This window comes from Thauera mechernichensis (assembly GCF_029588855.1).
GTDB lineage: Bacteria > Pseudomonadota > Gammaproteobacteria > Burkholderiales > Rhodocyclaceae > Thauera > Thauera mechernichensis.
Map to the genome: position 1 here is coordinate 1 of NZ_JARQZE010000021.1, position 51,140 is coordinate 51,140.

General features: G+C 66.1%; 46 protein-coding genes and 2 riboswitches. Of the genes, 22 read left to right on the top strand and 24 right to left on the bottom strand.

All coding sequences use genetic code 11. The annotated features are described in order from the left end of the window. Positions 1 to 789: 789 nt before the first annotated feature. Together P7F68_RS17795 and parS are read right to left on the bottom strand one after the other, a co-directional pair. Positions 790 to 1,257 (bottom strand): RES family NAD+ phosphorylase, encoded by a 468-nt coding sequence (locus P7F68_RS17795; RefSeq protein WP_277835156.1) that lies wholly within the window; start codon positions 1,255 to 1,257, stop codon positions 790 to 792. Next, positions 1,257 to 1,712 carry a type II RES/Xre toxin-antitoxin system antitoxin gene (gene parS / locus P7F68_RS17800; RefSeq protein WP_277835158.1) on the bottom strand — a complete coding sequence of 152 codons (456 nt, stop codon included), beginning with the start codon at positions 1,710 to 1,712 and terminating at the stop codon, positions 1,257 to 1,259. The genes P7F68_RS17795 and parS overlap by 1 nt, the downstream gene beginning before the upstream one ends. Before the next feature lie 487 nt (positions 1,713 to 2,199). On the opposite strand from parS, the gene P7F68_RS17805 reads away from it, so the two are divergent. Beyond that, the gene (locus P7F68_RS17805; protein WP_277835160.1) at positions 2,200 to 4,728 is read left to right on the top strand and encodes a heavy metal translocating P-type ATPase; all 2,529 of its coding nucleotides are present in this window, start codon (positions 2,200 to 2,202) and stop codon (positions 4,726 to 4,728) included. On the opposite strand, the gene P7F68_RS17810 is transcribed toward P7F68_RS17805, so the two are convergent. Both P7F68_RS17810 and P7F68_RS17815 read right to left on the bottom strand, forming a co-directional pair. Further along, positions 4,703 to 6,493, bottom strand: coding sequence for a potassium/proton antiporter (locus P7F68_RS17810; protein WP_277835161.1), 1,791 nt, complete (start codon positions 6,491 to 6,493; stop codon positions 4,703 to 4,705). The genes P7F68_RS17805 and P7F68_RS17810 overlap by 26 nt on opposite strands. 91 nt (positions 6,494 to 6,584) lie before the next feature. Further along, a complete protein-coding gene (locus P7F68_RS17815; protein WP_002945708.1) occupies positions 6,585 to 6,905 on the bottom strand; it encodes a hypothetical protein in 321 nt (106 codons plus the stop codon). A gap of 314 nt (positions 6,906 to 7,219) precedes the next feature. On the opposite strand from P7F68_RS17815, the gene hflX reads away from it, so the two are divergent. After that, the gene (hflX, locus tag P7F68_RS17820) at positions 7,220 to 8,581 is read left to right on the top strand and encodes a GTPase HflX (RefSeq protein WP_002945707.1); all 1,362 of its coding nucleotides are present in this window, start codon (positions 7,220 to 7,222) and stop codon (positions 8,579 to 8,581) included. Positions 8,582 to 8,627: 46 nt separating this feature from the next. Here hflX and P7F68_RS17825 read toward each other — a convergent pair whose 3' ends face one another. From P7F68_RS17825 to P7F68_RS17875, 11 genes are all read right to left on the bottom strand, one after another. Further along, positions 8,628 to 9,755 carry an aminotransferase class V-fold PLP-dependent enzyme gene (locus P7F68_RS17825; RefSeq protein WP_277835165.1) on the bottom strand — a complete coding sequence of 376 codons (1,128 nt, stop codon included), beginning with the start codon at positions 9,753 to 9,755 and terminating at the stop codon, positions 8,628 to 8,630. A gap of 205 nt (positions 9,756 to 9,960) precedes the next feature. Further along, on the bottom strand, positions 9,961 to 10,203 hold the full coding sequence (locus tag P7F68_RS17830; RefSeq protein WP_002945704.1) for a hypothetical protein: 243 nt from the start codon (positions 10,201 to 10,203) through the stop codon (positions 9,961 to 9,963). A gap of 338 nt (positions 10,204 to 10,541) precedes the next feature. Next, the gene (locus P7F68_RS17835; protein ID WP_277835167.1) at positions 10,542 to 10,973 is read right to left on the bottom strand and encodes a DUF1841 family protein; all 432 of its coding nucleotides are present in this window, start codon (positions 10,971 to 10,973) and stop codon (positions 10,542 to 10,544) included. Positions 10,974 to 10,998: 25 nt separating this feature from the next. Further along, positions 10,999 to 11,631 (bottom strand): endonuclease III, encoded by a 633-nt coding sequence (nth, locus tag P7F68_RS17840; RefSeq protein WP_002927763.1) that lies wholly within the window; start codon positions 11,629 to 11,631, stop codon positions 10,999 to 11,001. Between the two features lie 13 nt (positions 11,632 to 11,644). Then, positions 11,645 to 12,364, bottom strand: a complete 720-nt coding sequence (locus tag P7F68_RS17845) for an electron transport complex subunit E (RefSeq protein WP_002944738.1) — start codon at positions 12,362 to 12,364, stop codon at positions 11,645 to 11,647. Beyond that, the gene (locus tag P7F68_RS17850) at positions 12,361 to 13,035 is read right to left on the bottom strand and encodes an RnfABCDGE type electron transport complex subunit G (RefSeq protein WP_002944740.1); all 675 of its coding nucleotides are present in this window, start codon (positions 13,033 to 13,035) and stop codon (positions 12,361 to 12,363) included. The genes P7F68_RS17845 and P7F68_RS17850 overlap by 4 nt, the downstream gene beginning before the upstream one ends. Then, positions 13,032 to 14,066 carry an RnfABCDGE type electron transport complex subunit D gene (locus tag P7F68_RS17855; RefSeq protein WP_277835170.1) on the bottom strand — a complete coding sequence of 345 codons (1,035 nt, stop codon included), beginning with the start codon at positions 14,064 to 14,066 and terminating at the stop codon, positions 13,032 to 13,034. Before P7F68_RS17855 ends, P7F68_RS17850 begins: the two co-directional genes overlap by 4 nt. Positions 14,067 to 14,073: 7 nt before the next feature. Beyond that, on the bottom strand, positions 14,074 to 15,789 hold the full coding sequence (gene rsxC / locus P7F68_RS17860) for an electron transport complex subunit RsxC (protein ID WP_002927756.1): 1,716 nt from the start codon (positions 15,787 to 15,789) through the stop codon (positions 14,074 to 14,076). Further along, positions 15,786 to 16,337: an electron transport complex subunit RsxB gene (rsxB, locus tag P7F68_RS17865; protein WP_002927753.1), complete on the bottom strand. Its 552-nt coding sequence runs from the start codon at positions 16,335 to 16,337 to the stop codon at positions 15,786 to 15,788. The genes rsxC and rsxB overlap by 4 nt, the downstream gene beginning before the upstream one ends. 13 nt (positions 16,338 to 16,350) lie before the next feature. After that, positions 16,351 to 16,935, bottom strand: a complete 585-nt coding sequence (rsxA, locus tag P7F68_RS17870; RefSeq protein WP_002927750.1) for an electron transport complex subunit RsxA — start codon at positions 16,933 to 16,935, stop codon at positions 16,351 to 16,353. Positions 16,936 to 17,040: 105 nt separating this feature from the next. Further along, positions 17,041 to 17,589, bottom strand: coding sequence for an NUDIX hydrolase (locus P7F68_RS17875; RefSeq protein WP_083485748.1), 549 nt, complete (start codon positions 17,587 to 17,589; stop codon positions 17,041 to 17,043). Between the two features lie 155 nt (positions 17,590 to 17,744). On the opposite strand from P7F68_RS17875, the gene P7F68_RS17880 reads away from it, so the two are divergent. The 11 genes from P7F68_RS17880 (at position 17,745) to P7F68_RS17930 (ending at position 29,945) form a co-directional block, all read left to right on the top strand. After that, a complete protein-coding gene (locus tag P7F68_RS17880; RefSeq protein ID WP_277835175.1) occupies positions 17,745 to 19,685 on the top strand; it encodes a sensor domain-containing diguanylate cyclase in 1,941 nt (646 codons plus the stop codon). Further along, entirely contained in the window at positions 19,682 to 21,436 is a 1,755-nt protein-coding gene (locus tag P7F68_RS17885) for a putative bifunctional diguanylate cyclase/phosphodiesterase (protein ID WP_277835178.1), read from the top strand. Before P7F68_RS17880 ends, P7F68_RS17885 begins: the two co-directional genes overlap by 4 nt. A gap of 144 nt (positions 21,437 to 21,580) precedes the next feature. After that, complete coding sequence (gene flhD, locus P7F68_RS17890; protein WP_002927739.1) at positions 21,581 to 21,898, top strand: flagellar transcriptional regulator FlhD; 318 nt, start codon at positions 21,581 to 21,583, stop codon at positions 21,896 to 21,898. A 10-nt stretch (positions 21,899 to 21,908) separates the two neighbouring features. Continuing rightward, positions 21,909 to 22,472, top strand: a complete 564-nt coding sequence (gene flhC, locus P7F68_RS17895; RefSeq protein WP_002927737.1) for a flagellar transcriptional regulator FlhC — start codon at positions 21,909 to 21,911, stop codon at positions 22,470 to 22,472. Positions 22,473 to 22,662: 190 nt separating this feature from the next. Then, positions 22,663 to 23,517, top strand: a complete 855-nt coding sequence (motA, locus tag P7F68_RS17900) for a flagellar motor stator protein MotA (RefSeq protein ID WP_002927734.1) — start codon at positions 22,663 to 22,665, stop codon at positions 23,515 to 23,517. Between the two features lie 76 nt (positions 23,518 to 23,593). Continuing rightward, entirely contained in the window at positions 23,594 to 24,598 is a 1,005-nt protein-coding gene (gene motB, locus P7F68_RS17905; RefSeq protein WP_002927731.1) for a flagellar motor protein MotB, read from the top strand. Positions 24,599 to 24,691: 93 nt separating this feature from the next. After that, entirely contained in the window at positions 24,692 to 25,660 is a 969-nt protein-coding gene (locus tag P7F68_RS17910) for a chemotaxis protein (RefSeq protein WP_002927729.1), read from the top strand. A 9-nt stretch (positions 25,661 to 25,669) separates the two neighbouring features. Next, the gene (locus tag P7F68_RS17915; RefSeq protein ID WP_002927727.1) at positions 25,670 to 26,623 is read left to right on the top strand and encodes a chemotaxis protein; all 954 of its coding nucleotides are present in this window, start codon (positions 25,670 to 25,672) and stop codon (positions 26,621 to 26,623) included. Positions 26,624 to 26,664: 41 nt separating this feature from the next. After that, a complete protein-coding gene (gene cheY / locus P7F68_RS17920) occupies positions 26,665 to 27,063 on the top strand; it encodes a chemotaxis response regulator CheY (RefSeq protein WP_002927726.1) in 399 nt (132 codons plus the stop codon). 33 nt (positions 27,064 to 27,096) lie between these two features. After that, positions 27,097 to 27,993, top strand: a complete 897-nt coding sequence (gene cheZ / locus P7F68_RS17925; protein WP_277835187.1) for a protein phosphatase CheZ — start codon at positions 27,097 to 27,099, stop codon at positions 27,991 to 27,993. A gap of 59 nt (positions 27,994 to 28,052) precedes the next feature. After that, positions 28,053 to 29,945, top strand: coding sequence for a chemotaxis protein CheA (locus P7F68_RS17930; RefSeq protein ID WP_083491500.1), 1,893 nt, complete (start codon positions 28,053 to 28,055; stop codon positions 29,943 to 29,945). 51 nt (positions 29,946 to 29,996) lie between these two features. On the opposite strand, the gene tal is transcribed toward P7F68_RS17930, so the two are convergent. The 4 genes from tal to xseA all read right to left on the bottom strand — a co-directional run bounded on the left by tal (position 29,997) and on the right by xseA (position 34,200). Continuing rightward, on the bottom strand, positions 29,997 to 31,073 hold the full coding sequence (tal, locus tag P7F68_RS17935; RefSeq protein ID WP_277835190.1) for a transaldolase: 1,077 nt from the start codon (positions 31,071 to 31,073) through the stop codon (positions 29,997 to 29,999). 142 nt (positions 31,074 to 31,215) lie between these two features. Then, positions 31,216 to 31,995: a pseudouridine synthase gene (locus tag P7F68_RS17940; RefSeq protein ID WP_277835192.1), complete on the bottom strand. Its 780-nt coding sequence runs from the start codon at positions 31,993 to 31,995 to the stop codon at positions 31,216 to 31,218. A 97-nt stretch (positions 31,996 to 32,092) separates the two neighbouring features. Next, entirely contained in the window at positions 32,093 to 32,677 is a 585-nt protein-coding gene (locus P7F68_RS17945) for a superoxide dismutase (RefSeq protein WP_270068191.1), read from the bottom strand. Positions 32,678 to 32,880: 203 nt separating this feature from the next. Continuing rightward, complete coding sequence (xseA, locus tag P7F68_RS17950) at positions 32,881 to 34,200, bottom strand: exodeoxyribonuclease VII large subunit (protein ID WP_277835214.1); 1,320 nt, start codon at positions 34,198 to 34,200, stop codon at positions 32,881 to 32,883. A gap of 367 nt (positions 34,201 to 34,567) precedes the next feature. Here xseA and P7F68_RS17955 point away from each other — a divergent pair, with 367 nt between their 5' ends. The 8 genes from P7F68_RS17955 (at position 34,568) to P7F68_RS17990 (ending at position 41,128) form a co-directional block, all read left to right on the top strand. Beyond that, positions 34,568 to 35,176: a MotA/TolQ/ExbB proton channel family protein gene (locus tag P7F68_RS17955; RefSeq protein ID WP_002927711.1), complete on the top strand. Its 609-nt coding sequence runs from the start codon at positions 34,568 to 34,570 to the stop codon at positions 35,174 to 35,176. A 12-nt stretch (positions 35,177 to 35,188) separates the two neighbouring features. Further along, on the top strand, positions 35,189 to 35,614 hold the full coding sequence (locus P7F68_RS17960) for an ExbD/TolR family protein (protein ID WP_002927707.1): 426 nt from the start codon (positions 35,189 to 35,191) through the stop codon (positions 35,612 to 35,614). A 10-nt stretch (positions 35,615 to 35,624) separates the two neighbouring features. Next, positions 35,625 to 36,623, top strand: coding sequence for a tetraacyldisaccharide 4'-kinase (gene lpxK / locus P7F68_RS17965; RefSeq protein WP_277835216.1), 999 nt, complete (start codon positions 35,625 to 35,627; stop codon positions 36,621 to 36,623). Next, positions 36,604 to 36,807: a Trm112 family protein gene (locus P7F68_RS17970; RefSeq protein WP_002927703.1), complete on the top strand. Its 204-nt coding sequence runs from the start codon at positions 36,604 to 36,606 to the stop codon at positions 36,805 to 36,807. Before lpxK ends, P7F68_RS17970 begins: the two co-directional genes overlap by 20 nt. Before the next feature lie 14 nt (positions 36,808 to 36,821). After that, positions 36,822 to 37,592: a 3-deoxy-manno-octulosonate cytidylyltransferase gene (gene kdsB / locus P7F68_RS17975; protein WP_037983289.1), complete on the top strand. Its 771-nt coding sequence runs from the start codon at positions 36,822 to 36,824 to the stop codon at positions 37,590 to 37,592. 90 nt (positions 37,593 to 37,682) lie between these two features. Then, positions 37,683 to 38,336 (top strand): adenylate kinase, encoded by a 654-nt coding sequence (adk, locus tag P7F68_RS17980; protein WP_002927699.1) that lies wholly within the window; start codon positions 37,683 to 37,685, stop codon positions 38,334 to 38,336. A 145-nt stretch (positions 38,337 to 38,481) separates the two neighbouring features. Beyond that, positions 38,482 to 39,738: a 6-phosphofructokinase gene (locus P7F68_RS17985; RefSeq protein WP_277835199.1), complete on the top strand. Its 1,257-nt coding sequence runs from the start codon at positions 38,482 to 38,484 to the stop codon at positions 39,736 to 39,738. A 52-nt stretch (positions 39,739 to 39,790) separates the two neighbouring features. Continuing rightward, complete coding sequence (locus P7F68_RS17990) at positions 39,791 to 41,128, top strand: SLC13 family permease (protein ID WP_270068188.1); 1,338 nt, start codon at positions 39,791 to 39,793, stop codon at positions 41,126 to 41,128. A 9-nt stretch (positions 41,129 to 41,137) separates the two neighbouring features. Here P7F68_RS17990 and P7F68_RS17995 read toward each other — a convergent pair whose 3' ends face one another. Next, entirely contained in the window at positions 41,138 to 43,750 is a 2,613-nt protein-coding gene (locus P7F68_RS17995; protein ID WP_198291887.1) for a glycosyltransferase, read from the bottom strand. Between the two features lie 265 nt (positions 43,751 to 44,015). Here P7F68_RS17995 and P7F68_RS18000 point away from each other — a divergent pair, with 265 nt between their 5' ends. After that, positions 44,016 to 44,402: a hypothetical protein gene (locus tag P7F68_RS18000; RefSeq protein WP_277835203.1), complete on the top strand. Its 387-nt coding sequence runs from the start codon at positions 44,016 to 44,018 to the stop codon at positions 44,400 to 44,402. Here the strand turns inward: P7F68_RS18000 and P7F68_RS18005 are convergent. The 4 genes from P7F68_RS18005 to gcvT all read right to left on the bottom strand — a co-directional run bounded on the left by P7F68_RS18005 (position 44,337) and on the right by gcvT (position 50,589). Further along, on the bottom strand, positions 44,337 to 45,953 hold the full coding sequence (locus P7F68_RS18005; protein WP_277835205.1) for a glycoside hydrolase family 17 protein: 1,617 nt from the start codon (positions 45,951 to 45,953) through the stop codon (positions 44,337 to 44,339). The genes P7F68_RS18000 and P7F68_RS18005 overlap by 66 nt on opposite strands. Before the next feature lie 162 nt (positions 45,954 to 46,115). Next, positions 46,116 to 49,010, bottom strand: a complete 2,895-nt coding sequence (gene gcvP, locus P7F68_RS18010) for an aminomethyl-transferring glycine dehydrogenase (RefSeq protein WP_277835207.1) — start codon at positions 49,008 to 49,010, stop codon at positions 46,116 to 46,118. 2 nt (positions 49,011 to 49,012) lie between these two features. After that, positions 49,013 to 49,399: a glycine cleavage system protein GcvH gene (gene gcvH, locus P7F68_RS18015; RefSeq protein ID WP_270068185.1), complete on the bottom strand. Its 387-nt coding sequence runs from the start codon at positions 49,397 to 49,399 to the stop codon at positions 49,013 to 49,015. Between the two features lie 98 nt (positions 49,400 to 49,497). Continuing rightward, complete coding sequence (gene gcvT / locus P7F68_RS18020; RefSeq protein ID WP_002945364.1) at positions 49,498 to 50,589, bottom strand: glycine cleavage system aminomethyltransferase GcvT; 1,092 nt, start codon at positions 50,587 to 50,589, stop codon at positions 49,498 to 49,500. Positions 50,590 to 50,644: 55 nt separating this feature from the next. Next, a riboswitch (glycine riboswitch) is annotated at positions 50,645 to 50,778 on the bottom strand. Then, positions 50,779 to 50,867, bottom strand: a riboswitch (glycine riboswitch). It lies immediately after the preceding riboswitch. Between the last annotated feature and the right edge of the window lie 273 nt (positions 50,868 to 51,140).

The window sequence follows — 51,140 nt, forward strand, 5'->3', positions numbered from 1 at the left end:
CTGGCTCCAATATGCCGATCACGGACTGGCCTCAATGTGCCGATCACGGACTGGCTTCTATGTGCCGATCACGCGGTGGCTCCATTGTGCCGATCATCAACTGGCTTCAATGTGCCGGTCGGTGACACCCCACGGGCGTGGGGATGAACCGGACCGCGGCATGTACGCCCGGACGATGATCGAGCGTTCCCCACGGGCGTGGGGATGAACCGAAACCGCGCGGGATACGCACGCCAGTACCGGTGCGTTCCCCACGGGCGCGGGGATGAACCGCCGTGGAACGGCTACCAGCCCGGCGCCCGCGGCGTTCCCCACGGGCGTGGGGATCAACCAGCAGCGCAGCGTGCGTGCTCGACCTCCTCGGCGCTGGCGTGTTCAACAGTGATCCGGTCACTGGCCATGATCAGACGGTGGTCTATACTCTGCGCTTGAGGCGGTTGTTTCCAATGGGAATGGTTGTATTGGCCACGGCCACTGCATGATCCGGTTCGAATCCGGCGCCGCCTCATCTCTGCTTGCACTGCTCCAGGTACCGTGAGCCTTTCCGTGGGTTCGGGGCGTGGGCGATCCAGCCAGTCCTCACGAGGCTCGACGTCTTCCTCGTGCGCATGCCCCGTCCGCGGCCTGTCCCACGGGCGGAGCCGGATTCGACGCCGATCATGACGACCGTGCTCTCCTGACCTTTCCCCTCAGGAACGACCGTCTGACGCCCCGGCTGTGGACCGGTAGCTGATCGTGGTGGGGCGCTTGAGCCGGTGGGGGCGATCCGTCAGTTATGCGCTGATCGTCCTACCTCAGATTCCTGAGCAAGCGCGTGTCGACCGCCAGCGATCGCGGCGTGCCGATCTGGATGCGCGAAAAATCGGGGTGTGCTGGGTTCAGGAGATAGTTGCGCTCAGCCGGGACCACGACGCTCGGTACGCTCAGCACGGCGGTACTGCCCTCGTTGATCCAGATCCGGCCGATCTCCTGCAGGACGTTCCTCGCGCCAAGCGTTCGCCACTTGGCGGGCAGGTCCACGACTTCGATGCTCCTCACTGGCAGGTCGTCAGGCAGTTGCGCCGGGATCAGCACGTAGTTCGCGCGCAAGGGGTCGTCCTGGACCATGAGCTCGAGCAGGGCGAGCGACTGTGATGCCGCGGTGTAGATCAGGGGCCAGCCCTTGGGATTCCAGCGTCCTCCGAACAGACGCGCACCTTCGCCACTGAAGGCGGAGTCTGCGAAGCGTGCGGTGGTGATGCGCCAGACCGGCTGCATCAGGCGAACACGCCGTGCTCGATACGGCCCAGGGCATCGAGCACGCTGTCAGCGCCGAGCTCCGTGTCGAGCAGCGACAGCGGCGTCACGCCGCCGAGTGCGGCGTTGGGGCTCTGCATCCAGCCCAGTGCAGCGTCGGCATCCTCGAAAACGCCATCGGCCCGTTCCACGACACGGGCAAAACGGACGAGCTTGGCCGACTCCTCGGGTGAAAGCGTGCCTTCGCGCTTGCGACGCACCAGGGTGCGCTCCGGGATGTTGAGCGCACGGGCGAGCTCGCTTTGGGTGATCCGCGTGATGCGCGTCGCCGCGTCCACCGATGCCGATGGCAGGCCCTTGCGCAGCAGTGGTATCCAGTCCATCAGGACGCGGGGCCTTGCATGTAGCACGGACTCGCCGCCGAGCAGGCTGATGGCTGCCAGCGAGCTTGTCGCGGCGTTTGCGGAGGGGGGCATGGGTGTCTCCCAGTAAGGCCAAGTAAGTTCAAGTTTAGGCAAAAATGGCGTTGCGGTCCATGTATGGGTAAGCGCGCGAGCCGCTGAATGGATGTTGATGCCTGCGTGGACGACGAAAAGCTCGCGACTTGCGTCGCTCCCACAAAAGAAACCGCGCCGCGCTTGCAGCCCGCCGTGGGAGCGGCGCGAGCCGCGAGGGTTTGAAGGCGACGGGGCGTGTCGCATGCCCTGAAAAGCTCGCGGCTGGCGCCGCTCCTACCGAAAACCACCACGCGCGTCACCCGCCGTAGGAGCGGCGCCAGCCGCGAGGGGTTGAAGGCGACGGGGCTCGTCGCAGGCCATGAAAAGCTCGCGACGGGCGTCGCTCCTACAGAACCCCGCCGCGGCTGCCAGGTACCCCATGTGGTGACTGGGCAAGCATGGCTTGACCTTTGCGGCCTGTTGAGGTCTAAGGTTTGCCCTTTGATCCCTCGCACAACGACGAAACATGAACACCAGCACAACCCCTCCGCCCCGCGCTGTCGCGCGCAGCCTCAATATCGCCGGCATGACCTGCGCCTCGTGCGTGGCCCATGTCGAGAAGGCCTTGCTGAAGGTCGAGGGCGTGCAGGCGGCGAGCGTCAATCTGGCCACCGAGACCGCGAGCGTGACGGCGTCGGCTTCGGTGCCGCTGTCGGCGCTGATCGAGGCGGTGGCCAAGGCGGGCTACGAGGTGCGGCGCGAGGCGCTCGAGCTCGACATCGAGGGCATGAGCTGCGCGGCCTGCGTGGGCCGGGTCGAGAAGGTGCTGCAGCGCGTGCCCGGGGTGGTAACGGCAAACGTGAACCTTGCGGCGCGCAAGGCGCACGTGGAGTTTGCCGGCAGCGTACCGACGGCGGCGTTGGTCGCTGCGGTGCAAAAGGCCGGCTTTGACGCCCGCCCGGCCAGCGAGGTAAGCGTCGGCGCGCGCGAGGCCGATGCCGCGGCCGAGGAGGCGGCGCTGCGGCGGGCGGTGTGGGTGGCGGTGGCACTCACCCTGCCGGTGTTCGTGCTCGAGATGGGCTCGCACCTGATTCCGGGCATGCACGACTGGGTGATGGCTACGATTGGCCACCGCGAGAGCTGGCTGCTGCAGTGCGTGCTCACCAGCGCGGTGATGTTCGGGCCGGGCCTGCGTTTCTTCCGCAAGGGCGTGCCGGCGCTGCTGCGCGGCGCGCCGGACATGAACGCACTGGTGGCGGTGGGCACCTCGGCGGCGTGGGCGTATTCGGTGGTGGCGCTGTTCGCGCCCGGTTTGCTGCCCGAAGGTACGGTCAATGTCTATTTCGAGGCGGCGGCGGTGATCATCACGCTGATCCTGATCGGGCGCCTGCTCGAGACGCGTGCGCGCGGCCGCACCAGCGACGCCATCCGCAGCCTGATGCGCATCCAGCCGCGCAGTGCGCGCGTGCGCCGCGGCGCCGAGCTGGTCGAACTGCCGATCGCCGAGCTGGCGGTGGGCGACGTGGTGGAGGTGCGCCCGGGCGAGAAGGTGGCGGTCGATGGCGAGGTGGTGGAGGGTGCGTCCTTCGTCGATGAGTCGATGATCACCGGCGAGCCGGTACCGGTGGAGAAGGGCGTGGGCGCGACGGTGGTTGGCGGCACGCTGAACACCCGCGGCGCCTTCGCCTTCCGCGCCACCCGGGTGGGGGCGGACACGGTGCTGGCGCAGATCATCCGCATGGTGGAGGCGGCGCAGGGCGCCAAGTTGCCGATCCAGGCGCTGGTGGACAAGGTGACGATGGTGTTCGTGCCGGTGGTGATGGCGGTGGCGGCGCTGACCTTCCTTGTCTGGCTGGTGTTCGGCGGCGGCGCGCTGCCGGCCGGCGTGCCGGTGCTCAGCTTCGCGCTGGTGTGCGCGGTGGCGGTGCTGATCGTCGCCTGCCCGTGCGCGATGGGGCTGGCAACGCCGACCTCGATCATGGTCGCCACCGGGCGCGCGGCGCAGATGGGCGTGCTGTTCCGCAAGGGCGACGCGTTGCAGTTGTTGCGCGAGGCCGAGGTGGTGGCGGTGGACAAGACCGGCACGCTCACCGTGGGCAAGCCGCAGCTCACCGACCTGGTGGTGGCTGCGGGCTTCGAGCGCGCCGGGGTGCTGGCGCGGGTGGCGGCGGTGGAGCGGGGCTCCGAGCATCCGATCGCCGAGGCGATCGTCGCCGCCGCGCGTGCGGACGGGCTGGCGGTCGCCAGCGCCGCAGGCTTCGAGGCCGAGGCCGGCTACGGCGTGCGTGCGCAGGTGGATGGACAGCGTGTCGAGGTCGGTGCCGACCGCCTGATGCGCCGCCTGGGGCTCGATGTCGACGTCTTCGCTGGCACCGCTGCGCGCCTGGCCGACGAGGGCAAGTCGCCACTGTACGCGGCGATCGACGGCCGCCTGGCAGCGATCCTGGCGGTGGCCGACCCGCTCAAGCCGACCTCGGTGGCGGCCGTCAAGGCGCTCCACGGCATGGGGCTGAAGGTGGCGATGATCACCGGCGACAACGCGCGTACCGCGCGCGCGATCGCGCGCCAGGCGGGGATCGACGAGGTCATCGCCGAGGTGCTGCCCGATGGCAAGGTGGCGGCGCTGAAGCGGCTGGCAGGGGGCGAGGACGACAAGGTGAGCGGGGGTGAAGGACGCCGCCGCGTCGCCTTCGTCGGCGACGGCATCAACGACGCGCCGGCGCTTGCCGAGGCCGACGTGGGCATCGCGATCGGCACCGGCACCGATGTGGCGATCGAGAGCGCTGACGTGGTGCTGATGTCGGGCGACCTGATGGGCGTGCCGCGCGCGATCGCGCTGTCGCGCGCGACCATGCGCAACATCGGCCAGAACCTGTTCTGGGCCTTTGCCTACAACAGCGCGCTGATTCCGCTTGCCGCAGGGGTGTTCTACCCGGCCTTCGGGCTGCTGCTGTCGCCGGTGTTCGCTGCGGCGGCGATGTCGATGTCGAGCGTGTTCGTGCTCGGCAACGCGCTGCGCCTGCGCCGCTTCACTGGCGGTTCATTATCCGCCTGAGTCTCGCCCTGAAATCGCCTCGCGGCTGGCGTGCCTTGCGCACGTAGGCTGATGGCCGGGCTTCGCCGTGCAGGGCAAGGCCGACCTCGGTGACGGTCTTGCCCTGGTGCACGCGGCGTACGACGAAGTCGAAGCTGCCGAGCGGTACCCGGTCGCCGATGACGGGTTGCCCGCCAAGTTCGGTGTGCAGGAAGTCGCCCACGCTGAGCTCGGGTGGAATCTCGATGGGCAGCTGCAGGTCGTAGGCGCTGACCAGGTCGGCCACGCGCGCGTCGGTATTGACCATGAACTGGCCGAAGTACTCGGTATCGCCCTGCTCGGGCGCCTTGATCTGCGAGAACAGGCGGTCGAGCAGGGTGGTGTATTCCGGCGGTGTGAAGAGGTAGACCAGGTCGCCCGCCTGCAGGTGGCCAGCCTGCTCCGGTTGCATCGAGCGGCCGTTGCGGACTACGAGCGAGGGGCGCGCCCAGCGCGGCAGGGTCGCACCACCCATGATGAGCGGGCTGTCGTCGAGCACGCGATAGATCAGCAACTCGTGCTTGGGATTGCCGGGCAGCTCGAGTTCGATACGTTCGAGCGGGCCGATGCCTGCCGGTACGATGAGCTTGAGCCGGGCAGCCGCGGGCTTGATGGTCCAGCCCTGCACGAGCAGCGAGGTGACGACCATGATGAAGGCCGCGTTGAGGAAGAGTTCTGCACCCTCGACGCCCATCACCGCCGGCAGGATGCCGAGCAGGATGGAGACCGCGCCGCGCAGTCCGACCCAGGCCGTGAAGGTGACCGTCTCGCGGTCGTAGCGGAAGGGCAGCAGGCAGAGCACGACCGCGAGGGGACGACCAATGACGATGAGGAAGAGCCCGAGCAGAAGCGCAGGGATCAGCACCGTGCCGAACTCCGACGGCGTCACGTACAGGCCGAGCACGAGGAACATGACGATCTGTGCGAGCCAGGTCATGCCTTGCTGGTAGCGGCGCAGGGCCGAGGCCCCCTTCATGTCGCGGTTGCCGGCGACGATGCCGGCGACATAGATGGCGAGGAAGCCGCTACCACCCAGATAAGCGGTGACGCCGAACACGCAAAGCCCGCAGGACATCACCAGGATGGGGTAGAGCGCCTCCTCCAGGCGGACGCGGTTGACGATCTCGACGATGAGGTAGCCACCTGCCACGCCGAGGGCCAGGCCGAGGCCCATCTGCATGCCGAAGCCGTGCAGGAAGCTCGTCATCACGCTGCCGCGTGTCTCGGCGAGGATCATCTCGATGAACAGGATGGTAAGGAAGATCGCCATCGGGTCGTTCGAGCCGGACTCCACCTCCAGCATCGAGCGCACGCGCTTGTAGATCTTTACGCCACCCGAGCGCAGCAGGAAGAACACCGCCGCCGCATCGGTCGAGCTGATGATGGCCCCCATCAGCAAGGCGTAGAGCCAGGGCAGGTCGAACAACACGCGTGCGGCCGCGCCCACGAACAGGGTGGTCAGGAACACGCCGACCGTCGCCAGGACGAAGGCCGGTGCGGCAGCGCGGCGCAAGGTCTGCACGCGGGTGCCGAAGCCTGAATCGAACAGGATCACGGCGAGCGCCACGCTGCCGAGGAAGAAGGCGGTCTCGGCGTGGTCGAACTGCAGCCCCAGCCCATCTTCGCCCGCGATCAGGCCGATGCCGAGGAAGACCAGCAGCAGCGGCGTCCCGAAGCGGAAGGCCAGGGCACTCGTCAGGATCGACAGGGTGATGAGCCCTGCGCCGACGAGAATTGCGGTGAACATCCAGTCCATTCAGGGCCTTGGAGATGCATGAGGGTAGGGGGTTCAGCTGCGATCAAGCACGCCCAACGCCTTTGCCGAGGACATGAACGGGTCAGTTTGCGGCTTTGCCCAGATCAAGCCCGAACAGCTGGTCGATGGTGAGTGTCAGCGCCAGGCCCTGTTGCGGCGAGTCGAGGTCGAGTTCCTCGTTCAGCCGCTGCGCAGTGCGGTTGGCGGTGTCGGAGTCGGCGATCCAGAACAGGAGGGTCATGGCGCTCTGGAAGGTCAGGCCGAAGAAGGTGCGCAGCGGCGACTGGCTGATGCCGCTCGCGGGCAGGATGGTGGCGCCGCGGATGCCTTCACGCTCGGCGATGGCAAGGGCAGCGTCCGAGACTTCGTCGGTCACAATGGCGATGAGCAGTGAGTTCGTCATGGTCTTTACAGTGGGCAGTGGCGCGGGGGCGGATACTTGGGCTTGCGGCTCGTGCGCACAACGGCAGGCAACGCCGGACTCGGGACCGCAGCCGGGACACGAAGGTTCCGTGCGTGAATCTGCTCGCAGTCTAGCATCCCGCTCCCGGCGCTCTACATGCCGGGGCGTGGATCTGGCGGCATCGTTGCCGCCCAGGGGGCGAGCCGCTCGCAGGCAGACCGACGACAGACGCGACTTCTTGCCGAGCAAGCCCGGCGGAGTCGCGATTGCCGGTTACCATCACACCCCCGAATCGCTCATAGAAGCCCCCTCGAATGCAAAAAGACCTCGCCGACGAACCCCGCAACGCCATCGTCGCCTCGGTGCAACGCCCGAATGTGAGCGACGCCGAGTTCGAAGCCTCGCTCGCCGAGTTACGCGAACTGGCGAAGACGCTGGGCTACCGGGTTGTCCAAACCTTTACGCAGAAGCGCGCCGGTTTTGACACCACGGGTTACCTGGGCGTTGGCAAGCGCCAGGAAGTACGCGACTTTGTCGCTGCCCAGTCGGGCCTTGAAGCGGCGCCGCTGGCCACGGTGCCGCGTACAGGCCCGATCGAGGCGCTGTTGGTCGATCACGAGATCTCGCCCTCGCAGGCGCGCAACCTCGAGCTGGAGACGGGCTGCGAGGTCATGGACCGCACCATGGTCATCCTCGAGATCTTTCACCGCAACGCGCGCTCGCGTGCTGCCAAGGCGCAGGTTGAGATCGCCCGGCTGGGCTACATGGCACCGCGTTTGCGCGAAGCGGCCAAGCTCGCCGGGCCGCAGGGGCGGCAGCGCAGCGGGGTGGGAGGCCGCGGTGCCGGCGAGTCGCACACCGAACTCGACCGCCGCAAGATTCGTGACCGCATTGCCGAACTGCAACTCGAGATCGTCGCGATGGAGGCCGAGCGCAAGACCCAGCGCGCGCGCCGCCAGGGGCGGCAGAGCCTCGCCAATGTGGCGTTGGTCGGCTACACCAATGCCGGCAAATCGACGCTGATGCGTGCGCTGACCGGCAGTGAGGTGCTGGTGGCCAACAAGCTCTTCGCCACGCTGGACACCACTGTGCGTACGCTTTACCCCGAAAGCGTGCCGCGTGTGCTCGTCAGTGATACCGTCGGTTTCATCAAGAACCTGCCTCATGGCCTGGTGGCCTCGTTCAAATCCACCCTGGACGAAGCGCTCGATGCGGCCTTGCTGCTGCACGTCATCGACGCGAGTGATCCGGGCTTCGAACGCCAGCTTGAAGTCACCGATACGGTGTTGGCCGAGATCAGCGCCGACGAGGTGCCTCGCATCCGCGTCTTCAACAAGATCGATCATGTCGGTGACGCCGACGCACAGGCCGAATGCGAAGCGGCGCTGCGCACGAAGTACCCGGGCTGCATCGTGATGAGCGCGCGCCGGCCCGAAGAGGTGGCCGCACTACGGCGGACGATCGTGGCGTTCTTCCAGCAGCATCTGGTCGAGACCGAGCTGTTGCTGCCTTGGTCCGCCCAGCAGTTGCGCAAGGAGATCTACGCGAACTGTGAGGTGCTGGAGGAAAGGGCCGAGGACGAAGGCGCGTTCTTCAGGCTGCGCGGAGAGCCCGAGGCAGTCGAGAGACTGCGCGGCCAATGCGTTAAATGCGGCCAAGGCGACCGTCCGGGCTGATCAGCAGGTGGGGCGCTACGGGCGCTCTCGCGCCCGCAGTACCTGATCAGGCGACCTCGTCGAGCGCCTTGCCCAGCGTGGCCACCGTGCGCTCGATGTTGTGCAGCTTGTCGAGCCCGAACAGGCCGATGCGGAAGGCCTTGTAGTCCGGGCGCTCGTCGCAGGCGAGCGGCACGCCTGCAGCCACCTGCAGGCCGGCGGCGGCAAATTTGGTGCCGGTCTTGATGCCGTCGTCGGTGGTGTAGCTGACCACCACGCCCGGAGCCTGGAAGCCGGGCGCGGCCACGCTCGGGAAGCCGCGCGCCTCGAGCAGGGCGCGCACGCGGGCGCCGAGCTCGAGCTGCTCGCCCTTCACCTTGTCAAAGCCGTAGGCCTCCGTCTCGCGCATCACGTCACGGAGTGTGACCAGGCCGTCGGTGGGCATGGTGGCGTGGTAGGCGTGGGCGCCACCCTCGTAGGTCTCCATGATCTGCAGCCACTTCTTGAGGTCGCAGGCGAAGCTGGTGCTGGTGGTGCCCTCGATGCGCTCGCGCGCGGCGGCGCTCAGCATCACCATTGCGCAGCAGGGGGAGGCGGTCCAGCCTTTCTGCGGCGCGCTCACCAGCACGTCGACGCCGGTGGCGGCCATGTCCACCCAGATTGCGCCCGAGGCGATGCAGTCGAGCACGAACAGGCCGCCGACCTCGTGGGTGGCATCAGCGACCGCGCGCAGGTAGTCGTCGGGCAGGATCATGCCCGCCGAGGTTTCGACGTGGGGGGCGAACACCACTTCCGGGCGCTGGTTGCGGATGGTGGCTACGACCTCGTCGATGGCGGCGGGGGCGAAGGGCGCCTGGGCTTCGTCGGCGATCTGGCGGGCCTTGAGCACCACGGCCTCGCTCGGGATGTTCCCCATCTCGAAGATCTGCGTCCAGCGGTAGCTGAACCAGCCGTTGCGGATCACCAGTGCCTTTTTGCCGGTGGCGAACTGGCGCGCGACCGCCTCCATGCCGAAGGTGCCGCTACCGGGCACGATGGCGACGGCCTGTGCGTGATAGACCTTCCTGAGCGTGGCCGACAGTTCGCGCATGACACCCTGGAAGGCCTGCGACATGTGGTTGAGCGAGCGGTCGGTATAGACCACCGAGTACTCGAGCAGGCCATCGGGATCGACGTTGGGCAACAGGGCGGGCATGGGGCCTCCAGCAATACGGGTAAGTCGGAAATCGGCTCGAACCGCTCGCGCGCACGGCCTGGGCGCCGGGCCGCCGTGGTGCGGACGAGTCGAGAAGCAAGCCGGGATTGTAACGGCTCGTTGATGCGGACGCTTCCGCAATGCAACACAACGCCCCGCGGCCACGGAGGATGGCGGCGGGGCGTGTCGTGGTGCTCGCGCAGGCTCAGTCTGCAGGCGAGGCGGTGTCGAGGCCGTCCAGAACCATCTCGTCGGGGTCGAAGCCCGGGGGCGGCGTGCGCGGCTGCAGGTTGAGCGCCTGGGCGACGAAGGCCGTCTGCGAGCGGACCACGTCGGTAGTGAGCGCGTTCTGGTGGGCGACGAAGAGCAGCGCGGTCATGAAGAAGACATGGTTGGCGATCTGCAGCAGGTCTGTCCGTTCGCCGCTGGGCTGGCGCGAGGTGATCATGGGCATCTCCCGGTGTTGCGGGCTTGTGGCATGTAGCGATGGGACGCACATTTGTGTGAATGGTTCATGCGCAGCGCGTGTCGGCCCACCCACGGTTCTCGGCAGGCGCGGCGCCAGCCGCGAGCGTTTGGTAAGGGGCCTTCAGCCATGTCGCCTTCAACCCCTCGCGGCTGGCGCCGCTCCCACGGCGGGCGATGCGCGCGGTGGTTTCCGGTAGGAGCGGCGCCAGCCGCGAGCTTTTGGTGAGGCGCCTTTGGCCATGTCGTCCTCAACCCCTCGCGGCTGGCGCCGCTCCTACACGGGGTGATGTGCAGGCGTTCGGGCGAGTCACCCGGCATTCACTCCAGCCCGGCCCTGCGACGCAGGCTGCGTACATAGGTGGCGCCGTCGGGTGGGGTGCCTTTGCGCTGGGCCTCGAAGAGCATCTCGCCGAGCGCCTCCAGGGCGTCGTGGAGGGCGTCGTGGCGTTCGCCGCGGCGCTTGCAGGCGGCGTCGAAGGCGGCGCGGATGCCCGGCGGCTGGTCGATGGAGAGCTGCTCCTCGATCGCCAGGTGCAGCGACAGGTGCAGGAAAGGGTTGATCTGGCCGGCCTCGGGCGGGAAGTCGCGGTCGATCGCGTCCGGGTCCTCGACGATGGCGTGGTACTCGGGGTGGAGCGCGATGATGTCGGTGGCGATGGTTTCCATCGGCGTCAGCACTTCCTTGGCGCGCGCCTTGCGCCAGGTGTCGATGAAGAAGCTGCGCACCTGGTCGCGGCTGGGGTTGAACATGGCGGAGCGTCTCCGGTGGGGCGGGTCAGTCGGTCTTGTCGCGGCACAGGCACAGGTCGCGCACGCTGCATTGGGCGCAGCGCGGGCTGCGCGCGGTGCATACGTAGCGGCCGTGCAGGATCAGCCAGTGGTGAGCGTCGAGCAGGTAGTCCTTTGGTACGCGCCGCATCAAGGCCTTCTCCACCTCGACGACGTCCTTGCCGGGGGCGAGTCCGGTGCGGTTGGCGAGGCGGAAGATGTGAGTATCGACCGCCATCACCGGCTGGCGGAAGACGGTGTTGAGTACCACGTTGGCGGTCTTGCGGCCGACGCCGGGCAGGGCCTCCAGTGCTTCGCGCTCCGCTGGCACCTCACCGCCGTGGCGTTCCAGCAGCAGACGCGACAGGGCGAGGGTGTTCTTCGCCTTGTTGCGGAACAGGCCGATGGTCTTGATGCAGTCGGCAATGCCTTCTTCGCCGAGCGTGACCATGGCCTCTGGCGTCGGCGCGAGCGCGAACAGCTTGCGGGTGGCGATGTTGACGCTGCGATCGGTGGCCTGGGCGGACAGCACCACGGCCACCAGCAGCTGGTAGGGCGAGGCGTACTCGAGCTCGGTCTGCGGCTCGGGGTTGGCGGCGTGCAGGCGGCGGAAGAACTCGCGGATCGCCTCGCGCTTCATCAGCGCCATCGCTTCAGCCTGCGGCAACCGCCTCGCCGTCGTCCTCTGCCCTGGTTGCAGGCGCGGGTGCGGTGGGCGGTGGCTGGCGCCGTGCGCGGGCGGCGAGACGGGCGTTGATGACGTTGAAGACGGCGATCAGCACGCCGAGCGCGAAGAAGGCGCCGGGCGGCAGGATGGCGATCAGGAAGCCGGGGTAGTCGTCGCCGAACACCGACCACGCGCTGGCGCCGGGGATGATCATTTCGATGCCCGAGAACAGGGTGCCGGCGCCGAGCAGTTCGCGCAGGCCGCCGAGCAGGGCGAGCACCCATACCAGGCCGATACCCATCATGATGCCGTCCACCGTGGACGTGAGCGGGTCGTTCTTGGCCGCGTAGGCCTCGACGCGGGCGAGCACGATGCAGTTGGTGACGATGAGCGGAATGAAGATGCCCAGCACCAGGTAGAGGTCGTGGAAGTAGGCGTTGAAGGCGAGATCCACCATCGTCACCAGGGCGGCGATGATGAGGATGAAGACCGGGATGCGGATCTCGTAGGGTACGAAATTGCGCAGCCCCGACACCGCGAGGTTGGCGACGGTCATCACCAGCACGGTGGCGATGCCCAGGCTCACCGCGTTGACCATGGTGGTGCTGATGGCGAGGATCGGACACAGGCCGAGCAACTGGGCGAGGCCTGGGTTCTGCTTCCACAGGCCGTTCCAGGAAATGTCGCGGAACTGTTGCGGGCTCATTGCGTGTCTCCGAGCAGGCCGCCTGCGGGGGCGGCGAAGAGCGCGTCCATGCGCTGCGCGGCGAAGGCGGCGCTGCGGCCGGCGGCGCGCGTGACCGCACGCGCGCTGATGGTGGCGCCGGCGCGATAGTCGAAGCTGCCGCCATCCTTGCGCACCGTCCATGCTGCGGTGTCGACTTCGGCCCAGGTCGCGCCGGTGAACTGGGCGATCCAGGGCGCGTCCTTGCGGCGGTCCTTGCGCGGGTCGATGTAGTCGCCCAGGCCCGGGGTTTCCTTGTGTTCGGTGACGCGTACGCCGCTCAGGCGGCCGTCGCGATGCACCGCGACCACCAGGCCGATGCGGCCGGCGTAGCCGTCGCTTGCGGCGCCCTCGATGATCAGTGCGACCGGCTCGCCCGCCTTGCGTGCGCGCCACACCCGTCCGCCGGCGTCCATGCCGATCTGCGGCGCGGGCCCGAAGCGCACGTAGTCGTCGAGCAGGGCGTTGTCGTAGCTGCCCGGCGGCAGCACTTCGGCAAGCAGGCGCATCTGCGCCTCCTGCCGGGAGGCCTCGATCGCAGGCCGTGTGACCTGGAAGGTGGAGGCCATGAGCGCGGTGAACGCGAGCGTAAACAGCAGCATGATGCCGCCGGTGCGCAGCGAGGTGCGGGTGGCTGTGTAGCGGCCGCTCATGGGCGCCTCTCCCCGGTCCGGACGCTTTCCCCGGCCTCATTGCGGTGGCCGAACACGCGTGGTTGCGTCTTCATGTCGAGCAGCGGCACGCACATGTTCATCAGCAGCACGGCGAAGGCGATGCCGTCGGGGTAGGCGCCGAAGCTGCGGATCAGCCACACGATGAGCGCGATGCCAGCCGCGAACACGAGCTTGCCGCGCGGCGTGGTGGCGCCCGAGACGGGGTCGGTGATGATGAAGAAGGCGGCGAGCAGGGTGCCGCCGCTGGCGAGGTGGAACAGCGGCGAAGCGAACTGGCCGGGCGCGATCAGCCAGAACAGGCCGGACACCACCACCAGCGTGCCGAGGAAGGCGGCAGGCATGTGCCAGGTGATGATCCGCGTGGCGAGCAGCAGCGCGCCGCCGGCGAGGTAGCCGAGGCCGACCCATTCCCATTCGCGCCCGCCGGCCATGCCGAAGGCCGGCCCCTGCAGCACCGACTGCACGCTCGCACCATCGGCGCGCAGCCCTGTGCGCAGGGCGTCGAGCGCGGTGGCGCCGGTGATGGCGTCGAGCTCGCGCGCGCTGCCGAGGATCAGGCCCAGCTGGGTGTCGAAGGCGAGCGCGCCCGCGGCCGGCCACTGCGACATCAGTGCCGGGAAGGCGACGATCATCGTGCAGTAGGCGACCATGGCCGGGTTGAACGGGTTCTGGCCGAGGCCGCCGTAGATGTGCTTGACCGCGACGATAGCCACCAGCACGGCCGCTACGGTGAGCCACCAGGGGGCGATTGCGGGCAGGCTGAGGGCGACCAGCCAGGCGGTGACCACGGCGGACAGGTCGCCCAGCGCGATGCCGACGGGCCGCTTGCGCAGCGCCAGCACGAGTGCTTCTGCCGCCAGCGCGGTAAGGGTGGCAAGCGCAAGGCTGACCAGGATGCCGGTGCCGATCTTCCAGGCGTAGAGCGCGACGGCGGGCAGCAGCGCGAGCAGTACGAGGCCCATCGTGCGCTGCACGCTGACCTGTTTGCGGACGTAAGGGGAGTGGATCATGTACGGCTCAGTTCCTGGACTCGGCGTCCACTGCCACGGTGGCGGCCGGTGTGTCCGCGCCCGGCGTCGCATCGGCGGCCGGCGCGGTGACGGCTGCCGCCAGGCGGCGGGCTTCGATGTCGGCTATCTCGGCCAGCTTGTCGGCGCTGAGATTGTCGGTGTTCTGCGGCTTGACTTCGGCCTTCTGCGCCTGGGCGCGCGCCAGTGCAGCAGCGATGAGGGCCTTCTTGGGGTCTTCGCCGGGCTCGGCCGCCGTCTTTGGCGCTGGCGCTTCGCCGCCTTCGGCAAGCTTGGCGCGCGTCTCCGCGGCCTTCGCAGCGAGCTTGGCGGCCTTCTCGGCCTTCTCGCGTTCCTGGCGGAAGTTGCGGAACTCGAAACGTTCGCGTGCCTGATCGGCGGCGGATTTGTCGCGCTCGCGCGCCCAGATCTCGCTCTTGGAGAAGCGGAAGTAGTCGACCAGCGGGATGTGCGACGGGCACACGTAGGCGCAGCAGCCGCATTCTATGCAGTCGAATAGGTTGTATTCCTGCGCCTTGCCGAAGTTCTTCGAGCGTCCGAACCAGTACAGCTCGAAGGGCTGCAGCTCGGCCGGGCAGGCCTTGGCGCATTCGGTGCAGCGGATGCAGGGCTGCTCGGGCGGCGGCGGCGGGAACAGCGTGGGCGAGGCCGAGATGATGCAGTTGCTGCCCTTGACGATGGGTACATCCAGGCGTGGCAGGGCGAAGCCCATCATGGGGCCGCCCATGATGCTGCGGTCGGTATCCGGCTTCGGGCGCGCCAGCTGGAGCAGTTCCTCGATGGGGGTGCCGATCAGCACCTCCCAGTTGCCTGCGTCCTCGACGTTGCCGGTGAGCGTGACGATGCGGCTCAGCAGCGGCTCACCATGGGCAATGGCGCGATACACGGCATGTGCGGTGCCGACGTTGAAGCACTGCACGCCGTAGTCTCCACCCAGCTTGCCGTAGGGGATCTCGATGCCTGTGAGTACGCGGATGAGCTGCTTCTCGCCGCCCGCCGGATACAGCGAGGGGATGGGCACGATGCGCACGCCGTGCCCCGATGCGGCGGCGGCGTCCTGCATGGCGGCGATGGCTTCGGGCTTGTTGTCCTCGATGCCGACCACCATTTCGCGTGCGCCGATGAGCTCGCGCAGGATGACGGCGCCGGCCAGGATGTCGGCGGCGCGCTCGCGCATGAGGCGGTCGTCGCAGGTGATCCAGGGTTCGCATTCGCCGCCGTTGAGGATCAGCGTCTCGATGCCTGCGCCCTTGCCGAGCTTGACGTGGCTGGGGAAGGTGGCGCCGCCCATGCCGACGATGCCGCATGCGCGCAGCCAGGCGAGCGACTCGTCGCGGCTGGCGCCGTGGTAGTCGAAGGGAGCGTGCTCGATCCAGCGCTCCTCGCCGTCGGGCTCGATGACCACGCAACGGGTCTGCAGGGCCGAGGCGTGAGCCATGGTGTGGGGCGCGATGTCGACCACGGTACCCGAAGTCGGTGCATGCACTGCCGTGCCCAGGAAGCCTTCCGGCTCGCCGATGCACTGCCCCTTGAGTACCTTCTGGCCGATCTCGACGATACAGGTGGCGGTGGCGCGCGTGCTCTGGCGCAGGGGCACGATCAGCCGCGCAGGCAGAGGCGCACGCCGGATCGGTGCCTTGGCCGATTCATCCTTGTGGGCAGCGGGCTTGATGCCGCCATGGAACTTGAACAGGCGCCCGATCATGCCGCCTTCCTGATTTCGACCACGGGGTATTTCCATTTCCAGGTCTGCACGGTCTCGGCGATTGGCACCATGGCGATGCAGTCGACCGGGCAGGGGGCGACGCACAGCTCGCAGCCGGTGCACAGCGGTTCGACCACGGTGTGCATCTGCTTGGCTGCGCCGACGATGGCGTCTACCGGGCAGGCCTGGATGCACAGCGTGCAGCCGATGCAGGTCTGCTCGTCGATGACGGCGACAGCCTTGGGCTTCTCGATGCCATGCTCTTCGGACAGCGGTTTGAACTCGCGGCCGAGCAGGTCGGCGAGCTTGCGCACGCCTTCATCACCGCCGGGCGGGCACTGGTTGATGTCGGCCTCGCCGTTGGCGATGGCCTGGGCGTAGGGCTTGCAGCCGGGGAAGCCGCACTGGCCACACTGGGTCTGCGGCAGTATGGCGTCGATCTTCTCGACCAGCGGGTCGCCTTCGACGCGGAAACGGATCGCGGCGTAGCCGAGCGCGGCACCGAGCACGATGGCGATGCCGGCCATGACGAGGAGGGCTGTGATCATGCGCGTGCAGTCCTCAGTGGAAGCGGTCGAGGCCGGCAAAGCCCATGAAGGCGAGGCTCATGAAGCCTGCAGTGATCATGGCGATGGCCGTACCCTTGAACGGCAGCGGTACGTCGGCGCCGTCCAGACGCTCGCGGATGCCGGCGAACAGCACCAGCGCGAGCGTGAAGCCGACCGAGGAACCCAGGCCGAACAGCAGCGATTCGAGCAGGTCGTGGCGCAGGCCGACGTTGAGCAGCGGCACGCCGAGTACCGCACAGTTGGTGGTGATGAGGGGCAGATAGATGCCCAGCACCTGGTGCAGCAGCGGGCTGGTCTTCTGAATGACGAGCTCGGTGAGCTGGACGATGGCCGCGATGACGACGATGAACGATAGCGTGCGCAGGTATACGAGGTCGAGCGGCTGGAGCAGGTAGTGGTCGATCAGGTAGCTGGTGCCCGAGCCCAGGGTCAGCACGAAGGTGGTCGCGGCGCCCATGCCGATGGCGGTCTCGAGTTTCTTCGAGACGCCCATGAACGGACATAGCCCGAGAATGCGGACGAAGACGACGTTGTTCACCAGAACAGCGCCGATGACGATGAAGATGTAGCTTGTCATGATCCGCAGGCGGAAAGGAATCCCGCGATTATCCTCTGCAGCGCAGGGGGGCTCAACCCTGGCGTGCGCGTAGTCTTGTGGGGCAGCGGCGCTCGGCCTGGCCGTTCATCGCCACTCGGCGGGCGGCGGCGCGAGGCTGGCAGTGTGGAGTGTCCAGGTTCCGTTGCGGCGGTCGTCGAAGAAATGGCGCAGGCTCATCGAGATGGAGCGGAAGGCGATCTGCTCCCAGGGGATGTCTTCCTCGCGGAACAGGGCCACTTCGAGCGACTCCTCGCCCGGCTTGAAGCCGAGGTCGAGCAGGCGGGCGCGGTAGACCATGTGCACCTGGCTGATGTGGGGTACGTCGATCAAGGTGTAGAGTTCGCCCACCTCGATTCGCGCGCAGGCCTCTTCCAGTGTTTCGCGGGCGGCTGCCTGGGCGGTGGTTTCCTCGTTTTCCATGAACCCGGCGGGCAGGGTCCACATGCCGTAGCGCGGCTCGATGGCGCGCCGGCAGAGGAGGACGCGATCCTCCCAGACAGGGAGGGCGCCGACCACGATCTTGGGGTTCTGGTAGTGGATGGTGCCGCACTGCTCGCACACGTGGCGGGGCAGAGAGTCCCCGGGTGGGGTGCGGAAAGTGACGGCAGCGCCGCAGTTCGAGCAGAATTTCATGGTCGGCGACCTGTGGTTTTCACGGATTCTAGCGTGCTTTCGCTTGCCCTCCGGGGCGCAGGCAAGAAAGAATCATGCTTTGGTGTGGCACGCAGAGGCAAACCGGTGGCGCGCTCGCAGGCCTCCGTAACAGGACCATTCAAACCGGGGAGTGCATGGTACAGCCGATCGACATGAAGCGATTTGCGCAGCTCAAGGCGGCGGGGGAGTTGCCGTCGCCGCGCGGCGTTGCGATCGCCATCATCCGCCTTACCCAGTCGAACAACGTGTCGATGGCCGAGCTCGCACGCGTGATCAAGGGCGATCCCGCGTTCGTGGGGCGTCTGGTCAAGGCGGCCAATGGACTGGTGGCGGAGAACCGACGGGCGGTTGTCTCGGTCCAGGAGGCGCTGATGGTGCTCGGCCTGCCGGCGGTGCGCACGATGGCTCTCGGTTTTTCGCTGCTGTCGCATTACCGCAAGGGGGGCTGCGCCGGGTTCGACTACGGACACTTCTGGTCGTCCTCCCTGCTCATGGCCATCTCGATGCAGGCGCTGATGCTGCGCGTGCGCTTGGCCGCACCTGATGATGCTTTCAGTCTGGGGCTGCTCGCCCGTGTCGGCGAGCTCGCGCTTGCCACCCTTTATCCTGATGCGTTCTCGCGCCTGCTCAACGATATCGGTAGAAATCCGGGGCTCCAGCAGGTCAGTCTCGAGGACCAGGCGTTCGCCACCAACCACCGCGAACTCGGGGCGGCCATGCTGACGGACTGGGGGGTGCCCGATGTGCTGGTACAGCCGGTGCGCTTTCACGAGTGCCCCGAGGTGCCGGGCTATGCCGAGGGCTCGCGCGAGCACGGACTGGTCCAGTGTCTGGTGCTGTCGCGTGCGATCGCGCAACTCTGCCTCGCGGCGGAGAGCGAGCACGAGCGTCTGATGGGGCCGATGCTGAGGTTGTCCAGCCGGCTGGGGATTGGGCGCAGCGATTTCATCGCGTTGTGTGAGCGCGTGGGGCGGGAATGGGGTGAGTGGGGCAAGCTGCTCCAGTTGCGTACCGAAGCCGCTCCGCGTTTTGGCGAGCTGGGCAATCGCGCTGCCGTGGCTGTCGGTGATCGCGGGGAGCCTGCCGGTTCGGGCGAGGCAGAGGAGGCCAGGCCCTCGAAGGCGCTGCTGCTCGTGCCTGAAGAACAGTGCCGCCATGCCCTGCGGGCAGCCCTCGAGGCTGCGGGGCTTGCGGTGTGCGAGGTGTCGTCGGCGCGGCTTGCGATCGAGATGGCGATCGACGTCCAGCCGCAACTCGTCTTCGTGCAGTGGCAGCGTGAGGCTGGGGACGAGGGGCAGGCCTTCGTGCGTGATCTGCATGACATGCGGCTGCGGCGCAGCCTGCAGGTCGTGGCGGTGCTGCCGGACAACGATGATGATGCGCTGCGCTGGTTGTCGGAAGCCGGCGCGGACGATTATCTCCTGTTGCCATTGGGGGGCGTGGCGCTCAAGGCGCGCCTGCAGGTATTGCTGAAAATGCTCGGCTTGCAGCTGGAACTGGAGCGCGAGCGCGAGGAATTGCGCAATTTTGCCGCTGAACTGGCGATCTCGAACCGTCGCCTCCAGGAGGCGGCGCTGACCGACCCGCTCACGGGCTTGCCGAACCGCCGCCACGCACTCGAGGCGATGCAGGTGGAGTGGGCGTCATCGATACGGCACTCGCGCACCTTGGCGGTGATGATCGTCGATCTGGACGAGCTCAAGGCGATCAACGATACCCATGGTCATGACGTCGGTGACATCGCGCTGCGCCAGGTGTCCGAAGTGTTGCGCCGGGCCCTGCGTGCACAGGACATCCTTTGCCGGATGGGGGGGGACGAGTTTCTCGTGATCTGCCCCGACACCGACCTCGCGGCCGTCGTGGTCGTGGCGCAGCGCCTGCGGGCTGCAGTCGAGGCCTTCGAGCCCGATACGGGCGGCCCGCAGCTGCGGATGACGGTGAGCGTGGGTGTGGCGATCCGCGAGCCCGGAATGCCGGGCTTCAATAGCCTGGTCAAGCTCGCCGACCAGGGGGCTTATGCGGCCAAGGAGACCGGGCGCAACCGGGTCATTGCCTTGCAGGCGGCGGGCGCATGACGGATTCGATGGGGTTGCTGCCCGACACGCGCGCGCGCGAGCGCCAGGCGCCAAGACTGCTGATCGTCGATGACTGCGAGGACGATGCGCTACTGGTCGAGGCGGAGTTGGCGCGCCGAGGCATGCGGGTATCCTGGCGGCGCGTCGATGAGCCGGTGGACATGGCGGCTGCGCTCGCCGCCGATGAGTGGGACCTTGTGCTGTGTGATCAGGCCATGCCGGCCTTCGATTGCCGGCGTGCCTTGCAGGTGTTGCAGCGCAGCGGAAAGGATGTGCCGTTTGTCGTGCATTCGGGGAGCATGAGTGCAGGCGAGGGCGTGGGGGTGATGTACGAAGGCGCGCGTGACTATGTGCCGAAAGGGGACTTCGCCCGCCTGCTTGCCGTCATCGAGCGTGAGCGGCAGGCGCTCTCGGACCGCAGTGCGGTCAGGCACGCGGTACGCCGGATCCGCGAGCTGAGCTTGTTCGACCACGGCAGCATGCTGCCGAACAAGGTCAATTTTCTCGCTCGCGTGGCTGACTGGATGGCGTGTCGCCGTCGTGGCGCGGGGCGGGCGGCTGCGGCCATGTTCGTCATCGATGTCGACCAGTTCATGCGCGTCAATCTGGGTTACGGCTACGGTGCCGGTTCCGAAATCCTGCTCGAGCTCGGTCGCCGCCTCGCCGCGATCGTGCCCGCGCAGGGCGTGCTCGCGCGCCTCGAGGGCGACTTGTTCGGCGTGTTCGTTCCGGGCGTCGTAGATGAGGGGCAGGCCGAGTTCACTGCGCGCTGGTTGTTGCGCGCGGTGGATCGGCCGTTCGCGTCGCCGCGGGGAGCGCTGCGACTGACGGCGAGCGTCGGGATCGTCCTGTTCGACGATGCCGCGGACCAGGCAGCGGATGTGCTCACTCAGGCCGAGCTGGCGCTCGCCGAGTGCAAGCGTGCCGGCGGTAACCAGTTGCGCATACACGCTGCAGGCATGAGTCGGTCCTCGCTCGAGGCCTTTGCCCTCGAACTTGACCTGCGGGCTGCGCTCGAGCGCGAGGAGTTCAGGCTGCACTACCAGCCGATCGTCGGCGCATCCAGTTGTCACGCGCGCGGTGCCGAAGCCTTGCTGCGCTGGCAGCATCCTGAGCACGGCTTGCTGGAGCCCGATCGCTTCGTCCCGATAGCGGACCGGACCGGACTGATCGTCGACATTGGCGGCTGGGTGCTCGCCCAGGCCTGCCTGCAGGGCGCGCGCTGGCGCAAGGAGGGGGTCGAGGGCTTCGAGATGTCGGTCAATGTGTCCGCCGTACAGTTCGCGCGTCCCGGCCTGCTCGCGCAGGTGGAGTGTGCACTTGCCCAGAGCGGGTTTCCGCCGTCCGCGCTGATCCTGGAGATTACCGAGAGCTCGCTGATGAGTGACACCGGGCACGCCGAACAATGCCTGCGGGCATTGAAGACGCTTGGTGTGCGCATCGCCATTGACGACTTCGGTACCGGTTACTCTTCGCTTGCCTACCTGCGCCGACTGCCCATCGACGTGATCAAGATCGATCGCGAGCTGATCGGCGAGGTCGATCGCGACAATGATGCTGAAGCCATCGTGCGCGCAGCACTGGCGATGGCGCATAGCCTGCGCTTGAAGGTGGTTGCCGAAGGCGTCGAGACCGCCGCGCAGGAGATTCTGCTGCAGGCCTCATGCTGTGATTCGCTTCAGGGTTTCCGCTATGGACGGCCCGCGGTGCCGGCAGCATTCAGGTTTGGCTCGCTGACGCCGGACCGGTGAGTGCGGGCTCCTTGCCTTTGCCGGTGTTGCGGCGAAGCCACGATGGGGCGTGATCGAATTGGCAAAATCGCGATTTTCAGGCTTGATGTTGCTGAGAATTTACTTTAAGTTGCAAACACTCATCCCTGAAGGGGATTGGATTTCATGGATCGACCAGACTATCAGGCCGAGATCCGCGAACTGAACCTTGCCTACCTGATGCTTGCCCAGCAGATGCTGCGCGGAGATCGGGCGACGGCCTTGTTCAGGCTCGGCATCAGCGACGCGCTGGCGGACCTGATCGAATCGATGTCGGCGGCAAAACTTGTGCGAATGGCCAGCAGCCAGATGCTGTTGCCGTGTTTTCGCTTCGACGATGCGCAACTTGCCCGACTGATGGCTGGCGAGGGGCGCGACGCCGTCAGTGCTGGTTTGCACGCAGCGATCCTCGCGGCGGGCAAGGCAGCGGAAGAGGCGGCCTGAGGAGGCCTAGATGAAGAACAAGACAGTGATCGAGGAAGCCGAGGACGTCCGGCGCGCGGTCGAGATGGTCCAGCTTGGCGCGCGCATGCAGATGCTCGAGGTCGAGACTCGTCTCAGCCGCGAAAAGCTGCTTCGGATCTACAAGGAAGTGCGCGGTGTGTCGCCGCCCAAGGGCATGCTGCCGTTCTCGACGGACTGGTTCATGACCTGGCAGCCCAATGTGCACTCGTCGCTGTTCATGGGCTTTCATCGCTTCTTCGTCGAGCGTGCCGGTGTGCGTGGGCTGGATGCCATCCTCAAGTCGTACAACCTCTACCTCGACCACATCGAGAGCTCGGCCATGGAGCCGGTGCTGAGCTTGACTCGGGCGTGGACGCTGGTGCGCTTCTTCGATGCCGACCTGCTGCAACTCAGTACCTGCACCTGCTGCGGTGGACGCTTCGTCGGCCATGCGCATGACCCGGTGCAGGGCTATGTCTGCGGCTTGTGCAACATGCCGTCGCGGGCGGGTTCTTCGCGCAAGAAGGCCACGCGCAAGGCCGTGTCCCGCACGCGAGTGGCTGTATCGGCTTGAGACCGTGCCCGCTGGCGGGCATTCCGGATATGCTTCATGGGCCGCGCTGGTAACACGCGGCCCATGTTTTTTTGGTGCATGCCTGCCTGATCGTGCGAGCCGTTCAAGTTTCGCGAGGTCGCGCCGATAAGTCGGTCACAGGTCGCGAGCCGAAGGTCGGCAGGCGTGGCCATACGCCCTGGAGTCACTGGTGTTCCTGATCATTGGATACGTTGTCGTGCTGCTGGCGTCGCTTGGGACCTATGCGATGCATGGCGACCTGCTCGCCTTGTGGGTGCCGCTCGAGTATGTCGCGATCTTCGGCCTGATGATCGGCGGCTTCATCGCCGGCAATGGCCCGAAGGCAATCAAGGCGACGCTCAAGGGCTTGCCGATGGCGCTCAAGGGGTCGCCGTACAACAAGGCGCTTTACGTCGATCTGCTTGCCCTGTTGTTCGAGATCCTGGCCAAGGTACGCAAGGAGGGCCTGATGTCGATCGAGAACGACATCGAGAACCCTGACTCCAGCCCGATCTTTTCCAAGTATCCGAGCGTGACCGCCGATCACCATGTGGTCGAATTCATGACCGACTACCTGCGCATGATGGTGGGTGGCAACCTCAATGCGTTCGAGATCGAGAACCTGATGGACATGGAGATCGAGACTCACCACCAGGAGGCGCATACGGCGCCGCACGTGGTCGCCAAGGTTGCCGACGCGGTGCCAGCCTTCGGCATCGTGGTGGCGGTTATGGGGGTGGTCAACGTGATGGGCTCGGTGGGCCAGCCCCCTGCTGTGCTGGGCAAGATGATCGGCGGTGCGCTCGTCGGTACCTTCCTGGGGATTCTCGTGTCGTACGGCTTTGTCGCACCGCTTGCCGGCCAGCTCGAGCAGAAGGTCGAGGAAGGGGGCAAGATCTACCAGGTCATCAAGGTGGTGCTGCTGGCGAGCATGAACGGCTATGCGCCGCAGGTCGCGATCGAGTTCGGTCGCAAGGTGCTTTACTCGACCGACCGCCCGGGCTTTGTCGAGCTCGAGCAGGAAATCAAGAACCGGAAGGGTTGAGTCCTATGCCTTCATCGGGTTCCGTCCCGCCTGAGTACTCACGCCGTCTTCAGGTTGGCGTGGTCTGGAGTGCGTGATGAGCGACGATACCCAGCAGCCAATCGTCGTCAAGCGCATCAAGAAGGGGGGTGGAGGCCACCATGGCGGTGCATGGAAGATCGCCTATGCGGATTTCGTGACCGCGATGATGGCTTTCTTCCTGCTGATGTGGTTGCTCGGTTCGACGGCCCAGGGAGATCTCGAGGGCATTGCCGATCACTTCCAGAACCCGCTCAAGCTGGCCATGGCCGGGGGCGAGGGGACGGGTGACAGCTCGAGCATCATCAAGGGCGGTGGCGAGGATCTGTCGCGCAAGGTCGGCCAGGTGCGGCGCGGAGACACGCCTAGCACGCGTGCGATCAACGTTGATGCCGCGCGTGCGCGCGTGAAGACGCCGGACGAGATGCGTGCCGAGGAGGCCCTCGAGGCGGCCAAGCGCCGTGAGCGTGCGCGGATGATCGATCTGAAGGGCAAGCTGGAGGCAATCATCGAGGCCAACCCATCGTTGCGCCAGTTCAAGGAACAGATCCTGCTCGACATCATTTCGGAAGGGCTCAGGATACAGCTCGTCGATGCGCAGAACCGTCCGATGTTCACGTCGGCCAGCGCCAATCTGCGTCCATATACCCGCGAGCTGCTGCGTGAGATTGCACGCGCCCTCAATGATGTCGACAACCGCATCAGCATGTCGGGGCATACCGACTCCGCGCAGTATGCGGGCGGGGAGCGCGGGTTTTCGAACTGGGAGCTGTCGGCCGATCGTGCCAATGCAGCGCGCCGAGAGCTGGTCGCCGGCGGGCTCGAGCCGGGCAAGCTGGTGCGCGTGCTCGGACTTGCCGACACCGCGCACCTGAACCCGGATGATCCCCTGGACCCGGCCAACCGTCGCATCAGCATCGTCGTCCTGAACAAGGCAGCGGAGGAGGCGATGCGGGCGCCTGGGCGGCAGATCGAGGTCGAGGGGGCGGGTGCGCCCGGTGCTCGCGAGCCGGATGGAGGGGACGCTGTCGTCAGTGATATCTTTGGCGCGCCGCTGCGTTGATGCACTAACCTAAAGTTAATCGAGCTGTAGCCGATACATCTTTCAAGGCAGCCGGCGCGGCGGCCTAAACCCAACCGGAAAGCGGAACAAGACATGTCCGAACTGCTCAAGAATATCGACGCCCGTACCCGGCTTGCGGGAACGAACAAGCTCGAGATCCTGCTTTTTACGCTGGGTGTCGACGCGCGAACGGGCCGAAGGGAGACCTTCGGTATCAATGTCTTCAAGGTCCGCGAGGTGATGCGCACGCCGCAGATCACGGCGGCGCCGGAGATGCCCGACGCCGTTAAAGGCATGGTCAGCCTGCGTGGTGCCCTGGTGCCGGTGGTCGATCTGGGGCGATATGGCGGCATCAGTGACGACAGTCCGCGCGAGATCATGATCGTCACCGAATACAACGGCCATACCCAGGGTTTTCTGGTGGAGGCCGTGGATACCATCCTCAGGCTGGACTGGTCGCAGATGCGAGTTCCCCCGGAGATGCTCACGGCCAGGCTCGGGGGGCTGGTGACGGCTGTGACCGAGCTCGCCGATGGCCGTCTGGTCATGTTGCTCGACGTCGAGAAGGTGTTGTCCGAAACCTCGAACTATGACGACGATATCGAGTTCCGTGACATCCGTCCCTTCCCCGGGGCCGAGAATCACGTCGTGTACTTCGCCGATGACTCCTCCGTGGCGCGTCGGCAGATCACCCAGACCCTGGACGCGATGGGGGTGCGGTACGTGGGCTCCGTGAATGGCCGCCAGGCTTGGGAAGAGCTGAACAAGGCCGCCATGCAGGCCGAGGCGACCGGGCGCAAGGTATCCGACCTCGTGAGCCTGATACTGACCGACGTCGAGATGCCGGAGCTCGACGGCTACATGTTGACGCGCCAGATCAAGGCCGATCGGCGTTTCGCCGGCATTCCGGTGCTCATGCATTCGTCGCTGTCGGGGATGTCGAACCAGCAGCTCGGGCATTCCGTGGGGGTCGACGAGTACGTGCCGAAGTTCGAGCCAGTGAAGCTGGCCGAGACGCTGGTGCGTCTCATGCGGGCGGCGGACAAGGATCAGGCGGATTGAGGAGGCAACATGCGAGAGCTGCAGAACGAAGAGAACGCGCTGTTCGATACCGTCGAGAAGCGCACCAGCCTGGCGGGCTCGAACCGGATGGAGATCCTCCTGTTTTCGCTGGGCACCAATGAGCACTTCGGCATCAATGTGTTCAAGGTGCGCGAGGTTTCCCAGACGCCCTTCATTACGCGTACCCCCAATATGCCGGCCGGCGTAGAGGGCCTGATTTCGCTGCGCGGTAACGTGATTCCCGTGCTTTCCCTGGGGCGCATCCTGGATCTCACCAAGCCCGGTGCCCCGCTGGGCGGGGCGATGATGGTGACCGAGTACAGCAAGCGCACGCTCGGGTTCCTGGTCGATTCGGTGGATCGCATCGTGCGGGTCGACTGGGAGAAGGTGCGGGCGCCGGAGAACGTATCGTCGTCCTCCCAGACCTTCATCACGGCGATTACCGAGCTTCCCGACGGTCGCTTGGTGTCGATCCTCGATGTCGAGACCATCCTCGCCAACACCTTTGGCGATGCGGTGGTCGGAAACATCGCGCCGATCAGCCATGGCCACGAATGCAGCGTCTTCTTCGTCGATGACTCCAGCGTGGCCCGGCGCAAGATCACCGAGGTCCTGGACAAGCTCGGTGTGCGGCACAAGCACGCGCAGAACGGCCTCGAGGCCTGGAACCGGCTGCAGGGCATCGCAACGCATGCGGACCAGGTTGGACGCCAGGTGATCGATGAGATCGACCTGATCCTGGTGGACGCAGAGATGCCGGAGATGGATGGCTACGTACTTACGCGCAACATCAAGGCGGATCACAGATTCAATGGCATTCCCGTCGTGATGCACTCGTCGCTGTCTTCGGACGCCAATCGCGCGATGGGCAAACGCGTCGGGGTCGACGCCTACGTGGCAAAATTCGACGCCGACGTGCTGGCCGAGACGATTCGGCCCATGTTGAATCGTGGCCGTCGCTGAACCAGAACGGCGCAGGCATAGAACCCCGGAGAACACAGAACATGGCCGACCCTAAAACCAAATTCCTTGTTGTCGACGACTTCTCGACGATGCGGCGCATTGTCCGCAATCTCCTCAAGGAGCTTGGATTCGCCAACGTCGACGAGGCAGAGGACGGTGCGGTTGCGCTGCAGAAGCTCAACAGCGGCTCTTTCGATTTCGTCGTGACAGACTGGAACATGCCCAACATGGATGGGCTGACTCTGCTCCAGACCATCCGGCGCACGCCGCACCTCAAGCACCTTCCCGTGCTGATGGTCACGGCCGAAGCCAAGAAGGAGAACATCATCGCCGCGGCCCAGGCCGGCGCGAGCGGGTATGTCGTCAAGCCCTTCACGGCGGTGACCCTGGCCGAGAAGCTGGAGAAGATCTTCGAGAAGATGGGCCAGAACTCGGCGTGAGCGCCGCCTTCGGTTGGGAACGGAGCAAGACAGATGAGCAAGAAGTCGAAGATCGATGAGGCCGGTGATTCCGACGAGCTGCAGGCGCTGTTCGACAGCATTGCGGCTGAGCCGGTGGGGCGAGCTCGAAGCCCGTCGGTAGCGCGGCCGGTAGAGGCCAGTCCGCTTGGTGCGAGTGCCGATACCGGTGACAGTGACGAACTGCAGGCCTTGTTCGACGCCGTGGCCTCGCAGGCGGAGCACACCGCCGAGCCGGCTGCGCCCCAAGCGGCCGCCCCGGCAGCGGCCGCCAGCAACACGCACGCCTCGGTCGCAGAACAGGTCGAACCTGCCGTGGTGTTTACCCGCCTGGGGCAATTGACCCGGCAGGTTCACGACACCTTGCGCGAGTTGGGGCTGGAGGGCACCTTGCAGGAGGCGGCCGAGGCCATTCCCGACGTGCGTCAGCGACTGGCCTACATCGCCCAGATGACCGAGCAGTCTGCCAGCCGCGTTCTGAATGCGACCGATGTTGCTGCGCCGATCCAGTCCGCGCTTGCCAGCGGTGCCAATGCCTTGGGCGCGCGCTGGGATCGACTTTATGCCGGTGAGTTGTCGCCCGGCGAGTTCCGTGACTTGAGCGGTGACACGCGACGTTTCATCGCCGAGGTCGCGGCAGGCTCGCGTTCGACCAGCAAGCAGTTGCACGAAATCATGATGGCGCAGGACTTTCAGGATCTGACTGGACAGGTGATCAAGCGCGTGCTGGAGCTGGCGCAAATGCTCGAGAGCCAGCTCGTACAGGTCTTGATCGAAGCCACGCCACCGCAGGTCCGGGCCGAATGCAAGGCGAGCCTGCTCAACGGGCCGGTGATCGATGGGGTTGCGGGGGCGGACGTGCTGCATAACCAGTCCGAGGTGGACGACCTTCTCGAGAGCCTCGGGTTCTAAAGCGGACGGCCGGCTTTTATGGGCACAGGGTCCGGGTCAATGAAGAGCATAGGTGAGCCATGAGTGATTTCGCCGGAATGGAAGAGCTGCTGCAGGATTTTCTCGTCGAGGCCGAGGATCTGCTGTCCGGCGTGGACAACAAGCTGGTCGATCTGGAGCGGGCGCCGGACGATGTCGGCCTGCTCAACGAGATTTTCCGCGGTTTCCACACCATCAAGGGGGGTGCGGGTTTCCTCAACGCGGGCGAACTCGTCACGCTGTGCCATCTGACCGAGAGCCTCTTCGACAGGTTGCGCAATGGCGAACTGAAGGTGACGCCGGAACGCATGGACGTCATCCTTGCCGCGACGGCGTCGGTCCGCCAGATGTTCGGCGATCTCGAACGTGGCACCCAGCCGGCGCCGGCCGCCCCCGCGTTGATCGCGAAGCTGCGGGCCGCGGTTGACGGAGAGGACGGGGCCGAGGTGCGTGCAGCTGAGCCTGGACCTGCTGCTGCGGTGAAGGTGCCGCGGCAGGGTGAGCCTGATTGGGACGTTCTGTACGAGACCGTGACCGGCAAGGCGGTCGTGCCTGCCGCCAAGGCGCCTGCACCTGTAGCAGTGGAGACCGGCGCCGCCACGGTACGCACGGAGTCCGAGGATCCCGTCGTAAAGGCCGCGCTCGGGCGGCGTGCAACCGACGTGCCGGGGGCCAGTGGGCCGACGGGCAGGCGGGAAACGGAGCGGCAGCGCGACAACTCCATCCGCGTCGATACCGCGCGCCTCGACCAGGTGCTCAACCTGTCGGGGGAGATCGGCCTCACCAAGAACCGGCTCAATGCCTTGCGCAGCGACATCCTCAGCGGCCGTAACGACACCGAGACCCTGCATGCGCTTGACCTGGCCGTGAGCCAGCTGGACCTGCTGGTGTCGGATCTGCAGAACGCGGTCATGAAGACCCGCATGCAGCCGATTGGCCGCCTGTTCCAGAAGTATCCGCGCATTGCGCGCGATCTGGCGCGTAACCTGGGCAAGGACGTCGAACTGGTTCTGGTCGGCGAGGAGACGGAGATCGACAAGACGATGATCGAGGATCTCTCGGATCCGATCATCCACCTCGTTCGCAATGCAGTCGATCACGGTATCGAGGATGCGGAAGGGCGAGGGGCCGCCGGCAAGCCGCAGAAGTCCCTGGTCCGCCTCGAGGCACGCCAGGAAGGCGATCACATCGTCATCATGGTGGCAGATGATGGGCGCGGCATGGACGCCGAGCGACTGCGGGCCAAGGCCCTCCAGCGCGGCCTCATCACCGATGAGGAGGCGAGCACCATGGATGATCGCCAGAGTTACAACCTCATCTTCCTGCCTGGCTTTTCGATGGCCGACAAGGTGTCGGACGTTTCTGGGCGCGGCGTCGGCATGGATGTCGTGCGCACCAACATCCAGAAGCTGAACGGCACGATCGAGATCAAGTCCGAGCTTGGCAAGGGCACCACGCTCATCATCAACCTGCCGCTCACGCTGGCGATCCTGCCGGTGTTGCTGGTCCGGCTGGCCGATCAGCCTTTCGCGGTGCCACTGTCGATGGTGCGGGAGATCCTGCCGATCGTGCCCGACGCCATTCAGGATGTGGGTGGGCGTGCGACCATGGTTGTACGCGGCGAGGTTCTGCCGATCGTGCCGCTGTCGATGCTGTTGGGCTGGCCGCGTGAGCGCATACCTCAGTACGGGGTGTTGATGCAGGCTGCCGAGTGGTCCTTCATCCTTGCGGTCGACAGCTTTGCCGGGCGCGAGGATGCTGTGATCAAGTCGCTCGACGACTTCCGGCCCAAGGGCGTGGCCGGCGTCACGACGCTGTCCAACGGCCAGATCGTGCTGATCCTGGACATGAAGGAGTTGCTCGATGCGGCGGGTGACCGCCGGGGCATTTCGCGCAATGCGCTGATCGCCGACGTCGTCCCTGCGCTGACTTGAGCACGACGGGGCGCGCTTTGCAGCCGCCCCGTGCTAAGGCCTTTGAGCCTGTCAGGCGGTCAGTTCGAGCAGCGCTGAAAAAGCCTGCTCGAACTGCGCCAGGCCTTCCTGCTGCAGGCGCTCTCCGGCGGCCTCGAGGTCGATACCGGCGGCCGCCAGGGTCGCGAATTGCGCCTGAGCCTGGTCGAGTTCGAGTTCGAGGGTTGCCGCTGCCTTGCCATGGTCGCGCAGGGCGTCGAGCGTTGCATCAGGGAGCGTATTGACCGTCTCTGCACCGATCAGGGGTTCGACGTACAGCAGGTCGCTGTAGGCCGGGTTCTTCGTGCCTGTGCTCGCCCACAACATGTACTGCGGACGCGCACCGGCAGCACGCAGGTTCGCGAAACCCTCGCCGTGGAAGCGTGCGCGGTAGCGCTGGTAGGCGAGGCGGGCGAGTGCGACCGCGGTGCGTCCCGGACGGGCCGGGGTGTCCGCCGCAAGCGCTTCGAGCTGCTTGTCCACCAGCGTGTCGACGCGCGACAGGAACAGGCTTGCGACCGACATGACCGACCGCAGGTCGCCCCCTTGAGCACGCAGGCGCTCGAGTCCGCGGACGTATGCCTGGGCGACCGTATCGACATGGGTGAGCGAGAACATGAGGGTCACGTTCACGCTGATGCCGGCCGCAACCAGCTCCTCGATTGCCAGCAACCCGGCGCGGGTGGCTGGGACCTTGATCAACAGGTTCGGCCGGTTGACCGCAGCCTTCAGGCGCAGGCCGGCTGCCAGTGTCCCTGCCGCATCGTGTGCGAGTGCAGGCGACACCTCCAGGCTCACGTAGCCGGCCTCGCCGCCGCTGTCCCGGAACAGGGGGGCAAGGAGATCGCAGGCACGCTGGACATCGGGAATCACGAGCCCCTCGTAGCGCGCTTCGGCGCTCATCGGCTGCTGCTTGAGCCCGGCCAGGTCGTCCTCGTAATACCGTCCCCCGGAAATCGCCTTGTGGAAGATAGCCGGATTCGTGGTGATGCCAGTGACGCCATCCTCGTTGATGAAGCGGGCAAGGTGGCCGTCGTTGAGCAGCGTGCGGGAGAGATTGTCGAGCCAGATCTGCTGGCCGAACTGACGTACCTGGAGCAGCGGATTCATCGATCTACCTGGGTGGTATGGGATTGGAGCAAGGGCCGGATTCGTGCTGCGGGCAGAGACGGCGCACGGCAGCCGGCTTAGTGAAGCGGCATTGTGCCTCGAAACGGCCGCTCGGTGGAGCCACATGGCTGCACCGAGCGCTTCAGCTTGTTGCAAGTTCCAGGGGCCAGCCCAGACCGCGCATGACGCTGTGGAAGTCATCCGCCGGCGGCGCCATGATCTCCAGCGCAGTGTCCAGCACCGGGTGGCGCAGTGCCAGGCGTGTGCACGCCAGCAGCAGGCGATGGCTGTCGAACAGTTCGGCGAACAGCCGGTTGTGCCTGCCCTTGCCATAGGTGGCGTCACCGATGATCGGATGCGAGATGTGTTTGAGGTGACGGCGGATCTGATGACGGCGTCCGGTTTCGGGCGCGAGCTCCAGCAGCGCGTAGCGGCTGCTTGCATAGCGGTCGACCCGATGGGGCAGTTCGGCACAGGCCAGGCGCCTGAAGCGCGTGCGCGCATCGAGCGCAGTGCTAGTCACCTCGTCGCGCTCGAGGTCTTCGGGGTGCCCATCGCGGTTACCTGCGCCCACGCCGCGATCGCGCTCGATGGCGTCTAGCCGGCGTGTCAGCGGGTGGTCGATCAGGCCTGCCTGTGCTGGATGGCCACGGACGATGGCGAGGTAGCGTTTGTCGACCGTGCGGGTCTCGAACTGTGCGCCCAGCCGAGCGGCCACCGTGCGGTCGAGGGCGAACAGCAGCACACCGGATGTGCCACGGTCGAGGCGATGCGCCGGGTAGACACGCTGGCCGATCTGGTCCCTCAGGAGCTGAACGGCGAAGCGCGCCTCCTGGGCGGCAATCGGGCTTCTGTGCACGAGCAGTCCCGAGGGTTTGTCGATGGCGATGAGCCATTCGTCGCGGTAGAGCACCTGGAGCATGGTCGGGGCGCCTTGTCGGGGGGGCGTAAAGCAAGAAAGCGACCCGGTGGGGTCGCTTTCGGTGAGGCAGGCCCGGTTGAAACCGGGCGGCTGGGGATCAGGCGAAGTTCTTCGCGGCGAATTCCCAGTTGGCCAGCTTGTCGAGGAAGGTGGCAACGAAGTCCGGGCGGCGGTTGCGGTAGTCGATGTAGTAGGCATGCTCCCATACGTCGATACAGAGCAGGGCGGTGTCGCCGGTCGTCAGCGGGGTGCCGGCGGCGCCCATGTTGACGATGTCCACCGAGCCGTCGGCCTTCCTGACCAGCCAGGTCCAGCCAGAGCCGAAGTTGCCGACCGCCGAGGCCTGGAAGGCCTTCTTGAAGTCTTCGAACGAGCCCCACTTGGCCTTGATGGCGTCAGCCAGCGCGCCGGTGGGCTCGCCGCCGCCGTTGGGCGCCATGCTGTTCCAGAAGAAGGTGTGGTTCCAGACTTGGGCCGAGTTGTTGTAGATGCCGCCGGCTGGCGCCTTCTTGACGATGGCCTCGAGGTCGAGGTTCTCGTACTCGGTGCCCTTGATCAGGTTGTTCAGGTTGGTGACGTAGGCCTGGTGGTGCTTGCCGTAGTGGAACTCCAGCGTTTCCGCGGAGATGTGCGGAGCGAGGGCATCCTTGGCGTAAGGCAGGGCGGGCAGAGTGTGTTCCATGGAGTTTCTCCTGTATTCGATTTGTCCGTCGGCGGCATTAAACCAGGACCATTTTAGTCTGGTTTGCTGCGTGCTGACAATGCTGGGCCCGGAATGTTAAGCCTATCCGCGGGTTTGCGGAACAGGTCGTGTCGGGGGCCGCAGGGTCGGCCAAGCGGGTGAAGCTGGCCGATGATGGCTGCGAGCACCTGTTTCGACCTCAATCAGTCGTCCTGGTGCCCGGTGACGCGGGTGGCGAGGCTGCCGTGGGCAAGTTGCACGCTTACGGTCGCGCCGTCGGGCACTTCGGCAGCATGGCGGAGGACGCGGCCCTGCGTGTCGCGTGCGATCGCGTAGCCGCGCTCGAGCACGGCTTCAGGGGCCAGGTGCTGCAGGCTTGCCGCGAGGGCTTCGGTGCGCTGGCGCTGATGGGTCAAAAGGTGCTGCAGGCTGCGCCGCAATCGGTGCGCGAGGGCGTCCATTGTGCGCTGGTCCTGCGCCAGCCGTGGTACCGCCGCGCGCAGGCGCGCCCCCACATGCTCTGCATGCAAGCGGTCGAACGCCAGGCGCCGCCTCATGGCGTCGCTCAGGCGCTGGCCCAGGCCCTGCAGGCTCTTGGCCTCGTCGGCCATGCGCGCACGTGGGTGCTTGAGCTGCAAGGCGGCACGGTCGAGGCGCTGGCCGAGCGCTTCAAGTCGCCGAATCATGGCGCGCTGCAGCTGGACATCGAGTCCGGGCAGGGTCGAACGCATCGCATGCCACCCTTCGGTGACGAGTTCGGCGGCGCCGGTCGGAGTCGGGGCACGCAGGTCGGCTGCGAAGTCGGCGATGGTCACATCGGTTTCGTGGCCGACCCCGCACACCACCGGTAGGCGACTGGCCCGCAGGGCGCGCGCGAGCGTCTCGTCGTTGAACGCCCATAGATCCTCGATACTGCCGCCGCCGCGCACCAGCAGCACGACGTCGATCGACGCTTGCGCAGCATGCGCGGCGGCAGCGTCGAGTGCCGCGAGCAGGCCGGGGCCGGCATCCGGTCCCTGGACGGGGGTCGGGAAGACAATGATCGGCACATGGGGGGCTCGCCGTCGCAAGGTGATGATCACGTCGCGCAGGGCGGCGGCCTGGGCCGATGTGACCACTCCGATTGCCCGCGGCAGACGAGGCAGGGGGCGCCGCCCGGCGGCGTCGAAGAGGCCCTCCGCGGCGAGCTTCTCCTTGAGACGGTTGAAGGCCTCGAACAGGCTGCCGATGCCGGCGGGGCGCAGGCTCTCGATGTTGAGCTGGTAGTCGCCGCGGGCTTCGTAGAGCGTGACCAGCGCGCGGGCTTCCACGCGCATGCCGTTCTGCGGCCGGAAGGCTAGCAGCTGGGCCTTGTTGCGCCACATTGCGCAGCGCACCTGGGCATTCGCGTCCTTCAGGGTGAAATAGAGGTGGCCCGATGCAGCGCGGGTCAGGTTGGAGATTTCTCCGCCAACCCACAGTAGCGGCAGCGCGGTTTCCAGTGCCTCGCGAGCGAGGCGGTTGAGGGCGCTCACGCTCAGCACTGCAGTGCTCGTCTGCTCGATTCCAGTGGGCCGTGAAACCGGCGTTTCGTAGGGGAAAGTCATGGTGGGATTCTAGCGGAATCCACAGTCTTCAGGCCTTGTCAAGACTCGTGCTGCAAGTGCTTGACGGGAAAGGGGTTTGTTGTTAAGTCACTGATTTTATTGTGTTTAATATGTTGCACAATTTTGCATCGGAGTGAAGGAATGCCTGTAGCGGTAGGCTTTTCGGCCCGCTTTCACGAAATGTCCACAAACTTATCCACAGCTTTTGTGGATTCATTGGGGTGGCCCGTGAAAGGCCGGGCTGCTTGCTGCATGCGGGCGTCAGCGCTAGAGTTCCGCCTTTGCCCGCAAGAGGTTGCTCCGCGTGTTCGCAATCATTCAGGCCGTCGGCTGGCCCATCTGGCCCCTGATCCTCGCTTCGGTGATTGCGGTCGCGCTGATCATCGAGCGTTCCATCACCTTGCGTCGCGCTCGCGTCGTGCCTGCCGGCCTGCTCGACAACGTGCTCAATGATCTGCAGCAGGACGGCGCGTCTGCGGCGATGATCGAGCGTGTTGCGCTCCATTCGCCATTGGGACGAGTGCTGGCCGCAGGCTTGCGCAACGTCAATAGTCCGCGCGAGATGATGAAGGAATCGATCGAGGAGACCGGCCGCGCGGTTGTGCACGAACTCGAGCGCTTCCTGACCACCCTCGGCACCATTGCCGCCATCAGCCCGCTGATGGGGCTGCTCGGTACCATCATCGGCATGATCGACATCTTCGCTTCGCAGGGCGTCAGCGGGGCCAATCCAGCGCAGCTCGCCCAGGGTATCTCGATTGCGCTGTACACGACCGGCCTCGGACTGATCATCGCGATCCCGGCGATGATCTTCTGGCGGCATTTCCGTGCGCTCATCGACAGTTTCGTGATCGACATGGAGCAGCAGGCGATCAAGCTTGTCGAGGTGGCACATGGCGAGCGGCGGGCCTGACGGAGTGCCGGCATGAACTTTCGCCGTGGCAGCCGCAACGAGGAGCCGGAGATCAACATGATTCCGCTCATCGATGTCGTCCTGGTGATCATCATCTTCCTGATGCTGACGACGACCTTCTCGAAGGTGTCGGGGCTCGAGGTCAACCTTCCCACCGCCGAGTCGGAGGGCAGTGAGGTCGTCGCACGCGAGATCATCGTCGCAGTAACGGCAACGGGGGAGATCGTCGTCAACCGCCTGCCGGTCGCCGACCGCAGCATCGAGGCGATTGCCGCCGCCCTTGGCAAGGCCGTGCCTGGAGAGCCTGGCGATCCGCCCGTGGTGGTCATCAATGCCGACGCGAAGGCGACCCACCAGAGTGTGGTGGACGTCATGCAGGCAGCCCAGCGCGCCGGGCTGCCGCACATCACCTTCGCCACCCAGGCGCCCGCGCAGTGAGCGCGTGAGCATGGCCGCGCGCGCGCCAGACTTCTGGCGGGGCCGCGGTCCCGTCGCGTGCGCGCTGCGGCCGCTGTCGGCGCTGTTCGGTGCGCTCGCGCGTCGGCGGCGCGCGCGCGTGCGCGCTCAGCGCCTGCCGGTGCCGGTGGTCATCGTTGGCAACATCGCAGTGGGCGGCAGTGGCAAGACGCCGGTCGTGGCCTGGCTGGTCGAGGTATTGCGCGCGGCCGGCTGGCAGCCGGGGATCGTGAGTCGCGGCCACGGCGGCAGCGTGCAGGGCGTCGCGGCAGTGCCGGCCGATGGTGACCCGGCGACGTTCGGCGACGAACCGGTTCTGCTGGCTCGGATCACCGGGTGCCCATTGGTGGTGGGACGGGACCGGGTGGCGGCCGCGGCGGAGCTGTTGCGGAACACGCCCGCTTGCGACGTGATCGTCGCCGACGACGGTCTGCAGCACTACCGCCTGGGGCGGGACATCGAGATCGCGGTCGTCGACGAGGCCACGCTGGGCAACCGCTGGCTGCTGCCCGCGGGGCCGTTGCGAGAGCCCCTTGCCCGTCTGGCCGAGGTCGATCTCGTGATCGCGCATGGCGAGTTGTCGGCGAGCACGCGCGCGGCGGCGCATGGTGTTCCGGTCCATGCCATGCGGCTGGAAGGCGCTGTGCTGCAGGCGGTGAATGAACCGCAGCGCACGCGTGCCCTGGCTGAGTTGAGCGGGCAGAGGGTGCATGCAGTGGCGGGTATTGGTCGCCCGCAGCGCTTTTTCGATCAATTGGCCGAAGCGGGGCTGAAGGTGATTGCACACCCCTTTGCCGACCATCATGCCTTTGTCGCTGAAGACCTTGCCTTCGGCGATGCAAGGCCGATCCTGATGACGGCCAAGGATGCGGTAAAATGCCGGGCTTTCGCGCCTGCCGACAGCTGGGAGCTACCGGTGAAGGCGCAGATCGGCGTCGATGCCGCCACACGCATCCTGGAGAAACTCGAAGATGGACCCACGACTGCTTGAGATCCTCGTCTGCCCGTTGTGCAAGGGGCCGCTCGACTTCCTGGCCGACAAGCAGGAATTGGTGTGCAAGGCCGATCGCCTGGCCTACCCCATACGTGACGGCATTCCGGTCATGCTGGATGAGGAAGCACGCGCGATGAGCGCCGAAGAGGTCGACGCTTTGCGCGACCCCCGCCGCTGCTGAGCCGGACGGGCGCCATGACAGCGTTTCGGATCGTGGTTCCGGCGCGTTATGCGTCGACACGACTGCCGGCCAAGCCTTTGGCCGACATCTGTGGAAAGCCGATGATCGTGCGTGTGCTCGAGCGTGTGCGCGCAGCGGGGGCTGCCGAGGTTCTGGTGGCGACCGATCACGACGGCGTTCGCGATGCCGTGAGTGCGGCGGGCGGTGTCGTGGTGATGACCCGTTCAGATCATCCGAGTGGTACCGATCGTCTCGCCGAGGTGGCTGAGCTGTGCGCGTGGGCCGACGAGGACATCATCGTCAATGTTCAGGGCGACGAGCCCTTGATCGACACTGCAGTCGTTGCTGCCGTTGCCGAAGCGCTCGCCCGGGATGCTGAATGCGCGATTGCGACGGCTGCCCACCCGCTCGCAGATGCGGCCGAGGTTTTCAATCCCAACGTGGTCAAGGTTGTCTGTGATGCCGCAGGGCGAGCGCTGTACTTCTCGCGCGCGCCGATCCCGTGGGCGCGCGATGCCTGGGCGGAGGCGCGCACCGGGTTGCCGGCCGGGCTGCCCATGCTGCGCCACGTTGGCCTCTATGCCTATCGCGTCGGCTTTCTGCGCCGTTATGCCAGCCTCGCGCCGTCTCCGCTCGAGCACTGGGAGGCGCTGGAACAGTTGCGGGCGCTCTGGCATGGCTACCGTATCGGTGTGCTCGAACTCGACCATGCGCCTGCAGCAGGGGTGGACACCATGGAGGACCTCGAGCGCGTACGGGCAATTTATGCCAGTGGCGCTGTTTGACCGCCGCGACCTGCGTCGGTTAAGTTTCGGCCTGTTCATCAATCAATAATCAATCGGCCTCGTCCAGGGCCGTCAATTTCGGGAGGGTGTATGCGACTGATTCTTTTGGGGCCGCCGGGTGCCGGCAAGGGGACGCAAGCCAACTTCATCAAGGAGAAGTTCGGCATTCCGCAGATCTCCACCGGTGACATGCTGCGCGCAGCGGTCAAGGCGGGCACGCCGCTCGGCATCGAGGCCAAGAAGGTGATGGATGCCGGCGGCCTGGTTTCCGACGACATCATCATCGGCCTGGTGAAGGATCGCCTTTTGCAGGATGACTGCAAGGCCGGCTATATGTTCGACGGCTTCCCGCGCACCATCCCGCAGGCAGATGCAATGAAGGACGCCGGTGTGCCGATCGACTTCGTGCTCGAGATCGACGTGCCCGACAGCGAGATCGTCGAACGCATGAGCGGGCGCCGCGCCCACCTCGCCTCGGGTCGCACCTACCATGTCAAATACAACCCGCCCAAGGTCGAAGGCAAGGATGACGTGACCGGCGAGGATCTGGTGCAGCGCGACGATGACAAGGAAGAGACGGTGAAGAAGCGTCTCGATGTCTACCATGCGCAGACCAAGCCGCTCGTCGAGTACTACGGCAAGTGGGCCGCCTCCGGCGACGCCAATGCTCCCAAGGTGCGCAAGATCTCGGGTCTCGGCCCGGTCGAGGAGATTACCGCGAACGCTTTCGCAGCGCTCAAGTAATCTTCTCTGGATCGTGGGCGGGCCGGTGTGTGTACTGGCCAGCTCTCTCGCGCGGCCGCGCCGGATTCGGTGGCGGCCGCGTTTGTTTTGATGCTGCGGCGAGATGGTTGCTTCGGCAACGGATTTCGTCGGGAGGTCTGGCGCGATGACGCATTCGAACCTGCTCTATGCGCATTCGGGCGGCGTGACCGCCGTCATCAACGCGACCGCGGCGGCGGTGATCGAGACCGCGCGCAGCTACGCACCACGCATCGGAAAGGTGCTGGCAGCGCATCGCGGTATTGGTGGCGTGCTCGCCGAGGATCTGATCGATACGGATGCGCTCGACGAGACCGCGCTCGAGCGCCTGGCTCGTACGCCGGGCGGTGCTTTCGGCTCATGTCGGTTCGACCTGCCGCGGGACGATGGCGGAGCAGTGATGGATCGCCTGTTCGCAGTGTTCGACGCCCACCGCATCGGCTACCTGCTCTACAACGGCGGAAACGGTTCGATGGACGCGGTGGCGCGCCTGCATGACGAAGCGTTGCGCCGTGGCCATCCTCTGCAGTGTGTCGGCGTTCCGAAGACGGTGGACAACGATATCGTCGGCACCGACTGCTGCCCGGGCTTCGGCTCTGCCGCCAAGTACCTCGCAACCTCGATGCTGGAAGCCGGGCTCGACATTGCGTCGATGGTCGGACGCAAGGGTAGCGTCTTCGTACTCGAGGTGATGGGGCGCAACACGGGCTGGCTGGCCGCGGCTACCGCGCTTGCCGCTGACGGCGATCCCGAGCGCGCGCCACATGTGGTGCTGCTGCCGGAGGTGGGGTTCGATGAGGCGCGCTTCCTGCAACGTGTGCGCGAGACGACCGAGCGGCTCGGCTATTGCACGGTGACGGTGTCAGAGGGCATCCGCCGCGCTGACGGCAGTCTGCTCATGGAGAAGTCGCGCGACCCGCGTGGTTACGTCCAACTCGGCGGCGCAGGGTCGGCAATCGCACGCCTGCTCCATGAGCAACTCGGTTACAAGCATCATTGGGCGATCCCGGACTACCTGCAGCGTGCGAGCGGGCACTGGCTGTCGGCGACCGATCGCGAGCAGGCTATGGCAGTCGGTCGGGCGGCGGTCGAGTATGCGCTTGCTGGCGGCGGTGGCCAGATGTCTGCCATCCGCCGCCTTCAGGATGCCCCTTACCGCTGGGATGTGGTCGCGGTGGACACGCGTCCGATCGCCAATCTCGAGCGTGCCCTGCCGTCTGCCTTCCTGAGCGCAGACGGACTCCACGTCACCCAGGCTGCTTGCGACTACATACGTCCGCTGATCGAGGGTGAGTTCACCCAGCCGGTGCGTGGCGGCTTGCCGGATTACCGGGCCTTCGAGCTACCCAGGCTGGCGCGTCTGCTGCCAGCCTGGGCTGGCTGAGCGCTTGGCTGCTCGGCGCTGTTTCCCCAATCACTGTCCATAGGGTATCCACTTGTCTCGATCGATCAATCTGCTCATCGCTGGCCTGTTGTTCGTCGGTCTCAACACGTGGCTCGGTTCGGGACTCGGCGCCGCCGGCGCCGGGCTGGCCCTCGTGGCGACGATTGCCTGGTTGTGGATGAGCGAAGCGCTGCATGTCAGCGTCACCGCGCTGCTGGTGCCGCTGCTGGCTGCGGCGAGCGGTGTGCTTGCCTTCGACGAGGCCTTGTTGCAGTTCGCTGATCCGGTGATCTTCCTTTTTCTGGGCGGTTTCGCGCTTGCTGCGGGCCTGCAGCGCCAGGGACTGGATCGATGGATGGCGGGGCAGGTGATGCGGCGTGCCGGGGCGCACTTCGGTCGCGCCGTGCGCTGGATGTTCTGGCTCACTGCCTTCATGTCGATGTGGATCAGCAACACGGCCACGGCCGCGATGATGCTGCCGCTGGCGCTCGGATTGCTGTCGCCCCTGCCGGTCGAGCAGTACCGGCGCACCTGGATGTACGTGCTTCTTGGCGTCGCCTTCTCGGCCAACATCGGTGGCATCGGCACGCTGGTAGGTAGCCCGCCCAATGCGATCGCGGCCTCGAACGTGGGCCTGAGCTTCGCCGGCTGGCTCGCCTGGGGGTTGCCGCTGGTGCTCGTGCTGATGCCACTGATGGAGTTTGCGCTGCGTCGCACGCTGAAGCCCAGGCTCGACATCGTGCTGACTTCGCCGCCGCCGCCCGCAGCGTGGACCGGGCCGCAGAAGGCGATGCTTGGGGTGTTTGGGCTGACCGTCGCACTGTGGGTGTTTGGTGCGCCGCTGGGTGCAATGTTTGGTCTGGTACGCGGTTACGATGCGGCGGTCGCGATCCTCGCGCTTGTCCTTCTGCATGGGCTTGGGCTGGCCAGTTGGCGGGATGTCGAGCGCAGTACCGAGTGGGGCGTGCTGCTGCTGTTCGGGGGCGGGTTGACGCTGAGCAAGGCGCTGGCCGAGAGCGGCGCCGCCGCCTGGCTTGCCGCCCAACTCGGCGGTCCCCTGCAAAGCATGCCGGTGCTGCTTTGCCTGGGGCTGATGATCCTCTTCGCGCTCATCATCACCGAGGTCACCAGCAACACCGCCAGTGCGGCGCTGCTCATTCCGCTGTTCCTTGGACTGGCGCCTCAGGTCGAAAGCGTGCCGCTTGCCGTGCTGGTGGCGGTGGGCACGTCCTGCGCCTTCCTGCTGCCAGTGGCGACACCGCCCAACGCCATCGTGTTCGGTAGCGGCCACGTACCGCAGAAGGTGATGATCAAGGGCGGGCTGGGCGTGACACTGATCGTCTATCCCGCCTTGATTGTCGCTGCGGCGATCGGCTTGGTCCTTTACTGAGCGAAGCGCTCAGGCCTGCGGCTGGAGCACCGTCGCCGCCGCAGCGGGCTTGCGCTCCGGCATGTAGGCGGCAACCTGGCAGAGCACTGCGGCAACGTAGGGAATGCACTGCAGGCATAGGATGCCGACCCACAGTTGAGTCTCCAGGTTGTCTGCGCCGCGCTGCGCGACGAGGGTTGCCGCGCCGAGGAGCAGGGCCACGAGCATGCCGATCTCCTCGCGGATCGGATTGAAGAAGGCCAGTGCGCCGCCGCCGCGCCAGCCTTTGGGGGTGACGACGAACACGCCTTTCTTCTTGACCAGGCCGGCGAACACGCCGCGCGCGATCGCGTGCGCGAGGCCTACCGACAGGATCGAGGCACCGAGGATGTCCTTCCACGGGCAATCCATGGTGCGCCGGTAGAGGATGGGGCCGAGCGCCGCCTTGAAGGCCATGAAGCCGAGGATGGGCAGCGCGAGTGCGATCACCGGCAGGCCGAAGGCCTTCGGGAACAGCAGGATGCCCAGCGTCCACAGCAGGCTGCCGAACGCGAACACGAGTTGCAGGGCGTCGCCCAGCCACGCGAACCAGCCCGTGAGGAAGTGGTAGCGCTGAGCGAGGTTGAGGTTGCTGCGGCCGATCATCTGCGGCAGGTGGGCCTTGAGAATCTGCATTGCGCCGAAGGCCCAGCGGAAGCGCTGGCTCTTGATCGCTGCGAAGCCCGAGGGTGTCAGGCCACGGCCGAGGATATGGTCGACATAACGGGTGTCGTAGCCCTTCTCGATCAGGCGCAGACCGAGTTCGGTGTCCTCGCAGATGCACCATTCGGACCATCCGCCGACCTCTTCGAGCGCCAGGCGGCGCACCAGGGTCATGGTGCCGTGCTGGATCAGCGCGTTGCGCTCGTTGCGGTGGTGCATGCCGATGCGGAAGAAGCCGTCGAACTCCCAGTTGCACATGCGCTTGAAGGGTTGGGTCTCCCAGTCGCGGTGGGCCTGAGGTGCTTGTACGACGGCGACGTCGGGTTGGTCGAAGTGGGGGATCAGGCAGGCCAGCCAATCGGGCTCGACCACGTAGTCCGCGTCGACCACGCCCACCACCTCGGCGCGCGGATCGGTGACCTTGAGGCCGTAGTTCAGGGCGCCAGCCTTGAAGCCGGGCCAATTGGCAAGGTGGAAGAAGCGGAAGCGTGGGCCAAGTTCGGCGCAGCGGCGCTCGAGCGGCTTCCACAGCGCCTCGTCGCGGGTGTTGTTGTCGAGCACGAGGACTTCGAAGTTCTCGTAGTTCATCTTCGCCAGACTATCGATGGTGGCGATCACCATCTCCGGCGGCTCGTTGTAGCAGGCGAGGTGGATCGATACGAAGGGTTGCTGGTCGGGGGCGTGCGGCGGCAGCGGCATGAAGCGGCGCTGCCATTTCTTCTTGAACAGCACCTCGCCGAACTCGAAGCCGTGCGACAGCAGCACCGCTGCTGTCATGCAGGTCGCGCCGATGAGCAGCACCAGGCCGATGAGGTCGCGCTGGGTGAGGTAATAGTCCACCGGGACGTTGATGCCGATGATCAGCGTGGACACGCAGGCCTGGATCAGCGCAGCGAGGAAGAGGCGGCCGAACACGCTCCAGCCGGGCAGGAAGAAGGCTGCCAGCATCATCGGGATGAACGCCAGTGCAGCGGCGTTGCTTGCCTTTTGCGACCAGTAGGGATCCCGCTCGACGAGGCCCTCGAGCGCATACTTGAGCTCGCGATCGGCATTGAACATGCCCCAGTAAGGACCCGCCCAGCCTTCGACATCGACCTTCCAGGGTTGGTCGATGGCCTCCATCAGGAAGTAGTCGATGCGTGGGGTGCGCGGGTGGGCGAGAAATTCGCGCACGAAGCGAGCCTGGTTGTCGAGCGAGGGGACCGAGGCGCCGATGGTAGGGCCGCGACTCGGCCAGCCGACCTCGCCGACGACGATCTTCTTGCGTGGGTGCGCCTTGGCGACTTCATCGTAGCGTTGGAAGGCATACTCGACCGCCTCCTCGACCGGCAGGCCTTCGTGATAAGGCAGCAAGTGCACGGTGATGTAGTCGACATGCTTGGCGAGCTCGGGGTAACGCAGCCACACGTGCCAGGGCTCGGCCGTGGATACCGGCTTGCGGATTGCCTTGCGTACCTGGTCGAGGTAGGTGATGAGCTCATCGACGCGCAAATCGCCGCGCAGGATGGCTTCGTTGCCGACCATCACGCGCTCGATGTGGCGCATGCTGCGGGCGGCGTCGATGAGGCCGTCGATCTCGCGAGCGTTCTTGTCCTTGTCGCCATCGAGCCAGGCACCGGCCGTGACCATCATGTCGCGCTCACCCGCCAGCGCCAGCAGGTCGGGCAGGTCATACACGCCGTAGGTGCGCAGGCCGTCCGACATGCGCCCGAGGAGGTCGAGGTCGGAGGCGACCTCCTGGCGGGCAGGGTAGCTGCCGCGGAGCGGGCTTTGGTCACGCTGGAAGCCGTTGTAGGCGAAGCCCTTGATACTCTGGTTGGTGCCGATGAACTCGACCCCACGGTTGAACTGCTGCCAGATCCAGTACTGAGCGAAGGCGACCATGGCGGCGATCGCGATGGCGACGGCCAGGCGGACTGCGAACGAAGCGGCGTGTTTCATATTCTTGTCAGGAGCCTTGCTGTGATCGTGCTGCGTGGTGGCCTTGCCCTCGTCTGCGTCGCGTGGTCGCGCCACGTGCAAATGTCGCTTGTGCCGTTGCTGTGACACAATCGCGAACATCGGGCGCGTCCCTCCGGACGATGAGCCGGGCGCATTTTATGCGCCATTTCAGTCCCTTACGAGCGACGCACGATGCGAATTTGCAACAGCAGGTTTGTGCCGCGCTGCGGCCATGATTTTTAAGGATAAGCCCGGATTGAAGCCATTGGATTTCGACAAACATGCACTTCGGCAGGTCTTGCTCGTGGCCTGTGCAGTTGCCGGGGCAGCGCTCTGGCTGCGACACGGCGTGTTGGAGGCGGGGCTGTTGCCGCGCGACTGCACCAGTGGCGGTGAGCCGCTGTTGTGCCTGCTCAAGGACGCGCTGGTACAGGGCTTCATGCACCAGCGCGTCGGTTGGTTGAGCCTGGCGGCGGGGGGCGCGGCCTTCGTGCTGGGGTGCCGTCGTCTTGCCTGGCTGGGATGGGTCAGTGGCCTGTTGGGACTGGTGTTCTACAGTTATGATCCGGCTGCTGTTGGCACCCTGCTATCCCTGTTGGTGCTCGTGGCTGCGCAGCGCCAGCACCGGCACGGCGAGCGCAAGGCCGCATGACAGCCAGGCGATGGCCTGCGGGTTTGCGGGCTCGCTCAGCCAGCGTGCAATTACGCCAATAACGATGACGGCGGCGCAGGTGCGCTCTGCGATGGTGATGCGGCTGCGCCACCAGCCGATCACGCCGAATACCAGAGCGGGCGCAAGATAGAGCCAGGTGGGGAAGTCGCGATAGCGAGGATCCACCCACAGCAGCAGCGCTGCAACTGCCGCGGCGAACAGGAACAGGCCGCGCAGCAAGCCGACCGACGGCGCCTTGGAGCGCATGCGCTCGGCCCGCCACAAGCTGCGGGCGGCGCTCGCGGTATCGGGTATCGGCTCACCATGCCAGCGCGCCAGTACCAGCGGCAGCAGGCCTGCAAGTGCAGCCATGCCACCGAGCACACTCCATTCGAGCGCGTCGCGGTAGGCGAGATGAGCGTGCTCCCAGTGCAGTACCGAGATCACGCCGCCGACTGCGCCGCAGGCCGTCAGAGCGCTGACGCGAAGGCAGCGGGTCCTGCGTCCGGTGGCTGCGAGCAGGCAGGCGATCAGGCCTCCGAGCAGGGCGCCGCCGATGGGGCCGAACAGGCTTTCGCGCTCGGCGACAGCGCCCGCAAGTGCGAACTTGGGGTGCAGGCTGCCCGCTTCGAGCAGCCCCCAATGGCCGCCGACCGTGCCTTCCAGACGGCGTTTCCAGGGTTGGTCGATGGCCTCGATGATGTTGTAGTCCCACCCCTCCTGCTGCGCCTGGTGCACGAACTCGCGGATATAGCGCGCCTGATTGACCAGGGATGGGCGGGATTGCTCTCTTTGGCGTCCCGCACTCGGCCAACCGGTCTCCCCGATCAGCACTGGCTTGGTGCCGAAATGGATGCCGACCTGGCGGCGAATGTCGGCCACGTGAGTGAGGGCGTGGTCGATATCGACCGGCTCATCCTCCCAGAACGGAAGAATGTGTACGGTGACGAAATCGACCTCCGCCGCGAGTTCATCGTGGCGAGTCCAGAATTCCCAGACGTCGGCGTACGTGACCGGTACCTGCGTGCGAGCCTTCGCGTCGCGGATCAAGGCCTGCATCTCGGCTGGTGTGCGCTCACGGCGCAGCAATACTTCGTTACCGACAATCAGCGCTCGCACGACGTCCGCATTGTCGTTTGCGAGCGTGATCGCGCGCTCGAGTTCCGCTGCGTTCGCGCTCACGTCGTAGCCGATCCAGGCGCCCAGCAGCACCTGCAGACCGAGTGGGCGGGCGAGTTCGGGTACGTGCTCGAGGCCTTGGCTGACCGAGTAGAGGCGCACGCAGCGGGTGATCTCTGCGAGGGCGGCAAGATCGGCTGCGATCTGCTCGCGCTCGATGCGGGTGTCGGGGTCGAGCGGAGTCTGTCCGGGACGGTGGTAGGGGGCGTAGGAGACACACTTGAGCTTCTCGCCAGCCCCGAGGTGCAGGTCGTGCATGGAAACCGGGCGCATCTGCGCGAGCAGGCCGGCAAACAACAGGATGAGCAGGGCGATGCTGGCGGCCAGCAGGGCCGACCAGAGCAGGTTACGGTGCGTGAGTGGGGTGAGCATGAGTCGGGTGAGTGAGCGAGTGGGGGCTTCTTTTTTGGCTTCATGATAGGCCACTTGCGCACCCGAGTTCGAGGCGGCGGACTCGCAGGGCAAAAAAAAGCCACGCTCGTGGGCGTGGCTTTGCTGCAGTCGAGTGCCTGGGGCATGGCCCCAGGATCGGGCTCAGTCCGCGTAGTCGCTCATCGGCACGCAGGCGCAGAACAGGTTGCGGTCGCCATAGACGTCATCGATGCGGTTGACGCTCGGCCAGAACTTGTTCTCCGCGACCCAGGCCAAGGGGAACACCGCCTGTTCGCGCGAGTACGGGCGGGTCCACTCGCCGATGAAGTCGGCCTGGGTGTGCGGGGCGTTCCTCAGCGGGTTGTCCTCGGCCGGCCAGACGCCGGCCTCGACCTGGCGGATCTCGTCGCGGATCGCGATCATCGCGGCTGCGAAGCGCTCGAGTTCATCGAGGCCTTCGGACTCGGTAGGCTCGACCATGATCGTGCCCGGCACCGGGAAGGACATGGTCGGCGCGTGGAAGCCGTAGTCCATCAGGCGCTTGGCGATGTCGACCTCGGAGATGCCGGTCGCGGCCTTGATCGGCCGGATGTCGAGGATGCATTCATGCGCGACGCGGCCCTGGCTGCCGGTGTAGAGCACCGGGTAGTGGTCCTTGAGGCGCTCGGCGAGGTAGTTGGCGTTGAGGATCGCTACCTCGGTCGCGCGCTTGAGGCCCTCTCCGCCCATCATCGTGATGTACATCCACGAGATCGGCAGGATGCTGGCGGAGCCGAAAGGCGCGGCCGAGACTGCGCCCTGGCCCAGGTTGGGACGGTCAGCGCCGCCCGTGGGCTGCACCACGTGGTCGGCCATGAAGGGCGCGAGGTGTGCGGCGAGGCCGATCGGCCCCATGCCCGGACCGCCGCCGCCGTGCGGGATGCAGAACGTCTTGTGCAGGTTCATGTGCGACACGTCGGCACCGATCGTTGCCGGGGAGGTAAGGCCGACCTGGGCGTTGAGGTTGGCGCCGTCCATGTACACCTGGCCACCATGGGCATGGACGATGGCGCAGATCTCGCGGATCGATTCCTCGAACACGCCGTGCGTGGACGGGTAGGTGATCATCAGCGCCGCCAACTGGGCAGCGTGCTTTTCGGCCTTGGCCTCGAGGTCGGCGACGTCCACGTTGCCGTTGTCGTCGCATTCGACCACCACCACCTGCATGCCGCACATCTGCGCGGTGGCCGGGTTGGTGCCGTGGGCAGACTTGGGAATCAGGCACACGTTGCGATGCGCCTCGCCGCGGCTGGCGTGATAGCGCGCGATCGCCACCAAGCCGGCGTACTCGCCCTGCGCGCCCGAGTTGGGCTGCATGCAGATCGCCGGGAAGCCGGTGACGGCACGCAGGTAGTCGGCCAAGCCCTCGATCATCTCGAGGTAGCCGGTAGCCTGTTCGCGGGGTGCGAACGGGTGCAGGTTGGCGAATGCCGGCCAGGTCACCGGGATCATCTCGCTGGTGGCGTTGAGCTTCATCGTGCACGAGCCGAGCGAGATCATCGAGTGATCGAGCGCAAGGTCGCGGTTCTGCAGCTTCTTGAGGTAGCGCAGCATCTCGTGCTCGGTGTGGTGCGTGTTGAATACCGGATGCGCCAGGATGGGGTCGGTGCGCAGCACCTCGGCGGGCAGGTTGCCGCCGCTCTGGGCGAGACGGGCGTCGAGCGCCGCGAGGTCGGCGTGGAGGCCGAAGCACTCGAGCACGCGGACGAGGTCGTCGAGGGTGGTTGTTTCATCCACGGCCAGCCCGAGGGTCGTGCCCGAAGCGACATGCAGGTTGTAGCCGGCATTTGCGGCTGCAGCGGCGATGGCCGGCGCGCGTGCGCCTGCATCGACCTGGATGGTGTCGAAGAAGGTGTCGGCATTGACCGTGAAGCCGCCCTCGCGCAGCGCTGCGGCGAGCAGTGCCGTCAGGCGATGGATGCGTGCTGCGATCGTGCGCAGGCCTTGCGGACCGTGATACACGGCATAGAAACCCGCCATGTTGGCGAGCAGGACCTGCGAGGTGCAGATGTTGGAGTTGGCCTTCTCGCGCCGGATGTGCTGCTCGCGCGTCTGCAGCGTCATGCGCAGCGCGGTCTTGCCGCGGGCGTCCTTCGAGACACCGATGATGCGGCCAGGCATCGAGCGCACGAAGGCTTCGCGGGTGGCGAAGAAGGCCGCGTGCGGGCCGCCGAAACCCATCGGTACGCCGAAGCGCTGCGCCGAGCCGAGTGCGATGTCTGCGCCCATTGCCCCCGGGCTCTTGAGCAGGACCAGCGCCATGAGGTCGCTGGCCACCGCGACGATTGTGCCCTTCGCCTTGAGTGCGGCGATCGGGGCCGACAGGTCGATCACCTCGCCGCGTGCGTTGGGGTACTGCAACAGGGCGCCAAAGGCGTCGTGTGCAGCGGCTTCTTGCGCCTTGCCGAACACCAGCTCGTAACCGAAGTAGTGCGCACGTGTGCGCACCACGTCGATGGTCTGCGGGAAGCAGGCTTCGTCGATGAAGAAGACGTTCGACTTGGACTTCGACACCCGGCGCGCCATGGTCATTGCTTCCGCGGCAGCTGTGGCCTCGTCGAGCAGGGACGCATTGGCAAGCTCCAGCCCGGTGAGATCGATCACCATCTGCTGGTAGTTGAGCAGTGCCTCCAGGCGGCCCTGGGCGATCTCGGCCTGGTAGGGTGTGTACGCGGTGTACCAGCCCGGGTTTTCCATCACGTTGCGCAGGATCACGGCCGGCGTGTGGGTGCCGTAGTAGCCCTGACCGATCAGGGACTTCCTGACCACGTTGTTGGCAGCGATGGTCTGGAGCCTGGCGAGCGCTTCATGCTCGGGGACTGCGGGCGCCAGCGGGAGCGCCTGCGCCAGGCGGATGCCGGCGGGGACGGTCTGCGCGATCAGCGCGTCGATGTCACGCACGCCGATCGTCGCGCACATGCGGGCGATCTGCTCGGTATCGGGGCCGATGTGGCGACCGATGAAGGCGTTGCGCTGCTCCAGTGCAGCGAGCGGGGCGGAAAGCAGGGTGTCGGTCATGGTCAGGCCTGGGCGATTTCCGCTTCGTAGCCGGCAGCATCCATCAGGGCGCCGACGTCGTCCGGGTTTGCGGGCTTGAGCTTGAACAGCCAGGCGCCGTAGGCGTCGGCGTTGACGCTCTCGGGGGCGTCGGCCACATCCTGGTTGTTGGCGATGACTTCGCCTGCCACGGGGGCGTAGATGTCGGAGGCGGCCTTGACCGACTCGATCACGGCACATGCTTCGCCTGCGCTCAGATTGCGGCCAGCTTCAGGCAGCTCGAGGAAGACCACGTCGCCGAGCGCCTCCTGGGCATGGTCGGTGACGCCGATGGTCAGCGTGCCATCGGCCTCGACACGGATCCATTCGTGGGACTTGGTGTACTTCAGTTCTGCGGGAACCTTGCTCATTCTCTTCTCCAGGTGTTGGGGGCGGTCATGCGACGACGCCCGGTCGGGTTGATTCTTCAGGCAGGTAAGGCTGGGGGCCACGTCGGCCTGACGCGGCGTCAGACAAGGATCTGTCCGTTGCGCACGAAGGGCAGCTTGACGGTGCGAGCTTTGAGGCGCTTGCCGCGCACTTCGACTTCGACCTCTTCGCCGGCTGCGGTTGCGAGCGGCATGCGAGCGAAGGCGACCGATTTCTCTAGCGTAGGCGAGAAGCTGCCGCTGGTGGTCTCGCCCTCGCCGGCAGCGGAGAAGACCTTCATGTGCGAGCGCAGCACACCCTTGTCCTCCAGTACAAGGCCGAGCAGTCGCTGGGTGCCGGGGTTTGCATCGAGTGCCGCGCGGCCGACGAAGTCGCGCTCCGGGTCCTTGAGGTCCACCGTCCATGACAGGCCGGCGTTCAGCGGTGATACGCCGTCGTCCATATCCTGGCCGTAGAGGTTCATGCCCGCCTCCAGGCGCAAGGTGTCGCGCGCGCCAAGGCCGCAGGGCTTGACCCCGGCCGCGAGCAGGGCATTCCACATTGCCTCGACGCGGCTCGCGGGGACGGCGATCTCCAGCCCGTCCTCGCCGGTGTAGCCGGTGCGGGCAATGAGCAGGTCGCCCGCCCTCACCCCGCTGAAGGGTGATGGTATGCCTCGCGAGGTTGATAGCTCGGGCAAGGCCGCTTGTGCGCGCTCGATCGCACGCGGCCCCTGAACTGCAATCATCGCCAGGTCACGACGCGCCTGCAGTGTGACATTGGCGGCAATGGTCGCGATGCGCTTGCGCATCCATGCAACGTCCTTGTCCGCCGTGCCGGCGTTCACGACGATGCGGTAGTCGGCATCGCTGAACCGATAGACGATCAGGTCGTCTATCACGCCGCCTTGCTCGTTGAGCATGCAGCTGTACAAGGCCTTGCCAGCATCCTTGAGCTTGCTCACATCGTTGGCGAGGAGGTTGCGGAGAAAGGGCGTGGCGTCCGGACCTGCGAGATCCAGGGCGAGCATGTGAGACACGTCGAACATACCGGCGTCGCGGCGAACGGCGTGATGTTCTTCTATCTGGGAGCCATAGTTGACCGGCATGTCCCAGCCGGCAAAATCGACCATACGTGCACCGGATGCGATATGGGCGGCGTGCAGTGGGGTCTGCTTGGCAGGTGTGTTCATTAGAGTGGGCTCCGCGTGGTGAACGAAAAAAGGGCGAACGCGGCCGTCTGCCAGGTTCGCCCCATCTGTCCCTTGTACCTGAGAGATTTCGTCCTGCGCGTATACATATATGTAAGTACGCGTCAGGGCGGGTGCCCCTTCGGTGGATACGCCTGCCGCGCCTGCGGCCGTATCGCTCTCCAGACTTGTGATTCGCACGCGGTCCGTTGTGCCTGAGCGGTTCCGGGGGGTTGCGCCTTCGGCGACTCCATACGGGAGTTCTCTCCCGCGTGACGCGCGGACGATAACATTGCTGGCCGCAGAACGGCAACCGCGCCTTTGCAGGGTCTCGCCGCCTCGATGTACATGGATGGGTGCGAGCCCGGGTCGCGGCGGCATGTGCTAGCCATATCAAGCAAGGAAAGGTGGCGATCAGGTGCTTTGCTCATGCATCCATTTAAAACCTTGATCGTTATTTTTCTTGACGGTCTGGATTGGGTGTCTATAATGCGCACCTCTTCAGCGCTGCAGCGGTTTCTTCGGAAGTGCAGGCGGCGGTGGAGTTGGGAAGT

Excerpts from the sequence above, each read along its gene's own strand:
- hflX (WP_002945707.1), top strand. The coding sequence starts at position 7,220 with ATGCAAAAAGACCTCGCCGACGAACCCCGCAACGCCATCGTCGCCTCG.
- P7F68_RS17850 (WP_002944740.1), bottom strand. The coding sequence starts at position 13,035 with ATGAGCGGCCGCTACACAGCCACCCGCACCTCGCTGCGCACCGGCGGC.
- gcvH (WP_270068185.1), bottom strand. The coding sequence starts at position 49,399 with ATGAGCAAGGTTCCCGCAGAACTGAAGTACACCAAGTCCCACGAATGG.
- P7F68_RS18005 (WP_277835205.1), bottom strand. The coding sequence starts at position 45,953 with ATGCTCACCCCACTCACGCACCGTAACCTGCTCTGGTCGGCCCTGCTG.
- flhD (WP_002927739.1), top strand. The coding sequence starts at position 21,581 with ATGGATCGACCAGACTATCAGGCCGAGATCCGCGAACTGAACCTTGCC.
- rsxC (WP_002927756.1), bottom strand. The coding sequence starts at position 15,789 with ATGATCGGGCGCCTGTTCAAGTTCCATGGCGGCATCAAGCCCGCTGCC.
- P7F68_RS17930 (WP_083491500.1), top strand. The coding sequence starts at position 28,053 with ATGAGTGATTTCGCCGGAATGGAAGAGCTGCTGCAGGATTTTCTCGTC.
- parS (WP_277835158.1), bottom strand. The coding sequence starts at position 1,712 with ATGCCCCCCTCCGCAAACGCCGCGACAAGCTCGCTGGCAGCCATCAGC.
- P7F68_RS17995 (WP_198291887.1), bottom strand. The coding sequence starts at position 43,750 with ATGAAACACGCCGCTTCGTTCGCAGTCCGCCTGGCCGTCGCCATCGCG.
- lpxK (WP_277835216.1), top strand. The coding sequence starts at position 35,625 with ATGGCCGCGCGCGCGCCAGACTTCTGGCGGGGCCGCGGTCCCGTCGCG.
- P7F68_RS17915 (WP_002927727.1), top strand. The coding sequence starts at position 25,670 with ATGCGAGAGCTGCAGAACGAAGAGAACGCGCTGTTCGATACCGTCGAG.
- P7F68_RS17945 (WP_270068191.1), bottom strand. The coding sequence starts at position 32,677 with ATGGAACACACTCTGCCCGCCCTGCCTTACGCCAAGGATGCCCTCGCT.
- P7F68_RS17910 (WP_002927729.1), top strand. The coding sequence starts at position 24,692 with ATGTCCGAACTGCTCAAGAATATCGACGCCCGTACCCGGCTTGCGGGA.
- rsxB (WP_002927753.1), bottom strand. The coding sequence starts at position 16,337 with ATGATCACAGCCCTCCTCGTCATGGCCGGCATCGCCATCGTGCTCGGT.
- tal (WP_277835190.1), bottom strand. The coding sequence starts at position 31,073 with ATGAATCCGCTGCTCCAGGTACGTCAGTTCGGCCAGCAGATCTGGCTC.
- P7F68_RS17830 (WP_002945704.1), bottom strand. The coding sequence starts at position 10,203 with ATGATCACCTCGCGCCAGCCCAGCGGCGAACGGACAGACCTGCTGCAG.
- P7F68_RS17875 (WP_083485748.1), bottom strand. The coding sequence starts at position 17,589 with ATGAAATTCTGCTCGAACTGCGGCGCTGCCGTCACTTTCCGCACCCCA.
- kdsB (WP_037983289.1), top strand. The coding sequence starts at position 36,822 with ATGACAGCGTTTCGGATCGTGGTTCCGGCGCGTTATGCGTCGACACGA.
- P7F68_RS17985 (WP_277835199.1), top strand. The coding sequence starts at position 38,482 with ATGACGCATTCGAACCTGCTCTATGCGCATTCGGGCGGCGTGACCGCC.
- cheY (WP_002927726.1), top strand. The coding sequence starts at position 26,665 with ATGGCCGACCCTAAAACCAAATTCCTTGTTGTCGACGACTTCTCGACG.
- P7F68_RS17815 (WP_002945708.1), bottom strand. The coding sequence starts at position 6,905 with ATGACGAACTCACTGCTCATCGCCATTGTGACCGACGAAGTCTCGGAC.
- P7F68_RS17885 (WP_277835178.1), top strand. The coding sequence starts at position 19,682 with ATGACGGATTCGATGGGGTTGCTGCCCGACACGCGCGCGCGCGAGCGC.
- P7F68_RS17810 (WP_277835161.1), bottom strand. The coding sequence starts at position 6,493 with ATGTTCACCGCAATTCTCGTCGGCGCAGGGCTCATCACCCTGTCGATC.
- P7F68_RS17795 (WP_277835156.1), bottom strand. The coding sequence starts at position 1,257 with ATGCAGCCGGTCTGGCGCATCACCACCGCACGCTTCGCAGACTCCGCC.
- adk (WP_002927699.1), top strand. The coding sequence starts at position 37,683 with ATGCGACTGATTCTTTTGGGGCCGCCGGGTGCCGGCAAGGGGACGCAA.
- P7F68_RS17805 (WP_277835160.1), top strand. The coding sequence starts at position 2,200 with ATGAACACCAGCACAACCCCTCCGCCCCGCGCTGTCGCGCGCAGCCTC.
- P7F68_RS17960 (WP_002927707.1), top strand. The coding sequence starts at position 35,189 with ATGAACTTTCGCCGTGGCAGCCGCAACGAGGAGCCGGAGATCAACATG.
- motB (WP_002927731.1), top strand. The coding sequence starts at position 23,594 with ATGAGCGACGATACCCAGCAGCCAATCGTCGTCAAGCGCATCAAGAAG.
- flhC (WP_002927737.1), top strand. The coding sequence starts at position 21,909 with ATGAAGAACAAGACAGTGATCGAGGAAGCCGAGGACGTCCGGCGCGCG.
- gcvP (WP_277835207.1), bottom strand. The coding sequence starts at position 49,010 with ATGACCGACACCCTGCTTTCCGCCCCGCTCGCTGCACTGGAGCAGCGC.
- P7F68_RS17835 (WP_277835167.1), bottom strand. The coding sequence starts at position 10,973 with ATGTTCAACCCCAGCCGCGACCAGGTGCGCAGCTTCTTCATCGACACC.
- P7F68_RS17880 (WP_277835175.1), top strand. The coding sequence starts at position 17,745 with ATGGTACAGCCGATCGACATGAAGCGATTTGCGCAGCTCAAGGCGGCG.
- P7F68_RS17855 (WP_277835170.1), bottom strand. The coding sequence starts at position 14,066 with ATGATCCACTCCCCTTACGTCCGCAAACAGGTCAGCGTGCAGCGCACG.
- nth (WP_002927763.1), bottom strand. The coding sequence starts at position 11,631 with ATGAAGCGCGAGGCGATCCGCGAGTTCTTCCGCCGCCTGCACGCCGCC.
- P7F68_RS17940 (WP_277835192.1), bottom strand. The coding sequence starts at position 31,995 with ATGCTCCAGGTGCTCTACCGCGACGAATGGCTCATCGCCATCGACAAA.
- P7F68_RS17825 (WP_277835165.1), bottom strand. The coding sequence starts at position 9,755 with ATGCCCGCCCTGTTGCCCAACGTCGATCCCGATGGCCTGCTCGAGTAC.
- P7F68_RS17970 (WP_002927703.1), top strand. The coding sequence starts at position 36,604 with ATGGACCCACGACTGCTTGAGATCCTCGTCTGCCCGTTGTGCAAGGGG.
- rsxA (WP_002927750.1), bottom strand. The coding sequence starts at position 16,935 with ATGACAAGCTACATCTTCATCGTCATCGGCGCTGTTCTGGTGAACAAC.
- gcvT (WP_002945364.1), bottom strand. The coding sequence starts at position 50,589 with ATGAACACACCTGCCAAGCAGACCCCACTGCACGCCGCCCATATCGCA.
- cheZ (WP_277835187.1), top strand. The coding sequence starts at position 27,097 with ATGAGCAAGAAGTCGAAGATCGATGAGGCCGGTGATTCCGACGAGCTG.
- P7F68_RS17845 (WP_002944738.1), bottom strand. The coding sequence starts at position 12,364 with ATGAGCCCGCAACAGTTCCGCGACATTTCCTGGAACGGCCTGTGGAAG.